Source organism: Paenibacillus sp. sgz302115, assembly GCF_056120445.1.
This window is the reverse complement of sequence record NZ_JBVYOK010000001.1, coordinates 346,030-403,700: the sequence shown is the minus strand read 5'-3', so window position 1 is coordinate 403,700 and position 57,671 is coordinate 346,030. Positions and strand designations below refer to the sequence as shown.

Genomic DNA, 57,671 nt, shown 5'->3' with positions numbered 1-57,671 from the left:
TCATTGTCGTACAGCCTCCTGTGTCAGATAAGCATTATTATACTATAATTTATTGAGCTCTTACCGATATAAATAAGATGTACATAACAATCATCACGAGGAGGATATATGTTGAACAATGACAAAAATAAAAGTAGAAGGTTGACAAAAAAGCTGCACATGATGCTTCTGTCACTTCTCATTTTAACGGTAATTGCAGGTTATCTCCCTGCTCCCTCAGCCTTTGCGGAAACTGGCGATATGCAGGTGAACAAATCATTTCCTGCATCGGAGAAGGTACGTTCTGAGGTTGAATTTGCTTTTTCATATCCAAACGTTAATTTACATATCGTTGTTACTGTAAAGCAAACTAGCTTTGATACTGGCGAGATCATCACCAACTCATATGATTTTGAAGACCCTTCGTTGAATTCAAAATATAAGTTAAGTGAAATAGATAGGGATGGGAGTTCATTCTTAACACCTACCGGGCCAAAGAGCTATGTAGATGTAGCATCATTGGCCAAAGATGAATATCAGGGTGCCACCATTTATGAGTTTGATTTTATCTCTAAACAGCTAATAAAAATTGCTGACATCAATAATAAATTTAGAGTCCAGGTGTACGGTTCGTTAGGTATCTATGAGACAATACCCTATGACCCGGAAGAAGTCTATTCACGTCCTAGCACGGATAAGCACCAACTCTACTCTATTCAAACTAACAAGCCTATTTTGCCGCAAGGAGCATATGGATTTATCTTTACGGTTACTCTTCAAAAAAATGCCGGTTCGGGACCATATGAGACAAAAGATTATTTGACCGCTGGAAAAGCGTTTTCAGATAAAGGAACTGACAAATATTATTTGATCTCTTATGGCGGGAAGCTTACTCCAATACCAAAGATATATAATGAATTCACTTATGATAAAACTAAAAAAATCTCCACTTTAGTAATGGCAAATGGAAACGGACAGCTTCAATTAAATCGCAGCATCAAGTCAGGGAAGGAAGTTTCTACTCTCACCTGGATCAAAGGGAATACCAAAAAAATATTGTTAGATGTGCCAGGATATATTAATGAATCTAGCATGCCTTCATTTTCACCCAACAACCGCTATATGATTATTTCCAGTCAAATCAGAGGAGAACATCTGGCATTTGTAGATGCAACCTATTATATCTTTGATCTCAAAACAATGACGGTGATACAAAAAATTAAACCACACTACAAATTGTATCAATATAAAATGGAATGGTTTAATGATGTTTTATTTCAAATTTCATATGACACATCAAATCCAGGTGTGTACAAACCTGTTTACTATCATATCCCAACCCAAACTTCTACTGCGTCCAGAGAATTGCTTGAGTTTAATCCATATCTGGATAACTTCACCTATGAAGGCTTGCTGTCATTAAATGCTCCAATCTCACTTCAGGTAGATAAGCAGTATGTTCGGTATAGCGGGAGTGGGCCTTTAGTGGAAAAGGATACCTTCTTCATCCCTCTCCTTGATTTTGCGAAACAGCAAGGAATAACTGTAAATGTCTCTGCAACAGAGCTGCAGTTGACTAAAGGGGATAAACGCACTTCAATCGGAGTCAAAAATGCCGAGAAAATAGGAAGTAGCTGGTATGTTCCGGTAAAAGAGTTAGTTCCGTTAGGCTATAAAATATTGAACGCCAGCAGAAATGGTATTAGCCTGGAAACAAGCAACTTATAACAACAGTATTTTATAAATGAGATATAACTTTGACTAAAGCAGAAAAAGCCCGTTCCCTGTGTTTTGCGGGAACGGGCTTTTTCTGCTTCAGTTTGCTGCACGAAGATCCTGAATCCTGACGTTATTACTGAATAAACTGGAGTCACTGCTAACCTTAAAGGAAGGATAGTGCTCATCCGCCTCCAGCTTCATATACTCGTCAAATAAGGATTCCTGCTGGCGGTCACAGAGAAAGGTGAAGGGCTCCCTCTGAATCACAATGTCAGTATGGTTCGGCTCGCTCACGATCTGGATGACAAGCACGCCATTGCAGCCGCAGCCTTCCGTATCATAGAACAGCTTAAGGTAACCGGATTGCTCCGCCAGATGCTCTTCCAGCCGTTTCGAAGCGAGTGTGTCTAGTTGAATGTACATATCATAGTTCTCTCCTTTGCAGCAGGGCTATCTCCGAATAGATCACGGGCACAAGTATAATCCCGTTATGGAGTGCCCCCCTGTGACTGCAATCACTTTTATTATGACAGCCATTCAACTATAAAGCTAATGCCTAACCGATCTGGGAGCGTGCCGCTTTCTCCATTGCCAGCAGTTGTTCTCTAACCTTCACCGCCTCACCAATGATGATAAGCGCCGGATTGCTGATCTTCAGCGCCGCAGCCAGCTTGTCGATGTTGCCAAGCGTCCCTGTCACGGTCCGTTCGTGGTCTGTTGTTCCATTCTCAATCAGCGCTGCCGGCGTCGCCGGGTCTTTCCCGTGGCGCAGCAGTTCTTCGCGGATTTCACTTAATGTGCTTACTCCCATGTAAATGACGAGAGTATCCACACTATGTGCCAGCCCGTCCCAGCGGACAGGTGAAGTGTGGCTGCTGCAGCGGCTGCCGGTTACGATGGCAAAAGAGGCGGCAAGGCTGCGGTGGGTCAGCGGAATTCCCGCTGACGCTGCGGCGCCGATTGCCGAGGTAATGCCGGGGATCACCTCATACGGAATCCCGGCGGCAGCGGCGGCAAGGGCCTCTTCACCGCCGCGTCCAAACACAAAGGGGTCTCCTCCTTTTAAGCGGACGACATGGCTGCCTGCGGCTACGTACTTAAGGATCAGCTTTTCTATGGCTCCCTGGGGCATAGAATGCTTGCCCGGCGCTTTGCCGCAATAAATGCGGAGAGCCTCGGGGTTCGCGTAATTCAGCAGCTCTGCATTCACCAGCCGGTCATACAGAATAACGTCCGCCGCCTGAATCCGGCGCATGGCTTTAACTGTAATCAATTCCGGGTCTCCCGGTCCGGCTCCGATAATCGACACTTTTCCCTGCATCATAGACTCACCTCCAGATTAGCTATTCTTCAAGAGTGACATAGATCGAACCGCTGCTCCGGTCAATTTCCACCTCGAAGGTGGTTACATGACCTGTATCTGGCTCCTGTACGGCTCCGCTATGCAGGTCGATACGCCAATCGTGCATCGGACAGTGGACCTTCGAACCGCAGACCATGCCCTCCGACAGCGTCCCGCCTTTATGCGGGCATTTATTCTCAACGGCCAGCACCTCTCCGTCCGACAGCCGGAACAGTGCAATTTCAGTGCTCCCTGCCCGGAAGACCCGTGAGCCCTTAACATCAATATCCGTCACTTTGCCAACAAGCATTTTGGTCATCTTCATAGGTGCGGCCTCCTTATACGGTCTCAGTCTCAGGCTGTGCGAGCTGTTCGAAATTTTTACGCAGCTCCGGCTCATTGACAATCTGCTTCCACGGATCGGTCGTCAGGCGCAGTGCCGCCTGAATTCTTTCCTGCAGTGCCAATCGGTTCTCTCGCGATTCCAAAGCCTCCTTGATGCTATCCAGACCTACACGTTCCACCCACTGTGCAGTCCGTTCATTCCATCCAGCATTCTCTCGGTAATATTGCAGGAATGCGCTCGCCCACTCCATAACCTCATCATCGGTCTTGACCACACAGAGCAGATCGGTTGCCCGGACATGCACACCGCCGTTGCCGCCGACATGCAGCTCCCAGCCGCCATCAATGGCTACAACGCCAAAATCCTTAATTGTCGCTTCGGCACAGTTGCGCGGACAGCCGGAGACAGCCAGCTTCACCTTGCCTGGAGTGTTCAGCCGTTCAAAAGCTTTTTCCAGCCGGATTCCCATCCCCATAGCGTCCTGAGTACCAAACCGGCAGAAGGTGGAACCCACGCAGGTCTTAACCGTGCGCAGCGTCTTGCCGTAAGCATGGCCGGACGGCATATCCAGCTCCTCCCACATCAATGGCAAATCCTCTTTTTTGACGCCGAGCAGATCAAGTCTTTGACCTCCGGTGAACTTCACTAGCGGCACTTCGAACTTAGCCGCCACTTCGGCAATCTTCATCAGCTCAGCCGGTGAGGTCACTCCGCCATAAATTCGCGGTACTACGGAGTATGTCCCATCCTTCTGAATATTGGCATGATAACGCTCGTTCGTGATACGGGATTCCTTCTCATCCACATATTCTTCAGGCCACAGCATGCCCAAATAATAATTCAGGGATGGACGGCATTTGGCACAGCCTTCCTCATTGCTCCACTCCAGCACATTCATGACTTCCTTGATGGACTTCAGCTCCATCCGCCGGATTTCAGCGACGATTTCATCACGGCTAAGTGTTGTACAGCCACAGATGCCTTCTTTGACTGTAACCACATTGTCTCCGGCGTACAATTGCAGCAATCCTTCTACTAGCGGCTTACAGCCGCCGCAGGAAGCGGAAGCTTTGGTGCAGGCTTTGATCTGCCCGACACTGGTGCAGCCTCCCTGTTGAATAGCTTCGGCGATTGCACCTTTGGAGACACCGTTGCAGCCGCAGATTATTTCGTCGTCGGCCATCCCTTCCAGACGGTTGCCTTTAGGCGAAGCGAGAGCGTCAGAGGAGACTCCGAGCAGCAGCTCCTTCTCCTTCCCTTTTATATTCTCGCCGTTCTTGATCATCGAGAACAACTGCGCACCGTCGCTTGTATCGCCGAATAGCACGGCACCGATCAGCTTGTCATCGTTAATAACCAGCTTCTTATATACCCCGTCGATTTCATCCTGATAGCGCAGCGCCCTGGAGCCAGGCAGCTCTGTGAACTGGCCTGCCGAGAATACATCTACACCGGACACCTTCAGCTTGGTCGATGTTACCGAGCCGGCATAACCTTCAGTGGGAACTCCGGCCAATCTTTTGGCTAGTACAGCGCCTTGCTCATACAGCGGGGCCACCAATCCGTAGGCAATCCCCCGGTGCTCCGCACATTCCCCTACAGCATAGATGCCGGGAATATTCGTCTCCATATAATCGTTGACAATGATGCCGCGGCCAATCTGAACTCCGCTTTTTTGTGCCAGTTCAATGTTAGGCTTGATGCCGACCGCCATCACGATCAGATCAGCATCGGCAATGCTGCCGTCTGCGAACAGCAGGCCTTTGACTCTTTTTTTGCCGAGAATGGCTTCCGACTGTTTGCTCAGCAGGAACTTCATCCCTTGTTCTTCCAGTTCTCTACGCAGCATAACGGAGGCCGCCTCGTCCAATTGGCGTTCCATAATATATTCATGAATGTGGACGACAGAAACCTCCATTCCCAGATGCAGCAGGCCTCTGGCCGCTTCCAGACCAAGCAGACCGCCGCCGATGACCAGCGCTTTCCGGTAGGATTTCGAGGTTGCCTGCATGATCTCGCAGTCCTTAATATCGCGGAAGGCAATCACGCCCTCCTTCTCAGCTCCGGGCAGCGGCAGCATGAAGGGATTGGAGCCAGTCGCCAGGATCAGCTCGTCATATTGCAATTCAATGCCTTGATCGGAGTAAACCTTACGCTGCGCGGTGTCTATCGAAGTGATAGTATGGCCCATGTACAGCTTAATGCCATGACTGTGGTACCATTCCAGATCATTGATGATAATATCATCCATCTTTGCTCCGCCTGCAAGGACAGAAGACAGCATAATCCGGTTATAGTTAGGATGCGGCTCAGTACCGAATATAGTAATTTCATAGGCATCCGGAGCTAACTTCAGCAAATGCTCGATAGCCCGTACCCCTGCCATTCCGTTGCCGACCAGTATTAGTTTTTTGCGAATAGTTGACATCTGTCTCTCTCCTCCCCATGTGGACAACAGAAAAAGCCCGCTTCACTCCGCACGGAAAACAAACATTTCCCGATTACCGAAAGTGAGAGCAGGCGCCATTGCCGCTTCAAGCGAATACATCGTTGTATTCGTAGATTTTTGTTAAACCGACTATACTACAGGAGCTCCAGATACGTCAATAATTATGACATATAAAATTTTATTTTTTTAATTTATCGACAAGTAACAGATTTATGTGTTATATAATATAACATCATAATCAATTCGCGCTTGTGCTGCAGCTGTTCATGACATCGGTTATTACTTAATAAAAGGAGCGGCAAACTATGCATTCCCTGTTGATCATTCAAAATAGGAAGACAGAGAACGACACAGATGAGCGCTCATTCAAAAGCCCCGGCACCCTCTTGCGGTCCTGCGGATATGTAGTTGAAGAAGCTGCTACGGAGCCGGAAGCCGTCGCCATGTTAAGGGATGCGGATGCCTTCATTCTCAATCTGCCTATTACAGAGATCAATCCCTGGAGAGCTTTACTGATCCAGCACAAAATCGCTCCTGTTCTATGGTGGTGCTCCACTTCGACTGCTACACTGTCTGTCGCTGCCTGTGATGAGAATATTATGGCGGATGGGATATTGTCCCCTTCCATGCTCGCCCCGGAGATTCATTGGATTCTGCATTTCAGCTCCAAGCAAATCTTCGAGCGTCAGCAATGGCTTAAGGAGCGGGAGCAGTTGTTATCCCGGATTGAAGAGCGCAAATGGATTGACATGGCCAAAGGCATCCTCTCCAAAGCCAAAAATATCAGTGAATCTGAAGCTTATGATCTTCTGCGCAAGCAGGCCATGAACGAGCGCAAACGGATGGTTGATGTAGCGACTTCTATCGTCAAAGTATATCAGCTGCTGCAGGATCAAACTTAAGGAGAATCCATATGATTAACATTCTAAAAGAAGTCGCCCGCGGCAAACGGGGCGCCCGTGATTTGAGCTACGAAGAAGCCGTTTATGCGGCCGAGTCCATTCTTAGTCTTACCGCCTCTCCTGTGCAGATCGGTGCCTTTCTGATTGCAGAGCGGATTAAGCTGGAGAACCTGGAAGAGCTTGAGGCCTTTGTGGCTGTGTGCCGTAAATATGCCCAGCGCGAACCCATCCAGCAGGGGCTGGATTGCGCAGGTCCCTACGATGGCCGAAAAAAATCATTTGCTGCTACCTTCCCGACCGCCTTTGTGTTATCCGCTGCCGGACTGCCTGTCACCCTGCATGGTTCATCTTCATTGCCTCCCAAATGGGGAGTTACGCTGCAGGATATTATTCAGGAATCCGGGATTGAAATTGCCAAGCTGACCCGGACAGAGACGATTGAATCTGCGCACAAGAGCGGAGTACTGTACGTCAATTCCGAGCAGTGGTGCCCGCCGCTTGGCGCCATTCGCAAGCTCCGTGAGGATATTGGCATGCGAACGATTTTTAATACTGTGGAAAAATTTGCGGACTACGCCTGCTCGCCTTACATTGTGTTTGGGATCTATCACAATACGGTCTTTGACCGCATTTCCCGGCTGATCCTGAGTCTCGGCTACCGCAAAGGACTGGTCGTGCAAGGGGCCGAAGGCTCCGAGGATCTCTACATTGACCGTCCGAACCGGGTATACTCCGTTTCGGGTGGCGCAGCCCACCTGGATATTATTGATCCCGAGTCGCTCGGACTGGAAACTCCGGTGCCGGAAATGGATTGGACTCCCCGGCTTCAGCTATCGACGGCAGAAGCCGTATTGCAAGGCGGAGGACATATGGCCTTTTACAATCAGGTGCTCCTGAATGGCGCAGCCCGGCTGCATTTGGCCGAGAAAGTCAACTCCATCGAAGAAGGCGTCTATACCTGCAAGCATCTGCTCGATAACGGCGAGGCATGGAGCGTATACACGAAATGGAAAACCTCGCTGCTGGGCAGTAAAGCTCCCTCTCTTGGTACGGCTTGATGTAAAAAGAAATAGAAACAGCGGCAGTCTAGGACATGATTTACTCGTCCTAAGCTGCCGCTGTTTTTTGTGCTTTTTGTTACATTAGCAGATCGTCAAACTCTAAATGTTGGAGCTCAAACGATACTCCGCCGAACGGATTAGGGGGGGGAGATTACGCTGCAGGCGTATCAGGCCCCACGAACAGAATCATCTCATAATCGGAAGAGTCTGCCCGTTTGTAACGGACTGAGCCGCTCTTATTTCTACTGGAAGTCATTTTTTCGCAAGTTAACGGACTCCAGAGCCCTTTACAGGCGGACATTCACCCCAAATATACCTGCCAAAGAGGCGATAAGCGCTTTATGGTCCGTTAGCTCGGATAAATGTACCCCTTTCGTGAAAATAAGGGCCTTACAGTCCGTAAGGATCAGGAGCTACATAGAGTCCATCGGCCCTTAAGATATTATTAATAATTGGCTTAAGCTCTTCTTATGTTTTCGTTTCTATACTTGGTCTACAAGGAAAGGAGGCCAAGACGAAGATGCAAGAGTATGTGCTTCAAACGAAACAGGAATAGTCCAACGGCCTTTGAGTTATTTGGCGCTACTGTAATCCATTATTCGTGAAAAGGAGAGTTACAATGAAAAAAATGATCCCGCTCATTCTCGCTGCCGCTCTGCTGGTTCCATCCGCTGTTGCAGCGGCAGCTCCAGAAAAGAATGCTTCCCCCGTCAACCTCAACAAGGCCGAAATCGAAGCATTTGCGAAAACTTTTTTTCAGCAAAAAGAAGTAAAGGACCAGCTTGCAGGCGCTGTTCTCGTCGTCGTGAAAAACGGGCAAGTCCTGCTGAATGAAGGGTATGGCTATGCGGATATCGGCTCCCACAAACCGTTCGATTCCGATAAAACCGTCTTCCGCGTGGCATCCGTATCCAAACTGTTTACTGCTGTAGGGATTATGCAGTTGGCTGAAAGCGGAAAACTGGACCTGAACAAGGATGTTCAAGCCTATTTACCGGATGTTCAAATCCCGAATAAAACCGGGGCGCCGCTCACTTTGAAACATCTAATGACTCACACGGGCGGGTTCGACGCAGGTACCGCAGAAGATCCCCAAAAAACATATTCGCTAAAAGACTATATCAAGGAGACCGTACCGACCGTCATCACAAAGCCTGGCGAAGTGTACAACTACAATAACTACGGCTATGATTTGCAAGGATATATTATTGAAAAGGTATCCGGTCTTCCATTTGAAGAGTATATGATGAAGAACTTGTTTGCGCCTCTCGGCATGAGCAACAGTGATTTCATCTTCACCGATAAAGTCAAGAAAGCGATCGCTACTCCCTACAATAGTTCGCTTAAGCAGGCCCAGCAAATCGTCAATGTACCGGTTAACATGCCGGCCGGCGGTATGTTTTCCACTGGAGCCGATATGTCCAAGTTTCTTCTGGCCATGCTGAACGATGACCCGGCAAGCAACCATCGTATTCTGACCGAGGCTTCTATACGTGCGATGGAACAGAATAGCGTTACGATTCACCCTAAAGTTCCAGGAGCCGGCTACGGCTTGGAATCGAACTATACCAAATATTACAACGGGTTCAATGTCGTAGAGAAAGGCGGCGATTTCCCCGGCTTCCATTCGAACTTATGGCTGCTGCCTGATGAGAAGACAGGGGTTTTTCTCGTTTTGAACAGCGACAAAGGCAATTTGCGCCAGCCCTTCTTCGAGCAATTCATGAATCGTTACTTCCCGAAAAAGGGACAAGCTCCGGCTTTCGTGCAACCGGAACCGACCAGGCAGCAGTTGCTTCGCTTCGAGGGAAAATACCGCGATGTGCGCAGTCCGGGATGGAGTTATGATATTTCGGCCGTGGACGGATCATTGGTCGTCAAAGCTCCTTCGGGTAATCATACTTTGCGGCAAGCGGACGACTTACTTTTCTATGACGAAGAGGGAGTTGCCGCCGGATTTAAACCGGACGCCGACGGGAACATCCTTTACTTTGCTTACAACAAGCCTGGCAGTTGGTCGGTGAAGTCCCCCGAGATGCCCAAATTCAATGACGTACCCGATGACCATCCTTATAGCCAATACATTTATGAGCTCACTCAATCGGGAGCCATCCAAGGAGGTTCCGGCAGTTTTGAGCCAGGCAAGCCGATCTCCCGCGGCCAATTCATAGCTATGCTCGTCCATTTATCCACTTATCCGCTTTCTCAGAAACCCTCGTCTTGGGCAGATACGAAAGGAAATCAAAACGAGGCATATATCCAGACAGCACACGAAATTGGCATTGTTAATGGATATACAAACGGAACGTTCAATCCTGACCAGCCGATCACTCGTGAAGAGGCGGCAACCCTTGTCTGGCGATTGGTCAAAATTGTCTTGAGCGCCGCCCCAGTGCAAGCCGATTTGAAAGGCCCGCACTCTTCTTGGGCAGCTGAAGGCCTGCAGTTTGTCGTAGGGAAGCGATTGTTCGGCCCCGATGTACAGACATCTTCAACAGGTCCGGTAGACTACAGGCCGAAAGATATCATGCTCAAGCAAGAAGCGGCTGCATTGCTCAGCCAGCTCCTGAAGTCAATTCGATAAATTGAAAGGTAACTGAATTGTATATTCAGACGGATCGAATCGTGAGGGTTCCGATCCGTCTTTTCGTAGTACGCCCAGCATGCCACCTTGTGATCGATTGGTGTTGAACTATCCTGCACGTTCACTCAACGAAAGGCTGCTTAAGTGGCTGCCCTTTCAATATTTAGCCATAGTTTCCCGAGGGAGCTTAATTTATCTAATTCAAAGTTGAGTCGGTCATTATATATTTCTATTTCGGTGCGTATTAACCTGTCAATACGCTACCCCATTTAGTTAAATAGTACAAGCAACTTTATAATTTCAGTCATATTTTACAGTATCAAGAAACGAGGAGGTGAAAATAATGTCAATTCAATTTTTAGATCAACGAATTTCAGTTATTTCTCAAGGTGCAGCAATTGCGATTCCTGATACACCATTACTAGTTGGAGATATTGGCCTGCAAACTGCTGGAGTCTTACCTGAAAATGCAAGCAATGTTCGAGTAGAGCTAAATGCGATGATCATTCTTACAGCTTTAGGTGCTGCAAGCAGTTACAGAATTCAAATTTTAAGAGAGGGAACTGCACTTTTTACTGCCGATTATCTTGGAGCTAACTTAGCAAATGTCAACCCACCTTCCTTTACTGTTACTGATTTTCCACCAAGCGCACAAGTTTTAACCGGTCAAGTACGTTACACTTTTACGATTCAACGTACTGCAGGAACAGGTGGTACAGTTCAAGGTGCATTCTTCGGCGGTACAGCAGCTGCTGGTAATTTCACAGGTTAATAGCCACTCGACATTTGCCGAGCGGCAGATGTGGACAAGGGTTTTCCTAGATCCTCCTTTATGAATGCTGAGACTGGCCCATAAGCGGATTTTTCCTACGAATGAGACAGCCCTACCATTCTAAAGCAAAAAAACAGCAGAGCAGCGATTCGACTTTTCTTGGAGGATCGCTGCTCTGCGTTTTTGGTCATTGACGGAATGTCCAGCCTGCAATCCTCGCTTACTTTACATTCACTACCTGCTGTTTGGCCGGCTTGGATGACTCCTGCGGTTCACGCCCGCCGCCTAATTTGAACACCAGGATTCCGCCGACGATGACCAGTACGCCAATCAACTGTTTAGACGTAAATGGTACCTTGGTCAAACCCAGCCAGCCCAGAGAATCCCATAACAGCGCAAATCCGAGCTGTGAGGTTAGGACGATGGAGATTGCATAAGTGGGACTCAGAAGCTTGGTGGCTTGCACCAGACAGATTACCACGCCTACACCAATCATTCCGCTGAACCAATACCAGGGCTGCATATGCTGCAGCGTGAACATATTCCCCCCTTCCATAATCAGCCCCATCGCCAGAGAAGCGATAAACCCCATGCCCAGCACCAGCGTGGTAGTAGACCAGGAGCCTGTATGCTCATTAACCTTGCTGTTAAAAATGTTCTGCAGACTGACAAGCGAACCGGCGATAAGCGCCAATAATAGCCCTATTAACATATGTGTCACTCCTAAAGTTTTGTATTAGCATGGCCTCACAGAATAGACTTCGTACAAAACTCGCTTCGGAAGCATAATCTTTTTTCAGCATAAGACCGAAAGCATACGCTTAGTTTCGTATTAACCTCACTACTCAAGTGGGCTCATAAATATTGCGGCTGGCCAGCTCACTGAGTCCGGCTCTGTCTTTTATCAGAATGAGTCCATTGCTGCGCTCAATCAGGCCTTCCTGGCTTAGCTTCTGAATCACCCGGTTCAAATGCCGGTAGCTCGTGCCAATGAAATTCGCAGTATCGACCAGGCTAATCGTATTCAGTTGCCCGGTAAAGTTAGGATCGGACTCATCATAGAAAATGGACAGCAAATAGCTGGCGAGCCGCACCTCCACCGGATGCATCAGATTCATGCTGAGAAAGTTGGACTTCCGGTAGAACTTCTGTGTAATAATCTCCAGCATAAAATGCAGCAGCGGCGGATGATCCTTGCCGTATTTTTTCAGCCAGCGGTACTCAATACAGAGCATATGCACCGGAGATACAGCCTCCACGGTATTGATCATTTCTGTACCCTGAATATATTCAACATCGCCGATCAGCTCCAGTGGTGATTTGAAGGAGATGATCAGCGTCTTACCTTCCGGTGTAGTGGTAAATATTTTGAGCTTCCCTTTAACCAGGACGTAGAGGTTCCCGGATGGATCTCCTTTGGAGCAAATATGCTCCCCTTGGGCGAAGCTGTATAGGTGCAGATGTGCCATCAACTGTTCATTGAACACAGGTTCGATGGAATACGCCTTTAGATAGGCCTGAAGCTGCTCCGTATCTTGAATTTCTTTCATGGTCCGCTCCTGCAATCAAAATTTTAAAATCACCACTCCGGCAATCATCATGCCGATCCCGATAAATTGCGGCAGCCGCATCTTCTGCTTCGCCACACCGAACCAGCCGTTGATATCAATGACAAAGGTTAGGCAGAGCTGGGCAATCAGCAGTGCGGAAATAGTCAGCGTAACACCGATGCCCTGTATTGCCGTCACTTCACTAAAAATAACAAATGCGGCAAACGCGCCGCCGATCAGATATAACGGATTAACCTGCTTGAAGCCCTGTTTCTTCCCGTCCCGAACGAACAGCAGAATGAGCAGAGCCATTACGAACCCGGTAAACTGGGTAACCGTGGCCGCTTGCCATGTGCCGATATCCTGGCTGATCCGCGCATTGGCCACCCCCTGCAGTGTAATGCAGGCCCCGCCCAAGAACGCAAAAATAATCCCTCTCATAACTTCTCTCTCCTCTATCTTAATCTCTGCTTTAATTAAATGACATATTCGGATTTTGCGGTAGGACATATGTCCTGAACCTAAAAACAACAGCTTTGCGGATCATCCTGCAAAAAAGATAAAACCCGCCTCAGCGGGTCTACAATAAAAGCTTCATTTCGTGCAGCCTGTCAAAAATGATCCGGCTAACCGCCGAGATATGCTCCCGGTCCTTATAAGTAAGCCAGGCAATGTCCTCAATTTCCGATTCCGGGGTTAAGTCTCCGGTGTAGCCGGCGGTGTAACAAGTCATTTTAACCCGCACACCCTCTGCTTTGCCATGCGCCTCCGCTTCAAACGTTCCAAAAAGTGATACCGTATCCGGCAGGATGTCCACGGACAGCTCTTCTTTTACTTCCCGAATCAAGGTTTCGGTATCTGACTCTCCAGGCTCTCTTTTTCCTCCGGGAAAATAATAAGTATCCTTTCCTTTGGAGCGCGCGCCAAGCACCCGTCCTTCTGCAACCACGATCCAGGCAATTTTATCTATAATCTCTGTCATTTCCAAGCTCAATCCTCCTCAAGCACTCTCTGTTCTTATTCATTAAAAAGCATATCCGGGATATTCGGAAGGACATATGTCCTTAGCTCCGCAGCTCAGTCATTTGGCAAGAGGTCATACTTGATATGCATATGTTCCAGTGCTTCATCCCAAGGTACGGAATAGGCTTGTCCTTTGGCGCAAAAAATCGAGGCGGAGGTGTAGGCCGGATCGGCATTTTTATTGTAATTTTTAAGCCGGATTACTGCCTCCGTCTGGTGGCACGGCTGATAATCCGCTACCCTCAGCGACAAAGCGCCTTTGCCCTGAGTCATCGAAGCAAGACGTACCGCATAATTCATGAAAGTGGCTACAGGAGCCTTACCGGTAATGACCGCTTTGCTGCCAATAATTTCAGGAGGTGCGAAGCTGCCGCTGGCCTGTTGGATGTCCGTCATTACTTTGCCCAGATCATCGGTGTCAATCGTGATTTTAAGGTCATATATAGGCTCCAGCAAAATATTGTCCGCTTGCTCCAGACCCTGCCGCAATGCCCGCAACGCCGCTTCACGGAAATCTCCGCCGTGGGTGTGCTTGTTATGCGCTCTGCCGCTCAGCAGCGTAATCCGCAGATCGGTAAGCGGAGAGCCGGTGAGCAGACCATGATGCCCGCTCTCCAGCAAATACTGTTCAATCTGATGCTGATACCCAGCCGCCAAGTCATCGGGATGGCACTGGTTGAGAAATACAATACCGCTGCCGCGTTCACCCGGCGCAAGCTTAAGCAGCACCTCGGCATAATGCTTGAGCGGTTCAAAATGTCCGCAGCCATACACCGGAGCTGAAATCGTCTCCATATAGAGAATTTCCGGCGGGCCAAAAGTGACCGGAATCGCAAAGCGTTCCCGCATAATCTGCTCCAGAATCTCCAGTTGAATCTGACCCATTACATGGATGTGCAGCTCCTGCACCGCCTCGTCCCAGCTTACATTCAGGGAAGGATCTTCAGCGCCCAGCAGCGCAAAAGAATGCAGCACCTCCTTCAGGTGTACAGGCGGCTCAAACTGCACTTTGGATTTCAGCGTCGGAATGAGCTCACTGCCAACGCTGCCCGGCAATGCCCCGACGCCCTCCCCTGGCCTTGCAGCCGACAATCCGGTGACCGCAAACAATTCGCCAGCTGCCGCCCAGTCAGCCGAAGTATATTTAAGTCCGCTGTATTTGCGGATTCCGGTAATCCGTTCGCACTGCGGATCATGAGCCGCACCAGACGTCAGCTCTTCCCTTACTTTGAGTACTCCCTGCAGCGCTTTAATATATGTAATCCGCGTCCCCTTCTCATCATGGCGGACCTTGAACACTCTTCCGGCAAATGGCGGCTGAGCATCATAATCGGTTGTGGTCAAAGCTTCCAGCCTGCGCAGAAAACTATCTATTCCAATATCCAGCAGTGCAGAGCCTTGCATGCAGGGGAATAGCTTGCCCGACCGGACCATTTGGACCATCGCTTCATGCCAGGCTGAGTCAGACATAGAGCCTTCAAAATAAGCGTCGAGCAGACGGTCTTCGCGTTCGGCCATGAACACTTTAATGTTTTCAGGCAGTCCTGTCTTCTCCGCCTCCGGCAGCATCAATGCATCGCCGCTAAGCTGATCGCGGATTTCCTCGAAGACACGCTGCGGGTCAGCTCCGGTCCGGTCGATTTTGTTAATGAAGAAAAATGTCGGAATCCGGTGCTTGCGCAGCAGCTGCCAGACGGTCTCCGTGTGGCCTTCTACCCCTTCAACCGCGCTAATGATCACCACCGCATAATCCAACACTTGCAGCGCACGTTCCATCTCCGGTGAGAAGTCGACATGGCCTGGGGTATCGAGCAGAAAAAAACGGGAATTCCCGTAGAGAAATTCCGCCTGGTCGGCAAACACGGTAATTCCCCGTGCTTTTTCAATATCATGTGTATCCAAAAATGTATCCTGATGGTCCACCCTGCCCCGGCTGCGGATAGCCCCCGAATGATAGAGCAGCTGCTCGGCGAAGGTCGTTTTCCCGGCATCAACATGTGCGAGCAGACCAAGCGTAATATTTTTCATAAAGTGCTGTATATCCTTCCTGCTTCAGATTTCAGAGATTAAAAGGAAATTCTTGTCTGCCTAATATATATCTAGTATGATCGAATTACATTTAAGCACCTTTCACCAACAACATCCAAGAACGACAATATAGATTTCCTGCCTGTTATTATCATAACCGAAAGGAAGGATTAGTCTATGAAAATCAGTGCCAGAAACCAGTTCGAAGGTAAAGTAATCTCTATTGAAGAGGGACAAGTTAATGCCAAGGTTGTGGTAGATACCGGGGGCCAGCGAATCACATCCATTATCTCCGTGGAAGCGCTGCATGATCTTGAACTGAAGGAAGGCTCTAACGTCACGGCAGTTATCAAGGCCTCTTCCGTACTGCTCATGGCTTAGTTCGCAGGAATCTGTGGCAGGGCAGCAGTCAAAAAGACCTGAACTTCGGCGGATGCCGGGTTCGGGTCTTTTTGCACTTTAAATATAAAACCATTGCCCCATTTTGCTCCCCCCGCTTCGCTCTGCTATGATGTTGCTGGAGGCGACTTGAACATGAAACTGGAATTCAAAACTTATGATCAGTGGGATGATGCACTGTGGGCAACCATCGAACCGCTCTACCAGGAAGCCTTCCCGCACGGAGCCAAGCCGGTGAACATCCTGAAGGCGATGCTGGACCGGAAAATAGCCCGGCTCCATGTCGGGTACCAAGACGGCCGGCTCGCTGCGATGGCAATCACAGGGCTTAGCGGTTCCGCCGGGGAACGGCTGCTGATTATTGACTATATGGCTATATCTGCGGAGCTTCGCGGACAAGGCCTCGGAAGACAGTTCCTGGAGCAGATCCGTGACTGGTACGTGCGCGAGCATCATATCCAGGGAATTCTGATTGAGGTCGAAGCCGGCGGTACGGATGAGGATGCCGCGCGGGTGCATTTCTGGGAGCACTGCGGTTTTATCGCTACAGATTATGTACACAAATATATTTGGGTGCCTGAGCCTTACCGGGCGATGGTGCTGCCAATCAGCAAGGATTTTACCATCACGGATGATGGGCAAAGCTTATTCCGCCGCATTACCGATTTTCATATGAAATCCTTCCGCAAGAGCGGCGGCTAGGCTATAGTAAATTATATTCTACTAAAGGGGTGCAGTAAGTGCAGTTTGAACATCTAAATTTCCCAAATCTTATTCCCGGCCCGGGAGCAATTGTTGCCATGCAGGCATTAAAAGGGCGTAGAGAGCATGACGTGTCATTGCTTGCGCTAGATCAAAACTGTGACCTCTGGAAGCTGGAGCTGCATACCGGGAACGCGTTCAAGCTGCTGCATGTGAGTATTCCTGATCTGAACCCCCTTCATCCCGTCCAGATTGAAATCTCTCCAGATGAGAGCTTGGCTGCAGTGTCCAACAGGTTCGGCCTTCATGCTGCTCTGTATGATCTGCGTACGTGTCAGCTCGTTATGCCACTGACAAGGGATGATTATCACTTTGAAACCTGTACCTATCCTCTCGCCTTTGTCGAAGCCCGGGGCCGGACACTGCTGATACACGGCACCGAATGGAACCGCCTGGATCTGCTTGATGTTCGTTCTGGCGAGAATCTGTCAGCCCGTCAGACCCCTGTTTATAATGCCGAACACCTGCCAGCACATTATCTTGATTATTTTCATGGCAAAATCCATGTCGCCCCTGACGGGCAATGGATCGTAAATACAGGATGGATCTGGCATCCCATCGGATCGGTACGCTCGTGGAATCTTCCCTCATGGATCGCGAACTGCTGGGAATCTGAGGATGGGCCAACCTTGCAGACGCTTGGGGAGATGATGGAGGATTGGGATCAGCCTGCTGCCTGGATAGATCCGTGGACCATCGCAATTTGGGGGCAACTGGCATCAGGTATGTACGATGAGGACGAGCTGCTTGAGTATAGCGGAGACGAGGATACTTATATGCTGGCTATTTTTGATGTGCGGACTGGTGAGCGGAAGAAGCTGTTTACCGGGGTGCCGGCTTATCGCACGAAACCTTTAATTGAAGGTGTCTTTTATCATCCCCACGGCGGGCTCGCGGCAGTAAAAGGCAAGCTTGCGATGTGGGGACCGGACAACGGTTTGTTGGTCTGGAATCCCGATACCGGTGAACTGGAGGCCTCCGATAGCAGGCTTTGCCTGGATTTCTACCATCCTTATGCCGGGATATTCCTCGCACTAGATGAATCAGGCCGCTTTACCGGAACCACAGTAGGCTGATAGCTGAAAGAACTCAATTACATTTCTTCATAGAATTCTCCAGCACTGCCGGGCCTAAGGTATTTGTTCTGGAATTAGACAGACGAACCTGCACTACGGCACGCTCAAGTGCGCCAGAGATATCATCAATCCTGCCAGCCCAGGTCGGGTTTTGGGTGTCATCTGGTGTAGGATATAAATTGAATCGCCAACTGATTTCGCCAGGGACCTGAGCGAAGCCTTCATACCTGTCGTAATTGCCCAAAGACGCCGGGGCCGGCAAGTATTGTGCATGAATACTCAAGCTTGTCCTCTCGCCGCCATAATCCCTTTTGACACGGTACGCGAGGGCCACTCCTTTTGCGTTGATTGGCATATTTGGTTTGGCGTCAAGGATAAGGCTGCATGGATACTTGCTTTCTTGCGGTGCGGCTTGCATTTTTACTGGCAGGATCAGGGGGAGCAGCAGCAGGCTCATTACAATCAACAGCTTTTTGATGGTAAGCTCTCCTTTTTTTGATGGATATTCTCCCCTCCTTGCTCCAAGATATACGGGCCGATACGATAATTCCCCCCAAAAGTGGAAACGGCTACGCCGTCCTTAAAAGAAGCCTATGCTTCCGAAGCAGCGATACTCCGTATCGCTTTCAGGTATCCGTTTCAGCGAGAAATATAAGGGTAAAGGATAGCGGGAAACTTATACTTTCTATATTTTTAAAAAAGGCGCTCCCGGACTAATCCAGGAACACCCGTATTGCACTGTATTACTCCTTAAATCGAGCTTTTAGCAAGCTCATAAAAACCAAACGCACTCTCCCAGGCAGGGAACCCGGCTTGCGCCATTTTGTCGCTGCCGCCGCCTTTCCCCTGGAACTCGCCAAGGTTCGCTTTGAAGAAGGTTCCGCAGGAGAAGCCTGTGCTGCCGCTGCACGCCAGCACTACCTTGTTCTCCGCAGCGGTCAGCAGCAGCACGGGAAGCTCAGTAGAAGCGGTCAGCTTGACTGCCAAGCTCTGCAAATCCTTGAGTGATTTGTCTTCAAAAACATGGGCAATCACGCGTGCCCCCGGCTCCTGGGCAGATAGTAGCTCCTGTGCCACATAACCGTCGTTTTTCTCCTTAAGTGTAGCCAGTTCCGTCTGCAGCAGCTTCTGCTCGGCTTCCCACTTCTCAATACGGTCAAGGATCTCATCCTTGCCGGTATTGAACTTGGCGGAAAGTGCGCCGAGAATGCGCTGATTATCATTACATTCATCCAGCGCGCGCCCTCCGCATTTGAAGGTAATCCGAATGTTGCCCTTCATCTTCTCCACTCTCAGCAGCTTGATCATCCCTATGCTGCCTGTTGAGGAGACATGCGTCCCTCCGCATGCGTTATATTCTACACCCTCAATTTCAACAATGCGGATATTCTCAGTCACCTTGGGCAGCTTGACCAGAGGCAGGCGGATCATTTCCTCCGCAGTGACGTTATAGCTGACGATGCTATGGTTCAGCACAACCTGACGGTTGACCTCTTTCTCTACTATAGCCAGTTGCTCCGGCGTAAGCTCAGACAGCTCGATATCAATCGTGTCGTAATCGTTGCCCAGGTGAAAGCTTAAAGTCTTGGCCTGGCACAGCTCAAGGAATACCGCCGAGAGCAGATGCTGGCCGCTATGCTGCTGCATATGGTCGAATCTCCTGTCCCAGTCGATCCGGCAGCTCACCCGGTTCCCGTCAGGCAATGACTCTACCTTATGCAGCACCTCATCATCTTCGAGAATTACGTCAAGCACCGAAATTCCGCCAATGGTTCCGGTATCACACGGCTGTCCGCCCCCATGCGGATAAAAAGCCGTCTCCTCCAGCACCAAATACACTCCGTCTTCCCTTTCAACCACACTGTTGATTTCCGTTTCCCACTCCTGCAGATAGGCGGATTCGTAATACAGCTTCTTAGTCATATTCAGGTTCCTCTCCCCGTCTCTGTTCTTAATGCATCGTATCCCATATTTGCTTACCAATCAAGATAACCGTAACCATAATAAAGAGCGGTCGAATATAGCTGGCCCCTTTACGGATAGCGATTCTCGAACCGACAACAGCTCCGGCGACCATCGGTATTCCCAGGAGGAGACCGTAATACAAACTGACCGAACCAACAAAGGCAAACGTCAGCAGGCTTGCGATATTGCTGGCGAAATTGAGCACCTTGGCATTGCCGGCGGCAGTTACGAACTCGAAACCGAGCATGAGAAAAGCAAAGATCAGAAACGATCCGGTTCCAGGACCGAAAAAACCATCGTAGAAGCCGATAACCAAGGCGACAGCCATGCCCGTCAGGGTTGTTTTTCTGCTGTCCCCGGAGAAGGTGGAAACGTCGCCCCATGATTTTTTGAATAAAGTATAGACCGTAATAATAACAAGCATCACAATTACCAGCGGCTTCAGGAACTCCGAGGGAACCTGACGGACAGTAAGAGCGCCAGCCACTGCCCCAAGGATGGAGAATGGGACCAGTACCTTAACCAACCGAAAGTCAATCTTCCCGGAACGTACAAAAGAGGCCGTGCTGGTGAACGAACACAACGTTCCGGCCAATTTATTGCTGCCGAGCAACAAATGAAGCGGAATACCTGCAGACAGAAGAGCGGGAATCCCGATCAACCCACCGCCCCCTACTACAGAATCAATCACTCCCGCCAAAAAACCACAAATCACCAAAACTGTAATCATCCCTATACTGCCATGATCCATGCTGCGCAAATCCTCCCGCCAGAGTGTCAGAGTCCTTCAAACAAACTCCAGCATACACAATTTTGGCGGTGTGTACCATAGCTTTATATTTTCCGTATAAAATAAAAAACAGTGACAGGTTCATCCCTGCCACTGCTTCATCTTGAACTCCTCTTCACACGCCTAACGGCTACTTGTAGGTGTTCTCTTCGGTTTTCTTGTACGTCGTTCGTTCATCCCGGAGCGATTCCTTGCGGATGTCACTCTTTTTCTGCTCCATTTGCTGTGCTTCCTGGCTGGTCACCGGGTTTTGGTCAAGCTCCTTGACCGTGTTGATCAGATTCTTGTCCGGCTTGGTATGATCCATCGCTGTATTGCCTCCTTATTAGGTCTGGTCATTTCAGCTTATTGTGGCAATTTGCGGGGAAGATTATACTCCAAGTGGAAACGGCTACGCCGTCCTTATAAGGACAGTATCCGTTTCAGCGAGAAATATAAGGATAATTTATAGTGTGAAACATATAAATCCTTATATTTCAAGAAAAAACCGGACAAGCAAATGAAGCATCTGCCTGTCCGGTTGCAGTGGATAATGATTCTATTATTCCGAATCCACGTTGTGGTATACCTGCTGTACGTCGTCCAGTTCCTCCAAAGCGTCGATCAGCTTCTCGAACTGGGCTTCGGCATCCTCAGGAAGGGATACATAGTTCTGTGGAAGCATGGTCAGCTCAGCCACGGTGAATTCTGTAATTCCGGCAGTACGGAAGGCTTCCTGCACGGTATGGAACTGGTCAGGCTCGGCGTAGACGATAACCGCTTCATCTTCTTCCAGCACATCGCGCACATCCACGTCCGCTTCAATCAGCAATTCCATGACTTCGTCGGCGGTTTTACCTTCCACCCCGATAACAGCCGTTGGCTCGAACATATAGGTTACTGAACCGCTGACCCCCATGTTACCGCCGTTCTTGCTGAATGCGGAGCGCACCAGAGGGGCTGTACGGTTGACGTTGTTAGTCAGCGCATCAATGATAATCATCGAGCCGCTTGGACCAAACCCTTCATAACGCAGCTCCACATAAGTCTCATCTCCGCTACCCTTCGCTTTATCCAGTGCCCGGTCAATGATTGCCTTAGGCACATTATACGTTTTGGCGCGTTCCAGAACGACCTTCAGCGCCCGGTTCGATTCCGGATCAGGTTCGCCCTTCTTCGCAGCTACATAAATCTCTACGCCAAATTTGGCATAGACCTTACTTGTATTGGCATCCTTGGATGCCTTCTTTTCCTTAATATTATTCCATTTACGACCCATATTGTTCCCGCTCACTTTCCAACATTAATTAAAAACAGTCCTATTTATTATACCTCTGTTCGTTATATCCCGTAAAGGGCAGTCCTGAGCCTACAGAAAATCCAGCAAATCCAGCAATTTATCCATGCCTACAGCTTGAATCAACACCGGAATTCGCGGACCTGTCTCCTGATTCAACACCAGCCGGTAGATCATTGTAAATAAAAGCTTTTGATTGTTTTTCATCGTTTTTTTATCTTCGTCATGGCAAATGGCGTAGATCTCTGTCATCAGCCGCTCATCATCCATACCACCAGTTCTTAGCAGCCGGCAAAAGGCTTCAAGCCACTGCTGTTCATGAGCCTCCAAAGCTTCGTACATGGCGGTATCGCGATGAGTATTTACTGTGACCAGCTTTTGCGGCATCCATTGCTTGATCCAATATTCTGCCCGCTCTGCCATTTGCAGCAGCCCTCGCTCATCGACCTCATCCCCATTCCGGGCTACAATCTCAGATAGCAGCTTATGATCGAAATGGATCAGTGGAAGCAGACCGGCAATCTGGCTGAATCCGGGTGTATTCACATTCGCTGAATCAATCAGCGACAGCTCGACCGCTGTGCGAATATCATCCGTCAGGGTCTGGGCGAAATAAGCCTTCCGATACCGCTCATATTCCGTATAGTTGCGCAGCACATCTTCATCCATTCCAATATGAAACTCAGCGCTCGGCTGATATTTGGCGAACAGAAACAGAATATTCTCGGGAGCATAGACGTTCAGCAGATCATCTGGAGTGTAGTTGTTCCCGGATGAGCTGGACATTTTGGCAAAGCTGCCTTTGATTCTGATAAATTCATACGGCTCGTAGGCGGGCGGACGATTACCAAAAATTTTCTCGGAGATAACGGAAGCTACATTGTAGCTGCCTGTTTCCGACGAATGGTCGCGGCCGCCAGGCTCGAACAGCACTTGCTCCACATTCCAGCGCATAGGCCAGTCGATTTTCCATTGCAGCTTGATGTTATCCGCTTCCCGGACAGACAGCGTGCAATGATTGCCACACTCGCAGCTATAGGTCAAGAGCTCTTCCTTGTCATCAAAAGAATGAACTGTGGTCGAATCCTTGCCGCATTCCCCGCAGTACACACTTATCGGATAAAATGCGGCTCGCTCCGCTTCGCTGGCTTCACTTGTCTTGAAGGACATGAGGATGTCATAGATTTCACCTCTAGAGCGCAGCGCATGAAGAATGCCCGGGACATACCGGCGTGATTGATACTCTCTGCTCTGATAAATGAATTCCGGCCGAATGCCAAAAGCCGACAGCGCCGCTTCGAACTCCTGCTCAAAATGCTCAGCATAGGAGCTGTGGCAGCCATAAGGACAGGGAACCTGCGTGTAGGGTTTGCCAATATACTGCGTGAAGCTTGGGTCCACATGAACCGGAACCTTGCGAAACCGGTCAAAATCATCCCACGAAAAAATAAACCGCACCTTTTTACCCGCTTTTTCAAGCGCCTTGCTTACAAAATAAGTCGTCACAATCTCCCGGAAATTTCCGATATGGATGTGACCTGACGGACTGATTCCCGATGCGCACACGAATGTCATCTGCTCCGGGTGGCTTTCGATTAACCGGCTTGCAATTTTCTCTGACCAATGCATTTCATAATCACCTCAGGCATGTATTGGGAAAAACAAAAAAAGCTCTCATCCGCAAGATTGTTATCTTGAGGACGAGAGCTGTAAACAGCGCCGTGGTACCACCTCTGTTCGCGAACATGTTGCCATGCACGCCTCTTCGGGTACGGCCATTACGCTTATACCCTATCTCTGTAACGGGAGATCCCGTCATAGCATCCTTGGACGTACGCCCAATTCCGTATGAAGCTCCGAGACTTTTTTCGTTAGGCACACCGCTGCTCCGTTCCACCACTTCCGAAGCTCTCTGTAAACTATGCCGCCTAATTACTCTTCTCTTCATCGCTAATATAGCTGTAAGTAATTGTATGTAATAATAACCCGGGAATTTTCATCTGTCAATCACAGCCTGCTGCTCCGCTATGTGTTACGATATTAGGAAGATTAGTAAATTATGGAGGCGATTAATGTGAAAGAAGGCTGGGAACGCACGGAGCAGCAAGTATCACTTGACCTCAGACAAATTAACGACATTGTAAGATCTGCATTTCAGGGCACACGGGTAATAGGCGCGGAACGGCTCAGTGTTGGATTCCGCAATTCGAATTATAAGATTCACCTGGATGGGAAATCAGATCCCCTGGTTCTTCGTTTGTATAGTGACGCTGGGGGAATCGCTGAAAAAGAATTGGCCATTGCGGAGCGTATACGGGACACTGTCCCTGTTGCCAATTTTCTTTATTTGGATACCAGCTGCAGCAGCTTCAATAAGCCTTGGGCAATTACGGAATGGAAACCGGGAATTCATTTACGGGATGTGTTAAAAAGCGAAGCTGCTCAAGAGATCGTATCCGCCGCCACATCTGTTGGCTCTGTTCTTGCCCAAATACATAGCTATACGTTTCCTGAAGCGGGCTTCTTGGACAAAAATCTGGAGATTATTCAACCGTTCGAAATGAGCGGGGAGCTTTTTCTTTCGATTATTGACAACAGTCTCTTCCACAATCAGGGCGCGAAATGGCTGGGTGATGAGCTGACACAAGAGCTGTGGAGCTTCTGTCAGTCACGCAGTAATGAACTATCTGAGAGAAATACTTCACCAGTGCTCGTGCATTCGGATTTCAACGGCCTAAATATACTGATGGAGCAGAATGCCGGAGGCTGCGCGGTGTCGGCTGTTCTCGACTGGGAGTTTGCCTTCTCTTGCAGCCGGTATACCGATATCGGGAACATGCTCCGTTATGAGGAAGACGGCTCGCTGTTTGAGCAGCATTTTATTTCAGCCTATGTAGCACATGGAGGGGTGCTTGAGGATAACTGGAAGCTGTACTCGAAGCTTGAGGATCTCACCGCCCTCTGCGACATGCTCAGTCACTCTTCTGCGGATACACCTAACCGGCTGCGTGATCTTCAGAGCTTAATCGCGAAGACAGTTAAGCTCTACCGATGATGGGCTTCAATTCCCTCCCCCAAAAAAGAGCCCGCTCCCGATATTACCGGGAAGCGGGCTCTTATCTTGTCACTGGCAGTCTGCTGTTCTATGCGATGTGCCAGACTTTATCGGCAATTCCTTGATGAAGCGCAGCTTGTCTGCGAAAATTTCGTTATTCTATAGCAGCAAGGAAGGATTAAGCAAACGCGCCAGCTTGTGCAACTCCGCTAAAAGCAACGGGGCCAGTAATGGTGATAGCAGGTCCATCGCCAGTACTATTAACAGCAAACATAGTATATCGAAGTTGACCGGAGGCAGGTACCGTTGGATGAAAATCAGCAGCATGAAAGGACAGCAGGTTATTTCCTGTAAGCAGATCCGCAGTCGCAGTATATATTAAAGCGCCTGAACCACTAACTCCTGTACCGCCTCTTTCCACAGTAATTGTAACCTCGTTCCCGGCAGTCCCAGAAACACCAATAGTTCCCCACAATTCAATACGAACGTCTGCAGCATTTGGAGTCCCGATCACAGCAGCGACTTGTAAACCAATATCCCCCAACACTAGAGTTGGTGTGGACGGAAGTACACCTACACCCGTGTTGGTATTGCTGAATTCTGAAGTCCGAGAATCCAAGAATTGAATCGTCATTTTCTTCACTCCCTATTAAAGTAGTTTCCCTTCCAGAAGGGTTGTACTTTAATATATTCGGGAACTTATATTGTGTTTGGACAATATATGCATATACCTCGCCCGATTTTCAAATCCAGACTTCGTTTGCGGTCTCAATAATCAGGCGCAGCTTGTCCCACTGCTCTTCCTCGGTCAGAATATTGCCTTCCTCGGTGGAGGCAAAGCCGCACTGGGCACTGAGGCATAGCTGGTTAATATTCACATACTGGGCCGCTTCCTCGATCCGGGCAATAATCTGCTCCTTGCTCTCCAGCCCGCCATGCTTCGTGGTCACAAGCCCCAGCACCACCTGCTGGTCCCGGATGTAGCGCAGCGGAGCGAAGTCTCCAGAACGTTCATTGTCATATTCGAGAAAAAAAGCATCGACCTCAGCATGGCCGAACAGCACTTCCGCTACAGGCTCATACCCCCCGGCAGCAAACCAGGTAGAGCGGAAATTGCCCCTGCAGACATGCAGAGCGATGGTCATATCCACTGGCCGTCCGGCAATGCTCTCGTTGATGAGCCGCACATAGTCCTGGGCCAATTGATCAGGATCAATGCCCCTGCTGCGCAAATGCGCCCGGTGTCTGCCGCTGCAGAGAGTTCCCCAGGTTGTATCATCGAGCTGGAGATAACGGCAGCCTGCATCGTAGAACGCCTGAATAGCGGTCTGGTAGACACTTATAATATCGCGGTACAAAGTCTCCCGATCCGGGTAAATTTCATTTCCGTTGAAATCCTGCACAAAATGAAACAACGCCGGAGAAGGGATTGTCATTTTGGCAAGCGTATCCCCGGCCATCTTCTGCAGCTCGACAAACTGGCCGACCATCGGATGCTGCCCGAAAGCAATTTTGCCGGCAATCCGAAAGCTCTCAGCCCGTTGAGCGGCATCCTTCGCGCCTTTTCCTTGATCCAGACTGATCTTCTGCGTGCCTGTGATTCCGAGGAAGAAATCGAGATGCCACCAGGAACGGCGGAATTCACCGTCTGTTACGGCCTTCAGCCCCACAGCCTTCTCTTGCTCCAGCAGCTTGGCAATTTCAATATTTTCGATGTCATGAAGCTGCTCTGCCGTAATTTCACCTTGGAGATGCTGCGCGCGTGCGGCTTTCAGCTCATCCGTGCGGAGGAAGCTGCCAACAATGTCATAGCGAAAGGGCGGAGCATTTCTGGTGGAGCCGATAACTGAACTGGTCATAGTCCCTCCTGCTGTTAGAGTAAGAAAGATTTAAGATCGAAATAATTCTGCGAAACAAGGTCATTAAGAATATCAATATATGCAGACATAATCTCGCCCGGTCTGCGGTCCTTGTGAGCGATCCAGCCGACGGTGAACACCTCTCTACTGTCAAAGGGAATCGTCACCAGCCCGTTGCCGTTCAGCTCGGAGTCCATAATTCCCGTACCCACCGTATACGAATCGCTGCCAAGCAGCAGATTGGTCAGTGTGGCCCGGTCTGTGACGCTAATATTTTTCTCAATCTGGGTGAAGCTAAGCATTTCCTCCGAAAAATGCAGTGAGTTGTTATCCCCCTGCTCAAAGGTAACATACGGGAACGGAAGAATGTCGTCTATTGTAATCAGTTCTTTACCAGCAAGAATATGCCCGGCCCGCACATACACATGCGGCTGGGTATTGAACAGCGGGGTGAACTTCAGGTTCCCGTCGCTGAACAGCTTGTTCATCACTTTATAATTGCTCTCACTGATATACAGAATCCCCAGATCACTGCGGAGTGTGCGCACATCTTCAATTATTTCGTAGGTTTGCGTCTCTCTCAGGCTGAAGTTGTATTCGGGCACATTGCTTCCCTTCATCAGCTTCACAAAAGCATCCACGACAAAAGCATAATGCTGGGTAGACACAGAGAAGTAGATCGGGCTGCGTTTTTTGCCGGTATAACGGTTCTCCATGAACTCGGTCTGCTCAATAATTTGCCGGGCATAGCCCAGAAACTCCACGCCCTCTGCCGAGATGCTGATGCCCCGGTTATTCCGCTCAAAGATCGTAATTCCAAGCTCGCTCTCCAGCTCCTTGATTGCATTAGAGAGACTCGGCTGAGATACAAAAAGCCTTTTGGCCGCTTCGTTCATAGAGCCGCTATTGGCAATCTCAATTGCGTAGCGGAGCTGCTGCAAAGTCAAACCGAGTTCCTCCTCTTAGTTAATCTTGTGCCTTAATGAGTACGCTTCTTCGCCGCATCAATTTTCGATGGATCGAGACCCTCCCAAATGTTCTTGATATCCGCTTGTTCGGGATGCTCGAACACCAGGAATGCAGTCGGCAAATACCGCTCACCGTATTGTGAGGAGGGTTTATTGACAATTTCATTATCCTTCACCAGAACGGTGGATGAACCTCCGTCGAGGTTGGCAGCAATTACGGCCCCATGCTTAAGCATAATTTGCTGCACATCGTACAGATTGGCGCCAATGCTGTAGCCAGGCTGTCTGCCGTCGATCACAACGAACAACAGCGCACCGTCCGCACGCTGGCCCATAGCGGTTCTCGGGGCGATCCCCCAGCCATCCGCCGCATTTCTGACCAAGCCTTTGCCATTCACAATAATCCGCGGCTGAAACGACACGGCTTCCTGAACGCCCAGCTTGCTTAGCTCATCCAGTGTGTAGTTGCCGGCGATCATTTTCCCCTGCTTGTCCAGACCTACAATCTGTGTGGATTTCTTTCCGCCCAGACCGTTGTAAAAGAGCTTCCCCTGGGAAATTACAAGACCAATCGGCTTAAACCCGTTGCCTTTCCAGTTAGGATCGGCAAATCCTCCGCCGTTCACCCCGGCAATGGCCCCTGTCCGGGCCACCATGCTGGTCACCTTCTCACCTGAGCCAACCTTATCCGGAACGCCTAATCTGACTTTGGTCGGGTCGTTCACGGTCATGACAAATCCGGTATAACCGGTGCCGGTAACCTTCTCGATTTCAACCAGCGGTTTCGCCGCTTCCTCAGCTGTGCGTTCAATCTTATGGGTATCCTTCTCGTCGCCCATATGATCAAACCGCTGATTGTATTCGGCCACACGGTTCTTCAGTTCATCTTCGCCAATAATATATTTCGCCAAATAGCGGTGTTGTGTTGTAATCAGCGTATCTGCGATCAAATAACGCGTGTTCTTCGCAGATGGAGCGAAATAGAGCCAGCCTGCGCCAACCAGGAGCAGAAATACGAAGAACAGGAACACTCTGGTTAGTCTGCGGAAAAAGCTTTTTTTCTTGCGCTTGCGGACAGGTTTCTTCTTACGGACAGTAGAACGTTCTGGTAATGATGAAGAGTTCACTTCTAAATATCCTCCCTGATGATGCCTGTTAATAGAATCGGGTGTTAACCCACATACCCCATCATAGACGATATTGAGAGATTAAAGGTTTCAGTTTGGTAAATTGTCGAATTTAGAATAATGAAGCCGGAATCAGCTTGCGACCGCCCTTGATAAGTGTCGATTCGAGCATTTCACCCTTTTCTCCTCCAAAATAGAGCTGCCAGTAGACGCCGAAGCGTACGCTGACATCGTTCTTCACCAGCTCCGGCGGTGTTACAATCAGCCATTGGAACTTAAGAGCTTTGGAGATTTCGAATACCGGATCAAGCACGTTATTGGAGACCATTTCACCAAATGGATTATCGTATAAAAAAACCGTCCAGCCCTTGTTCTCGCGGTTGACCCGTTTATGCGTCATGATCATCATCGCCACCAGCAGTTGTACTGATTGGCGCTGTCCGCCGCTGCCGACCGCTTCATCCAGCGCCCCGCGGTTGATGACTTCCCAATCGGAGTAGTGATATTCCTCAGGCTCCGCATAGAGGAAATAGTTCTCCGTCACAGGCTTGTAGACCTGAAGCACAGGGAAGCGGTTCTGCAGCGCGGCGTAGACAATTTTGCCGTCACTGATCAGATCTTTGACCGCAGCAGCCGGAGCCTGTTCAATCTTCGGGAACTTCTCCAGCAGGCTGGAAATACAGCGGTTGAAATATTCACTGACCAATGGCTCGATATCATCGGTGGTCTTCGGCACGCTGATATTCTTGTAATTCAGCCGCACAAGCGGAAACGCATAGCCGTTCTCATTGTGAATGATCATCCGGCGCTCCATGCGTCTCAGGATGTCTACAATCTGCACAACCCGTTTGGCGGCGCGGCCAACCCACAGCTTGCGGGACAGCTCCATCCCTTCCTTGTCGCTGCGGATGCTCTCAATCTGGTCGCGCGAGCTTTGAAGCATAGAATCCAGCACCTGAAGGGCAATGGAGAAGTCCTCCCAGTGTACGGTGTTCAGCCGGTCCTGGATTTTCGTTTCCAGTTCGGCATTCCAGCCGCTCTTGGCCAGCTTGCCGCTTAAGGCATTCTTCTCTTCCTTGACTTTGCGCGCAATTTCGCCCCGTTCGCTGCGGCTCTCCTTGCTGCGGAGCAGCCAATCGGCGACGAGCGGCTCGCATTCCTCTTTTACCTGTTGCAGCACCTCATCCGGCACATCCCGGAGCTGTACCCGGCCTTCTACATGGGTATCCATAATTTTACTCTGATTGGCAAGAGTCTGCAGCCATTGGTCCATTGCAGATATGGCTTGCTTGCAAGCATTCAGCAAATGCTCATTGTTCCGGGAACGCGCTTCAATCTCGTGCGCTTTCTGATCCAGGGGTTCATGCCACAGCTCGACTGTCCGCTCATGCTTCTCCTTAATCGACTTCTCAGCTTTGAGCAGTTGCTTCTGCAGCTGCTCCAGCTCGGTCTGGCAGCGGATAAAAGAATCGCGGATATGCTGGTAATCCTCGTCCAGTATGGCAGTATCGCTCTTCTGCCGCGCTTTGGCCGACATGATGAAGTCCGGGGTATCCTCCGGTTCCGGCACACTTCGCCAATTGGAATCCACCTGCTGCACCGCAGCTTCAAGCTCTGCCATCTGCTCACCGGCTGATTTGATCTGCGCGGCACGGGTACGGATCTCAAGCTCATTGCGGCTCAAGGATTGCTGCAGGCTCTCCACAGTGCTTAAGGTTTGCAGCAGCCGATCCTGAACGTCAGCTGCAAGAGCGGCTCCTGCCGGTTCCGTTCTGTTATCACTTGCAGACGGTTGTTCGCTAGGGAATACAAGCTCAGGAAACCAGGTCTGGAGCCTTGGGAAAAGCGAGTATTTCGTGTCGCCGACCCACTTTTCCCGCTCCCGGGCGGTACTCTCCAGCTCCGCTTTGATCTGGGCAAGCAGCTGATCCTTGCCGGCGCTCTCTTTGCTGAGATAGCTTTTGCGGTCCTGGGCTGTTTGCTTGTCTTTGTAATCCTGCTCCTGCTTCCTGGTCCGTTCATTCCATTCGCGCAGGGCGAGTACTCTGGCTTCATGCTCCGCCTTATCGGCTTCACAATCAGCCAATTCTCTTGCGATGGCGGCAATAGACTCTTCATTGCGGCTGATCTCCGCGTTCAGTCCGCTCAAGCTCTCGCGCAGCTCATGCTGAAGAGCTTCCATTTCTGTAAGCTTGGCCTTCAGGCTAACCGTATGCTCGCCCTGAAATAAACGCTCATACTCCTGCCGCGCTGATTTCAGCTTCGCCAGATAGCCTTCCGCATCCTGCAGCTCGGCTTCCTGCTCCTTCAGTCTCGCTGCGATTCCTTGCTTCCACTCCAGAAAACGGTCCGGCTGCAGAACCATTAACGGACCTTGGCTATCGGGAAGCAGGAACGGCTGGACAGCCATCTGGCCCATCTGTTCACGGACAAAAAGCGGGACAGCCGACTTCAGCAGCAGCTCCTTAAGAAGATCCGGCTGCAGCTTGGCAGCTTCACGTTCGGTCAGAATAAGCCCGTATGGTAACAGCGGATGCCGTTCCAGCTCTTCTTCACGGATCAGGTAGGGCTGATCGTTCAGGAAGGCGCTGCCCAGCATGGAGCTGATCTTCAGCGAATCCAGCGTGTCTTTTACCGTCAGGATGTCGCTGTTCGGCAGCCAGTACGCCTCATGCTGCAGCTCAACATCCAGCAATTGGTTATAGTAGTCTCTCCTGAGCCGTTTCGTCTGCACCTCCGCTTCATCCAGCCGGCGTATGAAGCGCTCCTGAACCGCAGATCTTGCTTCAAATAATGCCGTTGCACCAAGACGGTTATGCTCCTCATACATTTCCAGCAGCACCACAAGCTGCGACCAGAGCTGCGATTCCTTGCTCATTTGTGATTCAAGCTGCGCTCTTAGCTCGCCTGTCTGCTGCTCCTGTCCCAGCAGCTTCTCGCTAAGCTGGGTATGCTTCTTATGCAGGCTCAGCCTGTCTTCTTCAGCAGTCCTCCGCTGCTCTTGAAGGCTGCTGATATTCTCGGTGAAGCCTCTGGCAGCAAGGATTGCCCGCTGCAGCGATGCAGCCGGTGAATGGGCGGCTTCCTGCCCGTGACGGGAGGCGAAGGCCCCCAGCTCTTCGGTATATTGGCGGATTGCGCTGGTCAGCTCGTTGATCCGGCTGTCAAGTCCGCCCAGCTCCAGCAGAAAGCTCTCCCGTTCCTTGCGCAGTCCCGCTTCTTCTGCGGTCAACGATTGCTGGCGCCGACTGAACATAGACAGTTGACCCTGCCACAGCTTGAACACCTGCTCCCACTGCTTGCGCAGCTCCTCCTTCGCGGCTTGGATTACCTCTTGCCGCTCCTTCATTTCAAGCGACCCTTCGATGGCTTCGATCTCTTTCTGCCACTGCTCAATCTGCCGGATTTGTGCCTTGCGTCTAGCCAGATAGTGAGCGACTTCAAGACTCTTTTCCTTCGCCTTAGACTCCTCCAGCCGCTGGCGGGCCCGGGCCTGATTATCGCTTACCCGCTTGAAGTCCTCCTGCTTCCGGTCCATTTCCTCTTTGCTGCGCAAGTATTTCAGATTATCTTCCTCAAAACGCAGCTCCCGGGCTTCCTGATGCAGCCGGACCAGCTCGTCCGCCTTCCTGCGGCGCTCATCTTCGGCTATCTTCAGCTCGTCTTGAATCACTGTATAGATTTGCCGCCCCTGAAGCTCCGTTTCCTGAAAGCTCCGGTCGGCCTCCGTCCCCTGCTTGACAAGCTCATATAATGGTGCAGCAAGCGTAGTGAACTCGGCAAAAGCTTTTTCGCGCTGCTCCAGCATTGGCAGTCTCTGGGCAACAATTGCCGCATCCATGAACATCTTCTGGAGCGAGCCTTCCTGTTCGGGCAGGCCTTCGTTCAGGCTGGAGCCGATTTCGGGGATGATCAGCTTTTCGAACAGATTCTGGTTCGTGAAAGCATCATTTTTCTGGAAGTAGCCCTTAATCCCGCCCTCTTCGCCGTTAATCCGCCGCATGTTCCGCCACTCGCCAATATGAATATCCCGCTCCGCCAGGAAATTGTAATATTTTTTCAGATCCGAGCTGTGGCTTCCGAAGGTAACAATCTCGCCCCGCCGGTCGCGCACAAACTGCTGAATGCTCTCAAAACTCACCGGACCTCCGGCAGCGGCATCATACAGCGGAAGTGTCGAGAGCGTAAGCTCGGCATGCTCCTCATACTCCAGCAGCGCATAGAGCAGGTAGTCCACCTTGATCTCTAGTTGGTCCACCGAGCTGTGAGCCGTCATCGCGATACCTGTGGTCATATACTCCGTACGCTCAATGTTGTCGAGCCGCCATTCAATCGCTACGTGGAAGGTGTAGGGCTTTAGCTGTTTTTTGTGATTATGGAAAAAAGCCTCGACCTGGTTCTCGTTATCCTTGCCCCAAGCCGCCTTGGGAATGAGCAACTGGAAAATAGATTGCAGCAGCACCCCCTTGCCGCCGCCGTTCATCAGCGTAATCAGGGTATTGGCCGGCCCCTCCTCATTGCTAAGATCAAGGACCATATCGTCATATTTTTTGAGCATTTTCTCATATTTCAGTCCGGCAATCCGGATTCGTTCAATACGCGGCATTGGCTTCCCCCTCCTTCTCTGCCAAGGTGTGGCCGATGAGTGCCTTCAGCTCCTTATAACGGTCAACATCATGGTACAGGTAACGCATTCTTTCATATAATTCTTCCCGCGGAAAGATCCGCTTCTCATTCTCTGAAATGAATACCAGGTGTTCATCCTCCAGCAGCTTCATGCCCTCATGAATCAGTCCGATCCGGGAGCCGGCCCCTCTGGACAAGGAATCGCCTTCCTCTTGGCTCTTAGTCTGCATGTAGAGACTGGTCCACACCTTGTGCATCGCCTGAATATCCAGGCGCCACTGCTTGCTGAATCCGCCCTCGCCATCCATGTCAATCCACGCCTGAAACAGCGAGGATACCTGGTCAGAGATTTGAATATAGGACATGCTGTCCTGTCCCGGCTTGAAATGGTGCTCATCCTGATCCATCTCGGCCAGAAACACCAAAATGATGATGTTGATAATATGTAAATGGGTTTTGCGCTCAATACGTGTATATTTATTCCGCAATTGCGTAAAGTTCGTGGCAAACCCCGAACCGAGCGGATTGACTAGCAGATGCAGGCGGTGTCCGGAATTCATAATCCGGCAGCCCCCTTCCTTGGCCATATATTGAAGTGCGTCGTAAGCCCCCGGGTCTTGCAGGCATTCATCAGCCGCAGGATCATCTAGCGATATAACCTTCCGGCGAAGCAAATCAAAAAACAGCCGCGAAGCCATCTGCAATTGTTCCAGTGAATAGCTCATGCTGTATCATCTCACCTCTCTACTATAGTAATGGTATAAGGACTCATTTCCAGACCGGGCCAGACGACGCTTTCGCCGCTCTGTATGGTTGTCCGCAGCAGCTTGCCCCGCAGCACCTCAAGCTCCGGCCGTTCAGCCAGCAGCCGCTGGATTAATTTCTGGCATTCGTCCGCCGCTCCGCTCTGACTGTCCTCTCCCTGTTCCAATACCGTAATCTCCGTGTGGAAAAATTGCACCCACAAATCAACAGCATCCGGCGTGTGTGACCACATCCGCTGTTCCTCTTCTGTAAATGCTTCCGCGGAAAATGTAAATTTCCCATGTGCGGCCAGTCCCGTAAAGACAGGGAGCCAAAGCCCGGTAACCCGCGGCCAGGGAATCGACTTGGGGGTATAAGGAACGCTCTCTTCTTCTCCGGCTTCATCCGGCTCGTCCATAACATCTTCAGGCAGAAAGCCGACATCCTGCTCCTCCCACGCCCAGGCAAGCGGATAGATAAAGTCCTGGCTGGGCGTGAACAGTCCGCTGACCAGCAGCTCAAGGCTGTCCCCATCCGGCAGACCTTCTGTCTTGACCCATTCCTCCCAGACGTTGGTGCGGAAATTGAAGCCTGCGGCCCCCCAGAACAGCTCGGGGAAATTCAGCCGCAGATTCGTCTCAGCCTCAAAAATGCTCAGCACCACCTCGGCCAGCTCATCATGCACCCGCCTGGACAGCTCCACCCGCTCTGAAAGCTGGCGCAGCTCATTGAAGTCGATTACATCCTTCTCATCATTGGCCAGCCGGGCGAGCGAGCGGTGGATATTATCGAAATGCTTGCGCTCCTCGTCGAACTGCTGATGAATATCCTCCAGCCGCTGATGCCGCAGCACACCGTATTCGCTGAACATATGCTTCGGATTGCGGCGCAGCGCATTGCGGTATTCCTGCTGCTGCTGGGTCATCTTCCGCACCCGTGAGATCAGCTCACCCACATCCTGCAGCGCGCGTGTGACCCGCCCGTGCTTGATATGCATCTGGATTTCCAGCAGCTTAATGCTGATCTGGAATTCTTCAATGATCTCATGGCTCATGAAGATCAGCTCCATCGCATACTCCGACAGCCGGTAGACCGTTTTGCCGCTCTCCTCCCAGCTTGTGCGCGTGGCATCCTCATCTACAGTGAAATATTTGTATTTCTGCACAGCCATCTGCCGGGAACTATCATCATAATAGTAGGCTTCAAAATCCCCGCCGCTCCCGCTCCACAGCAGCCCATCTACCAGCCGCTCCACGGACTCGGCAGTGCCGAGCCTTACAATATTGAACCGTTCCAGTGAACTCCAGGCCAGTTCCACAATATCTTCCCTGGCTCTGCGCTCGCTCGATTCCAGCTCCAGATAATAGACCTGCAGCAGCACGCTGAGCGCAATCATTTCCTTATAGGGCTGCAGCTCGCCGAGATTCATCCCCGCACCCAACGTCCACAAGGGATTGAGCCGCCGATTCCGTTCTCCAAAATCACTCCAATTCATGCTTCACGCCAACCTCGCCATCACTTCGTAATTTAGAACTTCCTGGGGAAGCCCCACAAAATAACATAAACCCATATCTGCCCCATGAAGGGTGGAATATGGGTTAGGAAATTCGGATTAAATTCAGCTTTTGGGGAATATATGTTTCTATTATATCATTTAATTGCTCTTAAAAACTACCTTGTATTCGGAAAAGCGTTGCCTCCAGGCGTCGATTGTTTTAGGCAGCTTGGTAGTCTTGGGTACGTTAGTATAGAAGAAGACTTCATCATCGTTGATCACAGCCGCCCAGTAGTTTCCTTTAGAATCATGCATGATAATAGCTTCCCGCAGGGTAAACAGTCCGCGAATTCCACCGCTTGTTACCTCAGCATTGTATCCATCCAGGTCTTCCTCTGGAGATAAAAGCTGCATGCAGGAGGTGAACAGCCCATAATCATTCGCTGCTATTTTACGAAATGCATTATCTTCAGCAGCCGATTTGAATACTCCCAGATCCTTAAGAGTGGAATTGATAGTTTTGGCCGGGCCCTTGTAATACTCGCCTGTAAAAGTTACTCCTGCTCCGGCATCCGTTACCGGGTAAGGACTAACAACATACAGCTTTTTGCCTGGAGCAAGATACAACATAACAATCGAATCATCTTCCAGTTTATAAGTAACCATCCGATTGTGTATTAATGCTTCCTTTTGTTCAACTAAGCCGGTATGTGCACCATCATAAGCATCAATTGTAAAAGTTAGCTTGTTCTTAGTTACTTTCTTGATTTCTACGGAAGCGCCACTGAAAGCAGTCTGCTTCACACTGTTCCACTTCCCGCTCCAATCTGCAGCCGTAGGTGCCTTGATGCCCGCCGCACTTGACGTCAGCGCTTGAACCGGCAGCTGCTTATCACGGTCCGGGCTGACCCAAGCACCTATAAAACCGGTATCCGGCAGCCACCAGCCTTCAAAGCTTCCTGTTATACTGCCTTTGGCATCCACTTCACTAAACTCTGCATAGCTGCCATTAACAGATCCCGTGAGATTAATAGTTTTTTTGTACTTATCATAATAATAGCTGCCGCTCAGCTTACCACCCTCTGCGATTTTTATCCACATGTGTATGGGCAAATTACCGTTAACAGTTCCCTTTAAGGAAATAAGACCCTTAGTTGACTGAACTCCCACGCCCACAGCCTTAACACCTGTAATCGAAGTGGATAGTTCTGCGGACGCCGTGCCCTGACCCCATAGTACATTTTGCAGCAGCAGAAATGCCGTGAGAATCCCTGCGTTCAGCTTTACTATTTTATTCAAAGCGTTGCCCCCATCCTCATACATACTTCACATTAAGCAAGTAGTGCAAATTGGCTTTTACAGCAGGCCATTCGTCGTCGATGATGCTGTACAGCACGTTATCCAAAACCTTGCCGTCAGATGTAATTCTGTGCTTGCGCAGCACACCCTCACGTACAGCGCCTATCCGCTCAATCGCTCTTTGCGATCTCAGATTATCTCCTACAATAGAGAAATCAATCCGAATAAGTCCAAGCTCTTCAAAGCAATAATGCAGCAAAAGTGACTTCGATTCCGTGTTGGCCGAAGTTCTCCAGAAATCCGGTGATATCCAAGTACCGCCAATCTCCGCATTGCGGTGGGTCTGGTCCAGATTCTTGATCCGCGAGGTACCGATTACTTTCCCCGAAGATCGTTCAATCATGACAAAAGGAATTTCCGAACCATTCTCTTTATTGGCTAGTGCAGTTTCGATTAACTCATTCACTTGTTCGACTGTAGATATTTTGCGCCAGGTAAATTCCCAGATTTGCGGATTTTGGAGCAGCTCCACCAGCTCTGGCCTATGACTTTCTTCCATAGGAACGAGACGGATAAAGCTGCCCTTCAACTCTTGTATAGTTTGCTGCTGCACTTGCTTCTTGCCTCCTTTATAAAATAAAGACTGCTCCATTAACTATATAATGAAACAGTCTATTTGTAACTTAAATCTCTCTATCTGCAAAATAAAATAAACCCACATCTGCCCACTGAAGGGTAGAATATGGGTTAGGAAACTTGCTATCAAAAGAACCTACGCTGATAAATGAAAACATATAGACAACACCGTGTTTAATGTTTCTTGGTCGTATTTTTGTACCTGTAAATTTGCCTCGAGTATTTTATGCGCCCATGCCAAAGCTTTCATATAATAGTCGTACTCATGCACCCGGATGCTAAAGCGGCTAAAATCCAGATGAACCAAATATTCCTCATGGGATGGATATACACCCAGCTGATTTAATTGTTGTCTCCGGATGAGCTCTGCACTTTGTTCCTGCAGACTATTGTACATATTCGAAACCTGGTTTGTATGAACTCTGTAATGAAGGAGTACCTCCGAAAGTTTTACTAATCGGGTAACTTCTGCCAGCCGGTTCCAAATCTCATAATCCTCGGCATGGGCAAAAGGAAGATATCTCATCCCATGCCCATCCAGAACAGACCTCCTGATAAAAACGGTAGGGTGTATAAAGGTGCAGTGAAATAATTGCCAGCACTTAATCTCCTCGTGACTCAAAGGCTTAGTCGTGATTATATTACTGCCCATCAACAAAGCCTGCCCCCCGCAAACACCAACATCAGGATTGGCCTCCATATATGCCGCTTGGCGTTCAAACCGGTTGGGAAGAGCGATATCGTCACCGTCCATTCTGGCAATATATTTACCGGTACATAAAGAGAGTCCTTCATTCAAAGTCCGAACTAATCCAATATTTTCCTGATGAGAGGTCAGCTTGATTTTCTCGCTCTTGATTTTTTGAATCTTCTTCAAAGTTCCATCAGTCGACCCGTCATCAATAATGATGATTTCGAAATCCTGGTACGTTTGCTGTAAAATACTATGGACGGCCTCCCCGATATAACGCTCAGAGTTATACACGGGCAAGAGTACCGATACTTTCACCATCAATCCCACCGCCCCATACATATTATGAACATGATAACATTTCATAATATGTGGTTAACCCATCTCTTGTACGGTATAACTGTCTTTCTTAATCCTATAATGTGTTATCGTCCAATCGTTTTGACCCCCTTAGCCATTTAATAACAGTAAATATCTGAGGGGGGATTAGCGTGCTTCTAAATGAAATTAACGGTACTTACGACAACATATTCAGTCTGGGTCACAATTGCCTGGCGGCAGACCAGTTGTCCCGGGCAATGTTAAGAACAATGGGCGGCGTAATCGACTGGATGGAATCACCGATTCTGGCAGGCGTGAGCAATTTGCTTCGCAATCGCTTCTCTCAGTTCATGGAGTTTCCCAATCTCAGCATTACCGGAATCAACCAGAAGGCTAAATGCTACATCGTGAAGGATGCAGCCTATCATATTTTTTCTCATCATGACTTTCCATTGACTCATAATACACCAGAACAACTTAACAGCTTTCCTGAACTTAGAGCGAAGGTTAACCGCCGCGTTCCACGGTTCCTGGAAACCCTGGCGGGCTCCGGCAAGCTATTGTTCATTCGTACCGAAGGAACCATTCATGAAACTGGCGAGCTGTTGTCTGTGTTAAGCGGAATGGTACCCGGAAGTTTCAATCTGTTAGTGATTAATCATGCTCCTGTTGCTGGAATCATCGAAACTCCCTGGCCATTCGACAATGTGTGCGCTTTGCAAATTCCAGAGGTTCAGGATATGTTTCACGATAATGATCATCTGTGGAAAAGCATTCTGAATGGCCTGAAGATCAGGTAAGTCAGATGTTTATAGTCTGGCCGCAAGCTCACGGCGAATCTGCTCCAGGAGCGCTTCCACAGGCATTGAGCCCAGATCACCTTCAGCCCGCTTTCTCACCGAAACAGTGGATGAGCTGAGTTCATTTTCGCCGAGCACAAGCATATAGGGCACTTTCTCCAATTGCGCTTCGCGGATCTTATAGCCCAGCTTCTCCTCCCGAAGATCAAGCTCGGCGCGGATTCCGGCTTCCTGAAGCAACTGTTTGACCTGAAAAGCATAATCGGCGTAATTCCCGGACACAGGCAGCAGCTTCACCTGCACCGGAGACAGCCAGAGCGGAAAAGCGCCGCTGTAATGCTCAGTCACAATCCCCATGAACCGGTCAATTGAACCGTAAACAGCACGGTGGATGACCACCGGACGGTGCTTCTGGCCGTCTTCGCCGATATAAGTCAGATCGAACTTCTCCGGCATTTGAAAATCCAGCTGAATCGTCCCGCATTGCCAGCTTCTTTTCAGCGCATCCTGGATGTGAAAGTCAATCTTCGGCCCGTAAAAAGCACCGTCTCCCGCGTTCAGCCGATAAGGGATGCCGCTGTTCTCCAGCACTTTTTGCAGCGATTGCTCCGCCTTATCCCATAGCTCTTCCGACCCCATATAATCCTCGGGACGTGTGGACAGTTCGACCTTGTACTCGAAGCCAAACACCTTGTAGATGTAGTCGATCAACTCCAGCACACGGCCGATTTCAACTTCGATTTGCTCTGGAAGGACGAACAGATGGGCATCATCCTGGCAAAATGTGCGCACCCGCATCATCCCGTTAAGCGCGCCCGAAAATTCATGCCGGTGCACCTGCCCGAACTCGGCGAGACGGATCGGCAGCTCCCGGTAGGAGCGCAGGCTGTTCTTGAAGATCAGCATATGCCCCGGACAATTCATCGGCTTGAGCGCATATTTCGTTTCATCCACCTGAGTAAAATACATGTTGTCCTTGTAGTGGTCCCAGTGCCCTGACTGCTCCCACATCCGGTTGTTCATCATCAGCGGTGTGCGGACTTCCTCATAACCGTGAACCTGCAGCAGTCCGCGTGAGAAATTCTCCAGCTCTGTACGCAGAACCATGCCCTTCGGCAAATAAAACGGCATTCCCGGCGCTTCCTCAGAGAACATGAACAATTCTAGCTCCTTGCCCAGCTTGCGGTGGTCGCGTTTCCTTGCTTCTTCCAGCATGTGCAGATGCTCTTCGAGCTGATCTTTCTTCAGAAAGGCCGTTCCGTAAATGCGCTGCAGCATTTGGTTATTGGAATCACCGCGCCAGTAAGCACCGGCAACACTCAGCAGCTTGAATGCCTTGATCCCTCCAGTCGATGCCAAATGCGGCCCCCGACACAGATCTGTGAACTCGCCTTGCTCATACAGGCTGATTACTTCTTCCTCCGGCAGGTCATGGATCAGTTCCAGCTTCAGGGGTTCCTCCCGTGCTTCAAAAAGCGCAAGCGCTTCGCTGCGGCTGACCACCCGCCGGACAATCGGCAGATTGGCCCCCACAATCTTGTTCATCTCCTGCTCGATAGCGGCAAGCTCCTCTGCAGACAATGGTTTCTCAATATCAATATCATAATAAAAGCCGTCTTCGATTACCGGACCGATGCCCAGCTTGACCTTGCGGTCTCCGTATATGCGTTTGATGGCCTGAGCCATTACATGTGCAGTGCTGTGTCTAAGGATGGACAGTCCCTCCGGACTACCCTCCAATACGATTTCAACGAGGCTGTCCTGCTCAATCGGCTGATAAAAGTCAACGAGCCTGCCGTCGATTTTACCGGCTACAGCTTGCTTCTTCAGACTTATGCTGATTGATTCCGCAACTTCGGCAATTGTGGTGCCGCGTGCATACCTCCTGATTGTTCCATCCGGCAGTGCTGCTTTGATCTCCATGATTGTGGCCTCCAATTCTTAGGGTTTGTTTGGATTAGTGAACGCAAAAAAACGCATCTCTTCCCGGAAAGGGACGAGTGCGTTCTGCTCGTGGTTCCACCCTAATTTGATCTGCGATCATCTGGCCTCCCGGCTGTTCAGGCGGAAGACGATACACAGAATCCTCATTGGTATCCGTTATCGGGGATAAGTCGGTGGCATTTACAGCCGCCCTAACAGCAGGGAGGGTTCAGTGCCACGGCTGCAAAGGGGTAACATCCTGCCGGTCTCTGTAAGAAGCTCTCACCTTTCACTTCTGTCTCTGGCCAGTCCGCGTAGGATATCATGTCTTTGGTCATCGCCTTGAATATGGTGTTGCTGGTTACATAATACTGAACTCCTTGAACAAAAGTCAACCGCCAAGCAGAAACGGCTTCGCCGTCCTTAAAAGAAGCCTATGCTTCCGAAGCAGCGATACTCTGTATCGCTTTCAGGTATCCGTTTCAGCGAGAAATAGAAGGATGATTTAGGTGATGTTAATATTTTTTACGTTAAGCGAGAAATAATCTTACCTATATCCTCCACATTGTTCGCGATATAATCTGCACCGGCACTTCGCAGTTCTTCCTCCGAGCCATACCCGACCATAACCCCGATAGACGGCAGGCCACAGGCTTTGGCGCCGATAATATCATGTTCGCGGTCCCCGATCATCAGCGCTTCATCTAGAGGAATATGATTCTCGTCCAGCACGTGCTGAATAACCTCCTTCTTCTTGGAGCGGGTCCCATCCAGATTACTCCCGCCTACATACTTGAAGAATCCGTCCAAGCCATAATGCCGGAGAATCTCTTCGGCAAAAACCGTCGGCTTCGAAGTTGCCACGTACAGGTTCAAGCCTCTGTCCTGCAGCTCCTCCAGCAATTGCGGGATGCCGGGGATCACCGCATTTTCGTACATCCCCAAGGTGCTGTAGCGCTCACGGTAAAATTCAACCGCCCTCTGTGCATTTTCAGCGGTAAAGCCTTGAATTTCTACAAATGAATCATATAATGGCGGACCGATGTAAGTCTGAAGCTGGTCCAGATGCTCCACGGCAATATCGAACTTGCCCAGCGCGTACTCTACGCTTTTGGTAATTCCTTCTTTAGGATCCGTTAAGGTGCCATCCAAATCAAATAAAATATTCTGCAATCTTCCCATATCCTTCGCCTTGCTCCCTCCAAAATCAATTGTGTCTGCCTCTTCTGCAGTTTTTTCAATCATACCTGTGAAACTACATACTTTCCACATACTTTTTTCATAACATCACTCTGTACGTTAATTAATCTATTGGAGGAACTAACATGAACATGACGCACTACATGTCACTGCTTGCGGATAATCAGCCGTGGAACCTGATTCTTTTTATGGCGATTCCCGTTATTTTCGCAGAGACCATTACGGTCACCGAGTTTGTTATTCTGTTCACCAAAAATCTGAACGGGCCGCTTAGAGCCTTTAACCGTGTATGCAGTATACTGGCGGGGTTGTATTTTACCGGAGTGTTTCTCTATCTGTTCCCGACAGCCTTTGTCCCGCTCACAGCAAATGGCGAATGGCATACCTGGGTCGATGTGGTGGCAGTCAGCTTTTATTTGAGCGGAGTGATCTTCCTGCTGCCGCTGGCGCTGCTGGACCTCGGCCTCATCGCCCGCAAACGCAGTGAAGAAAGCAAGCTGAAGCTGCATTTCATCCTGATCAGCGGGTTCCTGGTCGTAGCGCATGTCGCGATGATCTTCGGCATGATCAATCCGGAGATTGTTGGTGGGATGGGTGGAATGATGCATTGATGTTGGGGATGGGGAAATAAGAAAAAGTTGAAAAGTGGCGCGGCGTAACTGCGGGAATGTTTGGACTTCCGGCCGCTGTTATGTTTGGATTTCTTGATTGTATACCGCGATAGCGGTAGAAATCCAAACATAAAGGCGGACGCTGACGCTCCTCCAGTTCCAAAATCCCCTCCGTTACTTCCACTTTTTCAAAGTTTTTTATTTCCCCCTCCTAGGTAGGGGGAGAAGAGAGCAAGAAGAGCAAAAAGAACGCTTTTTATCGGCGCTCTTTTCTTATTTAATCATTTCCCTTCGTGGCAGGGAACCTGACCTCACATCGGGTTCCGAACCCAACCTTGCTGGTGATGCGGATGGTTCCGCCAAGCAGCTCAACAAGCTTGTTTACAATCGAAAGGCCCAGGCCGGTGCCTCCATACTGGCGCGAACGCGACTTCTCTACCCGGTAAAAGCGGTCAAAAATATACGGGAGCTCATCCTCAGGAATTCCGATTCCGGTATCCTCAACAATATAAACAGCCGCATCGCCGGTATAGTTCAATTCCACACGGATCTCGCCGGTTTCTGTATAGCGGACCGCATTTTCCAGCAGATTCATAACAATTTGCTCCATACGTTTGCTGTCCCCGCGAATTTCAGCAGCTTGTCCGCTGTAACTTACTGTAAGCTTAAGCGCTTTTTCCTTGGCGGTTAACTCCACTTTGCGTACGGCCTGGTCCACGATTTGCCCCAGCTCAACCCACTCCAGATTCAGCGGAATTCTCCCCTCCTCCATCTTCGCCAGCTCAAACAGATCGTCCACCAAATGCTGAATGCGGTGCGCTTCCTGGTCAATGATGTCGAGATACAGATTTTTTTCCTCTTCAGTCTGGTACATTTCCCCTTTCACTACCTTGGCGTAGCCTTGCAGATAAGTAATTGGCGTCCGCAGCTCATGAGAAATGTTAGCCAGGAACTCCTGTCTTGTGTCCCTGTAGCGCTGCAGATCGACTGCCAAATCATTGATCGCTCCGGCCAGGAACCCGATTTCATCGTTGCCGCTGATCGTCAGCCTGGTCTCCAGATCCCCCGCCGCAATCTTGCGCGTCGCCTTCTGCATCTGCACCAGCGGACGCGAAAGCACTCTGGCCAGAATCCAGGTGATGCCAAGAGCCAGCACAAAAGCTCCTACCCCCGAGAGTAAAAGAATATCCCGCACCGAAGCCAGCGACTGCTCCATGCTTGCTGTGGATGACATTACATATAGTGCAGAGCTGATCGTGCCTCCGCTTGATATGGGTTGTCCAGTGATAAAATAGCGGTGTCCGGCGGGGTCTTTGTACATTACGCTTACGCTTGAACCGGAGAATATCCGCTGCAAATCCGCAGCTTGAATAAATGAACGGTCAGCGGAATCGTGAGTGCCGGAGTGCATAGTTACACTGCCATCCTGAGAAATGTTAAAAATACTCACATTAGAAAATTCAGCAAAGGTCCGCATCATCTGTTCCTTCGTGGTATCTTTGGACTCTGCCATTACGGTGAAGTGGGACGCCAGCTCCTCGGTCTCCGTCTTCATCTCTTTATAGTAAAAGCTGCTGAACATCCGGTCTATGGCCGCGCCAAGAAACAGCAATACAATCAGAAAAACCGACATGATCACAAGCCCGAGCTTGAAGCCGATGATGTTGTTTTTCATTCTGTTGTACCGGGAATCTGAAATTTGTAGCCTAAACCCCACACGGTTTGTACGGGATTGTATTCCAGCCCCGCCTTTTGCAGCTTTTCGCGGATATTTTTGATGTGAGTATCAATGACACGTGTTTCTCCGCCGTAATCATTTCCCCACAGGCGTTCAACCAAATCCTCTCTGGTGAATACTCGTTGGGCGCTTCGGGCGAGCATGGTCAATAAATCGAACTCCTTGAGGGTAAAATCCACCTTATGCCCTTCTATCTGCACCTCGCGGGCTTCGGGATAGATTTTGAGCCCCGGATACTCCAGCAGTTCCGCCGGTGTGTGCATATTCCGGCTCATGGCGGAGCGGCGCAGCAGCGAATGAACCCGCGCAAGCAGCTCTTCCGGTTCAAAGGGTTTGGTTAGATAGTCATCAGCGCCGATGCCCAGCCCATGCACCTTATCCTTCGTTTCAGTTCTCGCTGTAAGCATGAGAATCGGAACCTGCCCCTTCTCCCTGACCGCACGGCACACCTGCCAGCCATCCATATCCGGCATCATCACATCCAGCAAAATCATATCAAACGGGTTCTTCTCCACCAAACTGAGCGCTTCATGCCCGGTAGCCGCTTCCTGTGTGGCAAAACCCTCCTTCTGCAAATAAATGCGCAGCAAATTGCGCATGTTCCATTCGTCGTCTACAATCAGAATCTGTGCTTTTGGCAAGTGGTTCACCCTTTGTGTAAAATGAAGTAGAATGCTTGCATTTGGCGGGGCGTGACTCCGGGAATGTTTGGACTTCCGGCCGCTGTTATGTTTGGATTTCTTGATTGTATACCGCGATAGCGGTAGAAATCCAAACATAGCCTATGCTTCCGAAGCCAGCTTTCCTACGGAAAGCTCTCAGGCGGACGCTATCGCTCCTCCAGTTCCAAAATTCCCTCCATCACTTTACCAAATAGCTGCATATCAATTTCATTTTAACTTTTTTTATAGAATAGAAAAACAGGAACAAGCCGGCAACGGAAACCGCCGGCGGCTTGGCCTGCATTAATGCCCATTGCTCCGCTCTCGCGAATCCAATAGAAGTGTACAGGATAAATATGTAGAAAGAATGTGGCACAAAATATGCTCTTCCTTCTCCCTCTTTCAGTCAATCACCACATATGGATTGCTGCAAAAAAAGCCTTATCTCTCCAAATAACTAGAGATAAGGCTTTTCTAATTGGAAATTCTTCCTACCAGTGCTTCGCAATGAAGGTGTCGCGTCCGGATTGCTCGCGGTCCTCTTTATAGTGCTTCGGATTCTTTTTGTGATAGTCCTGATGATATTCTTCAGCCCGGTAAAAGACCGGTGCAGGCAGAATTTCTGTAACCACAGGTCCCTCAAATCTGCCGCTGGCTGCAACCTGCTCCCGGGAAGCCAAGGCGGCCAGGCGCTGCTCTTCACTATAGTAAAATACCGCTGTCCGGTACTGTGTTCCCCTATCCTGAAACTGTCCTCCGTCATCGGTCGGATCAATCTGCGGCCAGAACAGCTCCAGCAGCTTCTCATACGGGAATAGCGACGGATCATATGTGATCTGCACAACCTCATAGTGTCCTGTTGTTCCGGTCTTGACCTGCTCGTAGGTTGGATTCTCTACCAATCCTCCTGCATAACCAGAGACAATCCCGTGAATTCCGGGCAGCTCCTCAAAAGGCGTAACCATACACCAGAAGCAGCCCCCCGCAAACATTGCCTGTTCCATAATCTGTATCCCTCTCTCTGTCTATCATTGGAATCAGTATACAGAAGCCTATAAAACTGAGCAACATCAAACAAAAAATCAAAGTCGGAACTTTTAGAAGATGACGGTATTCGCTGAGACAAAGTATTATAATAAAAACACTACCTTGACAGTCACAGTAGTATATCGTATCATGCGGATATGGAGGTGATTGTATGAGCGAGAACAAAATCACATCCGACCTGCTGCGCGGTCATACTGATACGATGATTTTACGGCTCTTGTCCGAAGCTGACCGCTACGGCTATGAGATTGTCAAGCTGATTGCCGAGCGCTCGGGTGGTGAGTATGAATTAAAGGAAGCCACAATGTACTCCAGCGTCCGCAGGCTTGAGGCGGATGGTGATATTGAGTGGTATTGGGGCGATGAGTCTCAGGGCGGACGGCGTAAATATTTTAGGATTACCGAAAAAGGCAAGGACGCTTACGCCCGCAACAAAAGCAACTGGGAGTACGCAAAACGTGTGCTTGAAAACTTATTATAGGAGGCCCGATGTTATGAATGAGAAATTGACAAACTATTTGAACGGCGTTTTCGCACCATACGACGGGGTAAAAAGCGTCGCCGAATTAAAGAATGACCTGCTTTCCGATTTGCAGGAGCGGTTCCGTGAACTCAAAGCCGAGGGCAAGGACGATGAAACCGCTTTTGAAATGACCATTGACAGTATCGGCGACATTGAGCAAACGGTACAAGAGGTGGCTAACCTCTCCCGCTCGCTGGAACGGCAGGTACTGACAAACTTTAGCGGAAGCAACCTGGCGAAAAGCGACTTTGCGGGCGTTATCGCGCATAAGGGAAAATTTGAAGGGAGCGCGTTGCTTGGCGCCGACTTTACGGGCGCTGACCTGACGGGCAGCACATTTGCAAGCAGCGATATGCGTGAGGCCATTTTTGATAATGCAAATCTAACTGATTGCAACCTGTCCACCCTTGATCTTTCGCATGCGAGCTTCCATAAGTCCATCCTTGTACGTACCAACATCAGCAAATCGGGGCTAGACGGAGCTAAATTCACAGGTGTAAAACTGACCGACGTCAAGCTGACCATGGCCGACATAAGAAAAACAATCTTTGAAAACTGTGTCTTTGACGGCGTGGAGTTCAAATACTCCGATCTGGGTGGAGTCAATTTTGACGGGCAAACCTTCATCGGCGTAAGGTTTGACAAGTCGGCGCTGAATGAAGCTACCTTTAAGGGCGCAACACTTAGAAATGTGTCTTTCCCTGTGTCGTACCTCTCCAAGAAGTATTACCGTGCCATCAAAACCGTCTGCTTTGACGGCGCGATGATGGATAAGTTGACCTATGCTGCCCTTAAAGGCATGGAAGCCGATTTGTCAAAGGTTACGGTTATTTAAGGAGGGGAACATATGCAAAACAAGTCGATTCAAGTGATCGGGCTGCAAAAGTCCTACAAGCAGCAGCAAGTTCTAAAGGGCGTTGATTTCGAGGTGGAAAAAGGCAGTATTTTCGCCCTGCTCGGCGGAAACGGCGCGGGCAAGACAACGATTGTCAAAATCCTAACCACGCTGCTGAAACCGGATGGAGGAACCGCCACCGTAAACGGATTCGATGTTGTATCACAGCCTGACGGCGTGCAGCAGTCGATCAGCCTGACCGGGCAATTCGCCGCCGTGGACGAGATATTGACCGGACGGGAAAATCTGATCATGATCGCCAAGCTGCGGCACCTCAAAAACCCGCATCAAATCGCGGATGATTTACTGGACCGCTTCGGCCTGACCGACGCCGCCGGCCGCAGGGTTTCCACCTATTCGGGGGGTATGCGCCGCAGGCTCGATATCGCCATGAGCCTTGCGGGAAAACCGCAGATCATTTTCCTCGACGAGCCGACCACCGGGCTTGACCCTGAAGCACGCATTGAGGTTTGGAAGACGGTCAAAGAGCTTGCTAATAATGGCACGACGGTATTCCTGACCTCGCAATATTTGGAGGAAGCCGAACAGCTTGCAGATCGAATTGCCATTTTGCATGAGGGCAGAATTATCGCAGGCGGCACGCTTGAAGACCTGAAAAAGCTGTTCCCGCCCGCAAAGGTGGAGTATGTTGAAAAACAGCCGAGCCTGGAGGAAATCTTCCTCGCAATCATCGGCAAGAAGGAGGAAAAATAAATGGAAGCGGCAAAGAGATACTTTTTCAGCGACATGGGCGTTATGCTTGGACGTTCCATGCGCCATATTACCCGCAGCATGGACACCATCATCACGGTCACCATCATGCCGATTGCGTTTATGCTGCTGTTCGTTTATGTGTTCGGCGGCGCGATTCGTACGAGCACGGATAACTATGTGAATTACCTGCTGCCCGGCATCCTGCTGATTGCGATTGCAAGCGGGATCTCCTATACGTCCTACCGCCTGTTTATGGATATGCAGCGGGGAATCTTCGAACGGTTTCGTTCCATGCCAATCGCACGTTCGGCCGCGTTGTGGGGACATGTGCTGACCTCGCTGGTATCCAATGCGATTTCGGTTGCCGTCATCATTCTAGTAGCGCTCGTTATAGGCTTTCGTTCATCGGCGGGACTTCTGCCATGGCTTGCAGTAGCCGGCATCCTCATGCTGTTCACACTGGCATTAACTTGGGTCGCGGCGATTGCCGGACTGTCCGCCAAATCAGTTGATGGCGCAAGCGCCTTTTCCTACCCGATTATCTTCCTCCCCTTTATCAGCTCAGCGTTTGTGCCAACCGAGTCAATGCCATCAGCCGTTCGCGCCTTTGCCGACAACCAGCCGGTGACCGCGATAGTGGAAGCCATTCGTGCGCTGCTGTCAGATCAGCCGGTGGGCAATGATATATGGGTTGCTCTTGCGTGGTGTGTTGGGATTTTGCTCGTAGCGTATTTTTTTGCAATGAGAGTGTATAAAAAGCGGGTGTAAAATAGTTAAAGAAGGTTGTTCAGAGGAAAACGCCAAGCCCCTAGACATAATCATAGGCCTGGCGTATATTATTGCAATATGAGTCTCCGATGGTGGTTGAAAGTCAATTTGCGGACTTGGAACTGGCGTTTGCGCTGCACTGGTATATCCCGGCAATCACCTGCAGTGCTTTTATTCCCTCGGTGCCGTCAATCCAGAAATGCCGGCCTTTGCGGATGTGGGTATAGAAGTCATGAATCAACCGCTGGTGACCTGTGCCCCAGTAGGACTTGCCTTCAACCTTGGCGGAGGAAGGTTCACATAACAGCGTTTCATGTCCGTCCTTCCAAAGATACAGGCAGTCCCTGCGCTGATGCAGCGTGCCCTGCTCGAAAACAAGCTCCAGTTCGACTGGAGAATTCACCAGATACGCATTGGTCCCGTAGAATAGGCCGCGCACCTTATTTGTGAATTGAATGCAGGCATGCGCCGTGTCCTCGACCTCGATTACACCATCCAGCACATCGGTGGTCACACTCCCTTTTACGGAAGCTATTTCGCCGCCGAACCACTGCAGCAAATCTAGTGTATGGATCGTCTGGTTGATCAGCACACCGCCGCCTTCCGTAGCCCATTTTCCTCTCCAGGGGCTGTCCCTATAGTAAGCTTCGTTTCGTTGCCAGGTCACAATCCCCTTCATACAGCGCAGCCCGCCAAGTATGCCCGAATCAATCATCTGCCTAATCCGCACAGAGGAGTCATTATAGCGGTTCTGAAAAACTACGCCCAGCTGTCCTTTGCTGACCATCGCGGCTTCTGCCATTCGCATGGCGGATGGAACGTCAACAGCCATCGGCTTCTCCGTCAGCACCTGTTTACCAGCCCGCAGGAAATCAATCGCCATCTGCGCGTGTTGATAATGCGGTGTACAGATATGGACAATGTCAATGTCCGCCCTGTCGAGAAGTTCTGTATAGTTATAGACGGCTTCCCCGCCGTATTCCTTGGCAAATTGCTCCGCATGCTCCGGTTGGCTGTCGGCAACGGCTACAAGTTTTGCTCCTTCCATTGATGCAACCGCTTTAGCATGCAAAGGAGCAATCGAACCACAGCCGATGATGGCTGCTCCGAGTGTACTCATCCAGTTCACCTTCCGATTATTTTAACGTATCCGGGGTAAGATTGAGCGCTTGGGCCTGTGCCTCCAGGCACAGCTCTGCCGCCTTGAAGACATGTGCCTGAGACATGGCCAGCTCTGTGCGCTGCAGACAGTCCAGAATAAGCTCTCCGAAAAATGGATAGCCGACCTTTCCGGCCACGTGCTCATAATGCTCACCCTCGCCATCTACCCAAAACACATGATCCGTTGTGCTTGAACGGGCAATATCAGTGTATTTGCGCAGCTCTATATTTCCATCTGTACCCAAAATTGTTGTGCGGCCGTCCCCCCACGTGCCAAGACCCTCTGGAGTGAACCAATCCACGCGAAAATATTGGGTTGCCCCATTATCTCCCGCCAGCGTCGCATCCCCAAAATCCTCCAGCTCCGGGTAGGCGGCGTGATTGTAATTGGCAACCTTGCTGTGCAGCACCTTGGCGTCCCGGCAGCCGCTGTAAAAGAGAAACTGTTCGATCTGATGGCTGCCGATATCACAGAGAATCCCGCCATACTTCTCCCGCTGGAAGAACCAATCGGGACGGCTTGGAGCATTCAGGCGATGCGGTCCCATCCCGATCACCTGAAGCACACGGCCAATCGCCCCCTGGCGGATCAATTGTCCGGCGTAGACCGCACTCTCCACATGCAGACGTTCGCTGTAATACACCATATATTTTTGCTTCGTACGCTCAGCCTGGAGCCGGGCCGCATGCAGCTGATCCATCGCAGTAAAGGGGCCTTTATCCGTAAAATAATCCTTGCCGTGAGCCATCACTTTAATGCCAAGCGCGCCTCTCTCCGAAGGAACGGCAGCAGCAGCCACCAGGCGGACAGCCGGGTCCTCCAGAATCTCTTCCGCACTGCGGGCAGCCCGGACACCCGGAAATGCGGCTGTGAAGGCTTTTACCTTAGCTTCGTCAGGGTCAAAGACCCATTTCAATTGTGCTCCCGCTTCCACCAGTCCATTGCACATTCCATAGATATGCCCGTGGTCCAGCGCCATTGCGGCAAATACGAATTCTCCCGGCCCCACTACCGGTTTAGCCTCATGCTTGGGGGCGTAATTCATTCCATCTTTACGGCTCACCTGACGATCCCTCCCGAATCTGATTAAAAAGCTTATAGCTGCGTATGCAGATACTTCAGGCTGATTGCCAGACTCTCAAAAGGATCCCGCCGGCATTCATCCTGCTCTACAACAAACCACTCCACACCTGTCTCGCGGCAGGCTGCAATAATAGCTTCGTAGTTCATGTTCCCTTCACCAATTTCAGCGAACACCGGCTGTCTGGCGATATTGGCCATATCCTTGAAATGCACCACCTGCATTCTGCCCTTCACCTTATGTATCCAATCCACCGGACTGCCGCCTCCGGCTTGGACCCAATATAAATCCAGCTCGAAGCCGAAGCTGTCAGGATCGGTCTCCTGCAGCAGCAGCTCAAGTCCGGTTATCCCGTCCAGCCGCTCAAATTCAAAATCATGATTGTGATACACAAACTGCAGACCATGCTTCTCCTTCAGAACATGAGCAATTTCGGATGCTTTGCGGGCAAAGCTGCGGTAGCCTTCCTGACTGGTTCGGTATTCTTCGGGTAAGCCGCCCAGGCCGATATATTTGCAGTTCCACAGCTTGTGCTCTGCGGCCAGCGCATCAAGATCATTCACCAGCCGGTCCCAAGAGACATGAGTTGCACAAATCACAAGACCGGCTTCATCGGCATATTGCTTAACCAGCTGAGGATCAATTGGGCCAATTGCCGATATTTGCACCGCTTTATAGCCGATGTCCCGCAGCTTCAGGAAGCTTGCTCTCAGGTCTTCCGCCGTCTGGGTGAATTCCCGCAGGGTATACATTTGTGCAGCAATGGTTGAAGATTTCATAGATTGTTTCACTCCTTGAGAGTTTTATCGGACAAGCCTTATCTTAATGTGTTCCGGTTACGTCCAGCGTTTTCTGCCCGGCAACCGCTTTCTTAAAAGTGGACTGCCGCACCTTCTCCATAAGCTTCTCGTGAAACAGCTCACTATTGATCGGCAAATCCACCCAGTTGTCTGTCCAGGCGGACAGATACATGGCATTGGAGAGGGTCAGGCCGAGGATGCCTTCTTCCCCAGGAGCGAGCAAAGGCTCGTTATGCAGAATAGCGTTCGTAAAATTACGAAGGATGCCTACATGCTGCTCCCCTCCGCCCTCTGCTACGGGGATCTCGCATTTCCAGCACTCCGGTGCCCCGAAGCCGCCGGTAAACTCTGCGTTAAAAACCGGCTCCGGTGTGCGCAGCCGCCAGAAGGTCAGCTTTCCGTCTTCAATGACGATTTTTCCGTTGTCGCCGTTAATTTCAAAGCGGTTCGTACCCGGCGCTTCACCAGTCGTCGTGACGAACAGGCCGGTTGCCCCATTCGGATATTCGACATACGCGGTTACATCATCCTCTACCTCGATCTTGCGGTATTTTCCGAAATGGCAAAAAGCCCGGATGCGCTTCGGCATCATTCCCGTTGTCCACTGCCAGAGATCGAGCTGATGCGGGTCCTGGTTCAGCAGTACTCCGCCACCCTCTCCTGCCCAGGTCGCCCGCCAGCCCCCCGAGTCGTAATAATTCTGCGATCTGTACCAGTTCGTAATAATCCAGTTCGTGCGCCGGATTTCTCCTAGCTCTCCCGATTGGATCAGCTCCCGCAGCTTCTGGTAGAGCGGATTCGTCCGCTGGTTGTACATAATGCCGAATTTTCGGTCCGTCTTAGCAGCGACGTCATTCATCTCCTGCACAGCCTGCGTGTACACACCTGCGGGTTTTTCGATCAGAACATGAAGCCCATGCCGTAGTGCCTCAATCGCCAGCGGCGGATGATCATAATGCGGGGTGGAGATCAATACAGCGTCAACGCTTTGCGATTCGAACAGCTCTGCCGCTGTGCTGTAACGCCTGATCTGTTCCGGCAGATGCTCGGAAGCCCACTCCAGCCGCTCAGGGCTGATATCGCAGACTGCGGATAGTTCCGCCCCTTTTACATCACCCAGCAGACTTAAGGCATGGGCCCGGCCCATATTGCCGACCCCAATAATGCCGTAACGCACTTTTGCCATCTTCTAAATCCCTCCCAATACGAGCTTATGTTATGAGGATAACCTGATTTTCAAATTGTGAACATGACCGTAATTAAGGTGTTTTTGTATATAAATAAGATGTTTTAGTTAAATGAAAGCGGTATACTGGAAATAGACTTCCACAAAGGAGCTGCACTATGGATCATTTAGGCAATTTGACCGGACGCCTGCTGCAGAATTTGAACGTGACCGTCACGCATGCCCAGCTTAGCACCCGCTATCCCGGCTGGAACCGCACGAACGAGACGCCATCCTTTAACCGGTTATATTTTATTGACAGCGGCGAAGGCAAGGTGATTATTAACGGGGTTGTCCATTATCCGAAGCCGGGGCAGTTGATGATTATGCCTGCCGGCTCCACACAAACTACCGAAACCTCCCCATCCAATCCCTACGCGCGTTATTTCTGCCATTTCGACGCCCAAATCGGCGAATGGCCGCTGTTCCACTCTGCCAATAAGCTCTATATCAGCGATGCCGCCGACCCGGATGCCGTGAGGGACATCTTCAACGAGATGATCGCACTGTTTCAGGACGAGGGTTTTCTCGCCACATTGCGGATTCAAGCCTCCTTGCTGAATTTGCTGGCCATGTGTCTGGAAGCAGGAGGATACTCCGATTTCGTCGGTGAGCTGGTGCATACCAGTGATCAAGGCAAGCTGTCAAATGTGCTGCAGTACATTGACCAGCGGCTGAAGCAGCCTATGGAGGTAGAGGAGCTGGCTGAGCTGGTGCATCTGCATCCGAACTATTTTATTCCCTACTTCAAGAAATTTATGGGGGTTCCCCCAATGCAGTACGTACAGCTCAAGCGTATGGAATTAGCCAAGAAAAAGCTGTCCTCCACCGACCTCAGCATCTCCGATATCGCCGAGCAGGTAGGCATGGAGCTGGCCCATTTCTCGAAATATTTCAAAAAAACAACCGGAGTTTCCCCTTCGGCTTACCGCAGCAGCACCAGGTAGAAACAAAAAACGGATACCCTTTCCACGTTAGGAAGGTATCCGTTTCTGCGTGTATTAGTGTTGCACCGAACTTATTTGATGCCAAAATAAGCATGCGCATTGTTATAGCAAATGTTCTCTATCGTCTGCCCTACATAGGCGTAGTCGCGCGGGAGGTCTCCCTCTTCAATCCAGGTTCCGAACAAATTGCAGAGAATGCGGCGGAAATACTCATGTCGCGTAAACGAAAGAAAGCTTCTGGAGTCTGTAAGCATTCCGACAAAAGGACTGATCAAGCCAAAGCTTGAGAGCGCTTTTAACTGCTGCAGCATGCCCTCCTTCTGATCATGGAACCACCAGCCTGAGCCCATTTGCACCTTGCCTTTTACTCCTGTTCCCTGGAAATTCCCAATCGTTGTAGCGATCATTTCATATTGTGACGGGTTCAGAGTGTACACGATGGTCTGCGGCAATTGGCCGCTCTGATCCAGCTCGTTCAGCAGGCTGTTCAGCTCCCGTGCCATGTTGAAATCCAGAATGGAATCGTAGCCGCTGTCCTTGCCCTTCTGGGCAAACATCCGTGAGTTATTGTTGCGGAGCGCACCGATATGAAGCTGCATGCTCCAGCCGCGTTCGTGATACAGGCGGCTAAGCTGCAGCAGGGTGAAGCTTTGGAACCTTTGCTCTTCAGCGTCGCTGAGTGCCTCCCTCTTGAGTGCGCGGGCAAATATGTAAGCAGCTTCATGCTCAGTGGAATGAGCGAATGGAAGCTCGCCGAAGCCCTGATCCGATAAACGGCAGCCGTGCTTATGGAAATAATCCATTCTAGCTGCCACAGCCTCCATGAACTGTGCATAGCTGCTGATCTCGATCCCGCTAACCTCGCTCAGTTGTCTGACATATCCAACAAATTGTTCGTTACGGATATCAAGCACACGGTCCGGGCGGAAGGTTGGAGCAACTACTGTGTTCACTTCAGAATCTGCCTTAATACGGCTGTGATGCTCCAGCGAGTCAATCGGATCATCCGTGGTGCATACCACCTCAACATTGAAGCGCTTGAGAATTCCCTGTGTGGTTAGTCCATCCCCCTGCAGTTGCTCATTGCAGCGTTCCCAGACACTCTCCGCATTCTCTGCAGACAGCAATTCATCAATGCCGAAATAACGGAGCAATTCCAGATGCGTCCAGTGATAGAGCGGGTTGCCCAGCATTTCAGGTACCGAACGTGCCCATACCATAAATTTATCCTTATCCGGGGCATCTCCGGTAATCAGGCGTTCTTCGATTCCAAGCCAGCGCAAGGCCCGCCATTTATAATGGTCGCCGGACAGCGCGAGATCGGTCATATTGCGGAAGCTTTTATTGCTGCTGATTTCCCCGGGGTTCAGATGGCTGTGAAAATCATAAATCGGCATAGCCTTCGCGTAGTCGTGATACAGAGTTTGCGCACTTTTGTTCAGCAACAGCCAATTGTCATGTATAAAAGGTGTAGTCACAGGGGTCTCCTCCAACTTTTCTCAAATTAACTATATAAATTGAACTTTAGATTTTCATTTTGGGGTCTGGTCGTAACTGCGGGGAATGTTTGGACTTCCGGCCGCTGTTGTCTGCAGATTTCTTGATTATATACCGCTCTCGCGGTGGAAATCCGCAGACAGCCTATGCTTACGATGCCAGCTTTCCTACGGAAAGCTCTCAGGCGGTCGCTACCGCTCCTCCAGTTCCAAACTTCCCCTCCGTCACTTCTGCCCTTTTTATGTTTTCGTTAGTTCAACTTACATAGCACTACCATACTACCATACAAGTATGGTAGTATGGTAGTGCTTCTTCATTTCCTACAGGAGGGTTCTGTTTTGGACATTACAATAAACACAAAATCGGGTTCCTCCCGCGATGCGGTATATCATTCTCTGAAGAACCGGATACTTCAGCTAGAGCTGCCTCCGGGAACGGCAATTTCGGAGAAAGAGATATCCCTTCAATTCAATGTCAGCCGGACACCGGTCAGAGAAAGCTTCGTGCGCCTGGCGCAGGAAGGACTGCTGGAGATTTATCCCCAGCGTGGAACAATCGTCTCACTGATTGATTCCGGGCTTGTGGAAGAAGCCGGATTTATGCGTGAGCATCTGGAGCGGGCGGTGGTCCGTGAAGCCTGTGTCTCCTTCCCGGAGGACAAGCTGAAGGAACTGAAGACGAACTTAGCCATGCAGAGGGTATGCCTTGAAGAGCAGGATTACAAATCCATGTTCCGGCTGGATGAGGATTTTCACCGGAATATCTTTGAAGGCTGCGGCAAGATCAATACGCTGGAGGTTGTTCAGCAGATCAAGGTTCATTTGAACCGGAGCCGGATGCTCAGACTCGCGATTGATCATGACTGGGAGCATCTGTATCAGCAGCATCTTCATTTATATGAGGCCATTAAGGAACGGGATGCCGGACTGGCCGACAAGATCATGCAGGAGCATCTGGCGCTGACCATCGCCGACCAGGGCATGCTGATGGAGAAATATCCGCATTACTTCAAATAGGTAAGGGGGAGCTCAATCAGAAAGGTAAAATGTCCATCAAAGTACACACATTTCAACGCGCCTCCGTGAAGCTCGGCAATACTTCTGGCAATGGACAATCCGAGCCCGGCACCGGCAGGGATATTATGTACGTCCCCTCCTGAGTTGCCCGCTTTGTAAAAACGTTCGAAGAGCTGTTTTTCCTGCTCTTTGGTGATCGGTTTTCCTTCATTTTCAAC

54 protein-coding genes and 1 other annotated feature (2 of these 55 only partly in view) are annotated in these 57,671 nt (G+C 50.1%); of the genes, 17 read left to right on the top strand and 37 right to left on the bottom strand.

Annotated elements, in window-relative coordinates:
* Nucleotides 1-4: the 5' portion of a response regulator transcription factor gene (locus tag AC0LWN_RS01810; RefSeq protein WP_474662932.1), read on the bottom strand. 686 nt of this gene lie to the left of the window's left edge; only the first 4 of its 690 coding nucleotides appear in the window; the start codon lies at nt 2-4; its stop codon lies off the left edge, out of view.
* 107 nt (nt 5-111) lie between these two features.
* Here AC0LWN_RS01810 and AC0LWN_RS01805 point away from each other — a divergent pair, with 107 nt between their 5' ends.
* Nucleotides 112-1,707: a hypothetical protein gene (locus tag AC0LWN_RS01805; RefSeq protein ID WP_474662931.1), complete on the top strand. Its 1,596-nt coding sequence runs from the start codon at nt 112-114 to the stop codon at nt 1,705-1,707.
* 87 nt (nt 1,708-1,794) lie between these two features.
* Here AC0LWN_RS01805 and AC0LWN_RS01800 read toward each other — a convergent pair whose 3' ends face one another.
* From AC0LWN_RS01800 to nirB, 4 genes are all read right to left on the bottom strand, one after another.
* Nucleotides 1,795-2,121 (bottom strand): iron-sulfur cluster biosynthesis family protein, encoded by a 327-nt coding sequence (locus AC0LWN_RS01800; RefSeq protein WP_474662930.1) that lies wholly within the window; start codon nt 2,119-2,121, stop codon nt 1,795-1,797.
* A gap of 133 nt (nt 2,122-2,254) precedes the next feature.
* Nucleotides 2,255-3,019 (bottom strand): uroporphyrinogen-III C-methyltransferase, encoded by a 765-nt coding sequence (cobA, locus tag AC0LWN_RS01795; protein ID WP_474663555.1) that lies wholly within the window; start codon nt 3,017-3,019, stop codon nt 2,255-2,257.
* Between the two features lie 22 nt (nt 3,020-3,041).
* Nucleotides 3,042-3,359, bottom strand: coding sequence for a nitrite reductase small subunit NirD (gene nirD / locus AC0LWN_RS01790; RefSeq protein WP_474663554.1), 318 nt, complete (start codon nt 3,357-3,359; stop codon nt 3,042-3,044).
* Between the two features lie 19 nt (nt 3,360-3,378).
* Nucleotides 3,379-5,814, bottom strand: a complete 2,436-nt coding sequence (nirB, locus tag AC0LWN_RS01785; protein WP_474662929.1) for a nitrite reductase large subunit NirB — start codon at nt 5,812-5,814, stop codon at nt 3,379-3,381.
* A 326-nt stretch (nt 5,815-6,140) separates the two neighbouring features.
* Here nirB and AC0LWN_RS01780 point away from each other — a divergent pair, with 326 nt between their 5' ends.
* The 4 genes from AC0LWN_RS01780 (at nt 6,141) to AC0LWN_RS01765 (ending at nt 11,154) form a co-directional block, all read left to right on the top strand.
* Entirely contained in the window at nt 6,141-6,737 is a 597-nt protein-coding gene (locus tag AC0LWN_RS01780; protein ID WP_474662928.1) for an ANTAR domain-containing response regulator, read from the top strand.
* Between the two features lie 5 nt (nt 6,738-6,742).
* On the top strand, nt 6,743-7,795 hold the full coding sequence (locus tag AC0LWN_RS01775) for an anthranilate phosphoribosyltransferase (protein WP_474663553.1): 1,053 nt from the start codon (nt 6,743-6,745) through the stop codon (nt 7,793-7,795).
* A 622-nt stretch (nt 7,796-8,417) separates the two neighbouring features.
* Nucleotides 8,418-10,382, top strand: a complete 1,965-nt coding sequence (locus AC0LWN_RS01770) for a serine hydrolase domain-containing protein (RefSeq protein ID WP_474662927.1) — start codon at nt 8,418-8,420, stop codon at nt 10,380-10,382.
* Between the two features lie 343 nt (nt 10,383-10,725).
* Nucleotides 10,726-11,154, top strand: coding sequence for a hypothetical protein (locus tag AC0LWN_RS01765; protein ID WP_474662926.1), 429 nt, complete (start codon nt 10,726-10,728; stop codon nt 11,152-11,154).
* Between the two features lie 220 nt (nt 11,155-11,374).
* Here AC0LWN_RS01765 and AC0LWN_RS01760 read toward each other — a convergent pair whose 3' ends face one another.
* From AC0LWN_RS01760 to AC0LWN_RS01740, 5 genes are all read right to left on the bottom strand, one after another.
* Nucleotides 11,375-11,866 (bottom strand): DMT family transporter, encoded by a 492-nt coding sequence (locus AC0LWN_RS01760; protein WP_474662925.1) that lies wholly within the window; start codon nt 11,864-11,866, stop codon nt 11,375-11,377.
* A 133-nt stretch (nt 11,867-11,999) separates the two neighbouring features.
* Nucleotides 12,000-12,704 carry a Crp/Fnr family transcriptional regulator gene (locus AC0LWN_RS01755; protein WP_474662924.1) on the bottom strand — a complete coding sequence of 235 codons (705 nt, stop codon included), beginning with the start codon at nt 12,702-12,704 and terminating at the stop codon, nt 12,000-12,002.
* Between the two features lie 15 nt (nt 12,705-12,719).
* Complete coding sequence (locus AC0LWN_RS01750) at nt 12,720-13,145, bottom strand: DMT family transporter (RefSeq protein WP_458965387.1); 426 nt, start codon at nt 13,143-13,145, stop codon at nt 12,720-12,722.
* 139 nt (nt 13,146-13,284) lie between these two features.
* Nucleotides 13,285-13,686, bottom strand: coding sequence for an NUDIX hydrolase (locus AC0LWN_RS01745; protein ID WP_474663552.1), 402 nt, complete (start codon nt 13,684-13,686; stop codon nt 13,285-13,287).
* A 95-nt stretch (nt 13,687-13,781) separates the two neighbouring features.
* Nucleotides 13,782-15,755 carry a GTP-binding protein gene (locus AC0LWN_RS01740; protein ID WP_474662923.1) on the bottom strand — a complete coding sequence of 658 codons (1,974 nt, stop codon included), beginning with the start codon at nt 15,753-15,755 and terminating at the stop codon, nt 13,782-13,784.
* 177 nt (nt 15,756-15,932) lie between these two features.
* Between AC0LWN_RS01740 and AC0LWN_RS01735 the strand changes: the two genes are divergently transcribed.
* From AC0LWN_RS01735 to AC0LWN_RS01725, 3 genes are all read left to right on the top strand, one after another.
* Entirely contained in the window at nt 15,933-16,136 is a 204-nt protein-coding gene (locus AC0LWN_RS01735) for a TOBE domain-containing protein (protein WP_458965383.1), read from the top strand.
* Nucleotides 16,137-16,289: 153 nt separating this feature from the next.
* Complete coding sequence (locus AC0LWN_RS01730) at nt 16,290-16,856, top strand: GNAT family N-acetyltransferase (protein WP_474662922.1); 567 nt, start codon at nt 16,290-16,292, stop codon at nt 16,854-16,856.
* A 98-nt stretch (nt 16,857-16,954) separates the two neighbouring features.
* Nucleotides 16,955-17,992, top strand: a complete 1,038-nt coding sequence (locus AC0LWN_RS01725; protein ID WP_474662921.1) for a hypothetical protein — start codon at nt 16,955-16,957, stop codon at nt 17,990-17,992.
* Between the two features lie 13 nt (nt 17,993-18,005).
* On the opposite strand, the gene AC0LWN_RS01720 is transcribed toward AC0LWN_RS01725, so the two are convergent.
* The 6 genes from AC0LWN_RS01720 to lysS all read right to left on the bottom strand — a co-directional run bounded on the left by AC0LWN_RS01720 (nt 18,006) and on the right by lysS (nt 23,652).
* Nucleotides 18,006-18,470 (bottom strand): YoqH family protein, encoded by a 465-nt coding sequence (locus tag AC0LWN_RS01720; protein WP_474663551.1) that lies wholly within the window; start codon nt 18,468-18,470, stop codon nt 18,006-18,008.
* 272 nt (nt 18,471-18,742) lie between these two features.
* Nucleotides 18,743-19,915, bottom strand: a complete 1,173-nt coding sequence (locus tag AC0LWN_RS01715) for an alanyl-tRNA editing protein (protein ID WP_474662920.1) — start codon at nt 19,913-19,915, stop codon at nt 18,743-18,745.
* A gap of 28 nt (nt 19,916-19,943) precedes the next feature.
* Complete coding sequence (locus AC0LWN_RS01710) at nt 19,944-20,708, bottom strand: TSUP family transporter (RefSeq protein ID WP_474662919.1); 765 nt, start codon at nt 20,706-20,708, stop codon at nt 19,944-19,946.
* Between the two features lie 169 nt (nt 20,709-20,877).
* Complete coding sequence (locus AC0LWN_RS01705) at nt 20,878-21,054, bottom strand: hypothetical protein (RefSeq protein ID WP_458965379.1); 177 nt, start codon at nt 21,052-21,054, stop codon at nt 20,878-20,880.
* A 234-nt stretch (nt 21,055-21,288) separates the two neighbouring features.
* Entirely contained in the window at nt 21,289-22,005 is a 717-nt protein-coding gene (locus AC0LWN_RS01700; protein WP_474662918.1) for a YebC/PmpR family DNA-binding transcriptional regulator, read from the bottom strand.
* A 90-nt stretch (nt 22,006-22,095) separates the two neighbouring features.
* On the bottom strand, nt 22,096-23,652 hold the full coding sequence (gene lysS / locus AC0LWN_RS01695) for a lysine--tRNA ligase (protein WP_474662917.1): 1,557 nt from the start codon (nt 23,650-23,652) through the stop codon (nt 22,096-22,098).
* A 64-nt stretch (nt 23,653-23,716) separates the two neighbouring features.
* Nucleotides 23,717-23,980 (bottom strand) — a binding site (T-box leader).
* A gap of 102 nt (nt 23,981-24,082) precedes the next feature.
* Between lysS and AC0LWN_RS01690 the strand changes: the two genes are divergently transcribed.
* On the top strand, nt 24,083-25,078 hold the full coding sequence (locus AC0LWN_RS01690) for a phosphotransferase family protein (RefSeq protein WP_474662916.1): 996 nt from the start codon (nt 24,083-24,085) through the stop codon (nt 25,076-25,078).
* A 178-nt stretch (nt 25,079-25,256) separates the two neighbouring features.
* Here AC0LWN_RS01690 and AC0LWN_RS01685 read toward each other — a convergent pair whose 3' ends face one another.
* The 10 genes from AC0LWN_RS01685 to AC0LWN_RS01640 all read right to left on the bottom strand — a co-directional run bounded on the left by AC0LWN_RS01685 (nt 25,257) and on the right by AC0LWN_RS01640 (nt 38,844).
* Nucleotides 25,257-25,712, bottom strand: a complete 456-nt coding sequence (locus tag AC0LWN_RS01685) for a hypothetical protein (RefSeq protein WP_474662915.1) — start codon at nt 25,710-25,712, stop codon at nt 25,257-25,259.
* Nucleotides 25,713-25,821: 109 nt separating this feature from the next.
* Nucleotides 25,822-26,937 (bottom strand): 5-methyltetrahydropteroyltriglutamate--homocysteine S-methyltransferase, encoded by a 1,116-nt coding sequence (locus AC0LWN_RS01680; RefSeq protein ID WP_474662914.1) that lies wholly within the window; start codon nt 26,935-26,937, stop codon nt 25,822-25,824.
* 14 nt (nt 26,938-26,951) lie between these two features.
* Nucleotides 26,952-27,884, bottom strand: coding sequence for a LysR family transcriptional regulator (locus tag AC0LWN_RS01675; protein WP_474662913.1), 933 nt, complete (start codon nt 27,882-27,884; stop codon nt 26,952-26,954).
* A gap of 32 nt (nt 27,885-27,916) precedes the next feature.
* Nucleotides 27,917-29,032, bottom strand: a complete 1,116-nt coding sequence (locus AC0LWN_RS01670) for a phosphodiester glycosidase family protein (protein ID WP_474662912.1) — start codon at nt 29,030-29,032, stop codon at nt 27,917-27,919.
* Nucleotides 29,033-29,144: 112 nt separating this feature from the next.
* Nucleotides 29,145-33,638 (bottom strand): coiled-coil domain-containing protein, encoded by a 4,494-nt coding sequence (locus AC0LWN_RS01665; protein WP_474662911.1) that lies wholly within the window; start codon nt 33,636-33,638, stop codon nt 29,145-29,147.
* Nucleotides 33,625-34,383, bottom strand: a complete 759-nt coding sequence (locus tag AC0LWN_RS01660; protein WP_474662910.1) for a DUF6063 family protein — start codon at nt 34,381-34,383, stop codon at nt 33,625-33,627. The genes AC0LWN_RS01665 and AC0LWN_RS01660 overlap by 14 nt, the downstream gene beginning before the upstream one ends.
* A gap of 11 nt (nt 34,384-34,394) precedes the next feature.
* Entirely contained in the window at nt 34,395-35,897 is a 1,503-nt protein-coding gene (locus tag AC0LWN_RS01655) for a hypothetical protein (RefSeq protein WP_474662909.1), read from the bottom strand.
* A 159-nt stretch (nt 35,898-36,056) separates the two neighbouring features.
* Nucleotides 36,057-37,196, bottom strand: a complete 1,140-nt coding sequence (locus AC0LWN_RS01650; RefSeq protein WP_474662908.1) for a hypothetical protein — start codon at nt 37,194-37,196, stop codon at nt 36,057-36,059.
* Between the two features lie 16 nt (nt 37,197-37,212).
* Complete coding sequence (locus AC0LWN_RS01645) at nt 37,213-37,809, bottom strand: GNAT family N-acetyltransferase (protein ID WP_474662907.1); 597 nt, start codon at nt 37,807-37,809, stop codon at nt 37,213-37,215.
* Nucleotides 37,810-37,968: 159 nt separating this feature from the next.
* The gene (locus AC0LWN_RS01640) at nt 37,969-38,844 is read right to left on the bottom strand and encodes a glycosyltransferase family 2 protein (RefSeq protein ID WP_474662906.1); all 876 of its coding nucleotides are present in this window, start codon (nt 38,842-38,844) and stop codon (nt 37,969-37,971) included.
* Nucleotides 38,845-39,014: 170 nt separating this feature from the next.
* Here AC0LWN_RS01640 and AC0LWN_RS01635 point away from each other — a divergent pair, with 170 nt between their 5' ends.
* The gene (locus AC0LWN_RS01635) at nt 39,015-39,644 is read left to right on the top strand and encodes a DUF1796 family putative cysteine peptidase (protein ID WP_474662905.1); all 630 of its coding nucleotides are present in this window, start codon (nt 39,015-39,017) and stop codon (nt 39,642-39,644) included.
* Nucleotides 39,645-39,653: 9 nt separating this feature from the next.
* Here the strand turns inward: AC0LWN_RS01635 and thrS are convergent, their stop codons facing one another.
* The gene (gene thrS, locus AC0LWN_RS01630) at nt 39,654-41,567 is read right to left on the bottom strand and encodes a threonine--tRNA ligase (RefSeq protein ID WP_474662904.1); all 1,914 of its coding nucleotides are present in this window, start codon (nt 41,565-41,567) and stop codon (nt 39,654-39,656) included.
* 525 nt (nt 41,568-42,092) lie between these two features.
* Complete coding sequence (locus AC0LWN_RS01625; RefSeq protein ID WP_474662902.1) at nt 42,093-42,812, bottom strand: HAD family hydrolase; 720 nt, start codon at nt 42,810-42,812, stop codon at nt 42,093-42,095.
* Nucleotides 42,813-42,892: 80 nt separating this feature from the next.
* On the opposite strand from AC0LWN_RS01625, the gene AC0LWN_RS01620 reads away from it, so the two are divergent.
* Nucleotides 42,893-43,378, top strand: a complete 486-nt coding sequence (locus AC0LWN_RS01620; RefSeq protein WP_458965356.1) for a DUF6803 family protein — start codon at nt 42,893-42,895, stop codon at nt 43,376-43,378.
* 277 nt (nt 43,379-43,655) lie between these two features.
* On the opposite strand, the gene AC0LWN_RS01615 is transcribed toward AC0LWN_RS01620, so the two are convergent.
* From AC0LWN_RS01615 to msrA, 3 genes are all read right to left on the bottom strand, one after another.
* The gene (locus AC0LWN_RS01615) at nt 43,656-45,053 is read right to left on the bottom strand and encodes a sensor histidine kinase (protein ID WP_474662901.1); all 1,398 of its coding nucleotides are present in this window, start codon (nt 45,051-45,053) and stop codon (nt 43,656-43,658) included.
* Nucleotides 45,050-45,757 carry a response regulator transcription factor gene (locus AC0LWN_RS01610; protein ID WP_474662900.1) on the bottom strand — a complete coding sequence of 236 codons (708 nt, stop codon included), beginning with the start codon at nt 45,755-45,757 and terminating at the stop codon, nt 45,050-45,052. Before AC0LWN_RS01610 ends, AC0LWN_RS01615 begins: the two co-directional genes overlap by 4 nt.
* 512 nt (nt 45,758-46,269) lie before the next feature.
* On the bottom strand, nt 46,270-46,782 hold the full coding sequence (msrA, locus tag AC0LWN_RS01605) for a peptide-methionine (S)-S-oxide reductase MsrA (protein ID WP_474662898.1): 513 nt from the start codon (nt 46,780-46,782) through the stop codon (nt 46,270-46,272).
* 194 nt (nt 46,783-46,976) lie between these two features.
* Here msrA and AC0LWN_RS01600 point away from each other — a divergent pair, with 194 nt between their 5' ends.
* From AC0LWN_RS01600 to AC0LWN_RS01585, 4 genes are read left to right on the top strand one after another with little or no spacing between them, the layout of a single operon-like run.
* Nucleotides 46,977-47,306 carry a PadR family transcriptional regulator gene (locus AC0LWN_RS01600; protein ID WP_458965352.1) on the top strand — a complete coding sequence of 110 codons (330 nt, stop codon included), beginning with the start codon at nt 46,977-46,979 and terminating at the stop codon, nt 47,304-47,306.
* A gap of 13 nt (nt 47,307-47,319) precedes the next feature.
* Nucleotides 47,320-48,183 carry a pentapeptide repeat-containing protein gene (locus AC0LWN_RS01595; RefSeq protein ID WP_474662896.1) on the top strand — a complete coding sequence of 288 codons (864 nt, stop codon included), beginning with the start codon at nt 47,320-47,322 and terminating at the stop codon, nt 48,181-48,183.
* A 12-nt stretch (nt 48,184-48,195) separates the two neighbouring features.
* Nucleotides 48,196-48,957, top strand: coding sequence for an ABC transporter ATP-binding protein (locus AC0LWN_RS01590; RefSeq protein ID WP_474662895.1), 762 nt, complete (start codon nt 48,196-48,198; stop codon nt 48,955-48,957).
* Nucleotides 48,958-49,725, top strand: coding sequence for an ABC transporter permease (locus AC0LWN_RS01585; RefSeq protein ID WP_474662894.1), 768 nt, complete (start codon nt 48,958-48,960; stop codon nt 49,723-49,725). It begins immediately after the preceding gene.
* Nucleotides 49,726-49,828: 103 nt separating this feature from the next.
* Here AC0LWN_RS01585 and AC0LWN_RS01580 read toward each other — a convergent pair whose 3' ends face one another.
* Genes AC0LWN_RS01580 through AC0LWN_RS01565 form a run of 4 tightly spaced genes read right to left on the bottom strand, consistent with a single transcriptional unit; the run spans nt 49,829 to nt 53,954 of the window.
* On the bottom strand, nt 49,829-50,845 hold the full coding sequence (locus AC0LWN_RS01580; protein ID WP_474662893.1) for a Gfo/Idh/MocA family protein: 1,017 nt from the start codon (nt 50,843-50,845) through the stop codon (nt 49,829-49,831).
* Nucleotides 50,846-50,861: 16 nt separating this feature from the next.
* Nucleotides 50,862-51,950, bottom strand: coding sequence for a Gfo/Idh/MocA family protein (locus tag AC0LWN_RS01575; RefSeq protein WP_474662892.1), 1,089 nt, complete (start codon nt 51,948-51,950; stop codon nt 50,862-50,864).
* A gap of 32 nt (nt 51,951-51,982) precedes the next feature.
* Nucleotides 51,983-52,747, bottom strand: coding sequence for a sugar phosphate isomerase/epimerase family protein (locus AC0LWN_RS01570; protein WP_474662891.1), 765 nt, complete (start codon nt 52,745-52,747; stop codon nt 51,983-51,985).
* 43 nt (nt 52,748-52,790) lie between these two features.
* Nucleotides 52,791-53,954, bottom strand: coding sequence for a Gfo/Idh/MocA family protein (locus tag AC0LWN_RS01565; RefSeq protein WP_474662890.1), 1,164 nt, complete (start codon nt 53,952-53,954; stop codon nt 52,791-52,793).
* Between the two features lie 158 nt (nt 53,955-54,112).
* Here AC0LWN_RS01565 and AC0LWN_RS01560 point away from each other — a divergent pair, with 158 nt between their 5' ends.
* Nucleotides 54,113-54,940 carry an AraC family transcriptional regulator gene (locus tag AC0LWN_RS01560; RefSeq protein ID WP_474662889.1) on the top strand — a complete coding sequence of 276 codons (828 nt, stop codon included), beginning with the start codon at nt 54,113-54,115 and terminating at the stop codon, nt 54,938-54,940.
* 71 nt (nt 54,941-55,011) lie between these two features.
* Here the strand turns inward: AC0LWN_RS01560 and uxaC are convergent, their stop codons facing one another.
* Nucleotides 55,012-56,418 carry a glucuronate isomerase gene (gene uxaC / locus AC0LWN_RS01555; protein WP_474662888.1) on the bottom strand — a complete coding sequence of 469 codons (1,407 nt, stop codon included), beginning with the start codon at nt 56,416-56,418 and terminating at the stop codon, nt 55,012-55,014.
* Between the two features lie 357 nt (nt 56,419-56,775).
* Here uxaC and AC0LWN_RS01550 point away from each other — a divergent pair, with 357 nt between their 5' ends.
* Complete coding sequence (locus AC0LWN_RS01550; protein WP_474662887.1) at nt 56,776-57,453, top strand: GntR family transcriptional regulator; 678 nt, start codon at nt 56,776-56,778, stop codon at nt 57,451-57,453.
* Here AC0LWN_RS01550 and AC0LWN_RS01545 read toward each other — a convergent pair.
* Nucleotides 57,441-57,671, bottom strand: partial view of a HAMP domain-containing sensor histidine kinase gene (locus tag AC0LWN_RS01545; protein WP_474662886.1) — the 3' end only. 816 nt of this gene lie beyond the right edge of the window; the window shows 231 of its 1,047 coding nt (coding positions 817-1,047); its start codon lies beyond the right edge, outside the window — the gene reads right to left on this strand; it ends in the stop codon at nt 57,441-57,443. The two genes, AC0LWN_RS01550 and AC0LWN_RS01545, sit on opposite strands and share 13 nt — an antisense overlap.

Excerpts from the sequence above, each read along its gene's own strand:
- AC0LWN_RS01590 (WP_474662895.1), top strand. The coding sequence starts at position 48,196 with ATGCAAAACAAGTCGATTCAAGTGATCGGGCTGCAAAAGTCCTACAAG.
- AC0LWN_RS01760 (WP_474662925.1), bottom strand. The coding sequence starts at position 11,866 with ATGTTAATAGGGCTATTATTGGCGCTTATCGCCGGTTCGCTTGTCAGT.
- AC0LWN_RS01570 (WP_474662891.1), bottom strand. The coding sequence starts at position 52,747 with ATGAAATCTTCAACCATTGCTGCACAAATGTATACCCTGCGGGAATTC.
- AC0LWN_RS01705 (WP_458965379.1), bottom strand. The coding sequence starts at position 21,054 with ATGGATCATACCAAGCCGGACAAGAATCTGATCAACACGGTCAAGGAG.
- AC0LWN_RS01600 (WP_458965352.1), top strand. The coding sequence starts at position 46,977 with ATGAGCGAGAACAAAATCACATCCGACCTGCTGCGCGGTCATACTGAT.
- AC0LWN_RS01800 (WP_474662930.1), bottom strand. The coding sequence starts at position 2,121 with ATGTACATTCAACTAGACACACTCGCTTCGAAACGGCTGGAAGAGCAT.
- AC0LWN_RS01765 (WP_474662926.1), top strand. The coding sequence starts at position 10,726 with ATGTCAATTCAATTTTTAGATCAACGAATTTCAGTTATTTCTCAAGGT.
- AC0LWN_RS01730 (WP_474662922.1), top strand. The coding sequence starts at position 16,290 with ATGAAACTGGAATTCAAAACTTATGATCAGTGGGATGATGCACTGTGG.
- AC0LWN_RS01735 (WP_458965383.1), top strand. The coding sequence starts at position 15,933 with ATGAAAATCAGTGCCAGAAACCAGTTCGAAGGTAAAGTAATCTCTATT.
- AC0LWN_RS01740 (WP_474662923.1), bottom strand. The coding sequence starts at position 15,755 with ATGAAAAATATTACGCTTGGTCTGCTCGCACATGTTGATGCCGGGAAA.
- cobA (WP_474663555.1), bottom strand. The coding sequence starts at position 3,019 with ATGCAGGGAAAAGTGTCGATTATCGGAGCCGGACCGGGAGACCCGGAA.
- AC0LWN_RS01565 (WP_474662890.1), bottom strand. The coding sequence starts at position 53,954 with ATGGCAAAAGTGCGTTACGGCATTATTGGGGTCGGCAATATGGGCCGG.
- AC0LWN_RS01755 (WP_474662924.1), bottom strand. The coding sequence starts at position 12,704 with ATGAAAGAAATTCAAGATACGGAGCAGCTTCAGGCCTATCTAAAGGCG.
- AC0LWN_RS01710 (WP_474662919.1), bottom strand. The coding sequence starts at position 20,708 with ATGGATCATGGCAGTATAGGGATGATTACAGTTTTGGTGATTTGTGGT.
- AC0LWN_RS01620 (WP_458965356.1), top strand. The coding sequence starts at position 42,893 with ATGAACATGACGCACTACATGTCACTGCTTGCGGATAATCAGCCGTGG.
- nirB (WP_474662929.1), bottom strand. The coding sequence starts at position 5,814 with ATGTCAACTATTCGCAAAAAACTAATACTGGTCGGCAACGGAATGGCA.
- AC0LWN_RS01655 (WP_474662909.1), bottom strand. The coding sequence starts at position 35,897 with ATGAATTGGAGTGATTTTGGAGAACGGAATCGGCGGCTCAATCCCTTG.
- thrS (WP_474662904.1), bottom strand. The coding sequence starts at position 41,567 with ATGGAGATCAAAGCAGCACTGCCGGATGGAACAATCAGGAGGTATGCA.
- AC0LWN_RS01560 (WP_474662889.1), top strand. The coding sequence starts at position 54,113 with ATGGATCATTTAGGCAATTTGACCGGACGCCTGCTGCAGAATTTGAAC.
- AC0LWN_RS01700 (WP_474662918.1), bottom strand. The coding sequence starts at position 22,005 with ATGGGTCGTAAATGGAATAATATTAAGGAAAAGAAGGCATCCAAGGAT.
- AC0LWN_RS01660 (WP_474662910.1), bottom strand. The coding sequence starts at position 34,383 with ATGAGCTATTCACTGGAACAATTGCAGATGGCTTCGCGGCTGTTTTTT.
- AC0LWN_RS01750 (WP_458965387.1), bottom strand. The coding sequence starts at position 13,145 with ATGAGAGGGATTATTTTTGCGTTCTTGGGCGGGGCCTGCATTACACTG.
- nirD (WP_474663554.1), bottom strand. The coding sequence starts at position 3,359 with ATGACCAAAATGCTTGTTGGCAAAGTGACGGATATTGATGTTAAGGGC.
- AC0LWN_RS01585 (WP_474662894.1), top strand. The coding sequence starts at position 48,958 with ATGGAAGCGGCAAAGAGATACTTTTTCAGCGACATGGGCGTTATGCTT.
- AC0LWN_RS01725 (WP_474662921.1), top strand. The coding sequence starts at position 16,955 with ATGCAGGCATTAAAAGGGCGTAGAGAGCATGACGTGTCATTGCTTGCG.
- AC0LWN_RS01685 (WP_474662915.1), bottom strand. The coding sequence starts at position 25,712 with ATGACGATTCAATTCTTGGATTCTCGGACTTCAGAATTCAGCAATACC.
- AC0LWN_RS01665 (WP_474662911.1), bottom strand. The coding sequence starts at position 33,638 with ATGCCGCGTATTGAACGAATCCGGATTGCCGGACTGAAATATGAGAAA.
- msrA (WP_474662898.1), bottom strand. The coding sequence starts at position 46,782 with ATGGAACAGGCAATGTTTGCGGGGGGCTGCTTCTGGTGTATGGTTACG.
- AC0LWN_RS01625 (WP_474662902.1), bottom strand. The coding sequence starts at position 42,812 with ATGATTGAAAAAACTGCAGAAGAGGCAGACACAATTGATTTTGGAGGG.
- AC0LWN_RS01680 (WP_474662914.1), bottom strand. The coding sequence starts at position 26,937 with ATGACCAGTTCAGTTATCGGCTCCACCAGAAATGCTCCGCCCTTTCGC.
- AC0LWN_RS01615 (WP_474662901.1), bottom strand. The coding sequence starts at position 45,053 with ATGAAAAACAACATCATCGGCTTCAAGCTCGGGCTTGTGATCATGTCG.
- AC0LWN_RS01770 (WP_474662927.1), top strand. The coding sequence starts at position 8,418 with ATGAAAAAAATGATCCCGCTCATTCTCGCTGCCGCTCTGCTGGTTCCA.
- AC0LWN_RS01745 (WP_474663552.1), bottom strand. The coding sequence starts at position 13,686 with ATGACAGAGATTATAGATAAAATTGCCTGGATCGTGGTTGCAGAAGGA.
- AC0LWN_RS01595 (WP_474662896.1), top strand. The coding sequence starts at position 47,320 with ATGAATGAGAAATTGACAAACTATTTGAACGGCGTTTTCGCACCATAC.
- AC0LWN_RS01780 (WP_474662928.1), top strand. The coding sequence starts at position 6,141 with ATGCATTCCCTGTTGATCATTCAAAATAGGAAGACAGAGAACGACACA.
- AC0LWN_RS01715 (WP_474662920.1), bottom strand. The coding sequence starts at position 19,915 with ATGACTAAGAAGCTGTATTACGAATCCGCCTATCTGCAGGAGTGGGAA.
- AC0LWN_RS01640 (WP_474662906.1), bottom strand. The coding sequence starts at position 38,844 with ATGGTGAAAGTATCGGTACTCTTGCCCGTGTATAACTCTGAGCGTTAT.
- AC0LWN_RS01580 (WP_474662893.1), bottom strand. The coding sequence starts at position 50,845 with ATGAGTACACTCGGAGCAGCCATCATCGGCTGTGGTTCGATTGCTCCT.
- AC0LWN_RS01690 (WP_474662916.1), top strand. The coding sequence starts at position 24,083 with ATGGAGGCGATTAATGTGAAAGAAGGCTGGGAACGCACGGAGCAGCAA.
- lysS (WP_474662917.1), bottom strand. The coding sequence starts at position 23,652 with ATGCATTGGTCAGAGAAAATTGCAAGCCGGTTAATCGAAAGCCACCCG.